Source organism: Pseudomonas extremorientalis (assembly GCF_001870465.1).
Classification (GTDB): domain Bacteria; phylum Pseudomonadota; class Gammaproteobacteria; order Pseudomonadales; family Pseudomonadaceae; genus Aquipseudomonas; species Aquipseudomonas extremorientalis.
This window is the reverse complement of the sequence record NZ_MDGK01000003.1, coordinates 114,658-172,328: the sequence shown is the minus strand read 5'-3', so window position 1 is coordinate 172,328 and position 57,671 is coordinate 114,658. Positions and strand designations below refer to the sequence as shown.

Sequence of the window (57,671 nt, the reverse complement as noted above, 5' to 3'; positions counted from 1 at the left end):
GCCGGTGCCGTTGTCGCACACGCCAAGCATCACGTAGTCGCCGGCCTTGACCGGTTCCAGGGTGGTGATGTCGGTGCCGTCCAGGTAACTGTTGGCGGTTTCGATCAGCAGTTCACCGCCGTCGGGCATCGCGTCGCGGGCGTTGATCACCAGGTTGAGCAGGGCGTTTTCCAGTTGGCTGGCGTCGGTGTTCACCGGCCAGATGTCATGGCCGAGCTGCACCTTGAGGCTGATGTGCGCGCCCTTGGTGCGGCGGAACAACTCTTCCAGGGACGCCACCAACTGGTTCGGGTCCAGCGGGCGACGGTCCAGGGACTGGCGCCGCGAGAACGCCAGCAAGCGGTGGGTGAGGGCGGCCGCACGGTGGGCGGAGGATACGGCGGCATCGGTAAAACGACCGATCTCGTCACTGCGCCCGGCAGCGATGTAGCGCTGCATCAGGTCCAGGCTGCCGATGATGCCGGTGAGCATATTGTTGAAGTCGTGGGCGATACCGCCGGTGAGCTGGCCCACCGCTTCCATCTTCTGGGCGTGGCGCAGCGCATCTTCGGCGCGTTCGCGTTCGAACATTTCGTTTTGCAGGCGCTGGTTGGCCTCGGCCAGCGCCTGGGTGCGCTGGGCCACGCGTTCCTCGAGGTTTTCATTGAGGTGGCGCAGGGCTTCTTCGGTGAGCTTGCGTTCGGTTTCATCGATCACAAAGATGTAGAAACCCTTCACCGAACCGTCATTGCTGAAGCGTGGCAGGTACTTCATCAGGGCGTGGCGCGGTCGACCGTCCTGGTGTGGCGTGATGGTCATGAAGCTGCAGGCCTTGCCCTTGAGTGCGGCCTCGATCTTGTCTACACGCCCGGCATACACCTCGTCGCCGAGCACTTCGCGGATGGTCTTGCCGTACAGCTCCTGGGGCGTCATGCCGTACCAGTCCAGGTAAGCGCTGTTGTTCAGGCGGAACCGCTGCTCGTGGTCGACATAACCGATCAACACCGGCATGGCGTTGATGATCAGCTGCAGCTCGCTCTGGCTTTGGCGCAAGGCCTGCTCGGTGTGTTTGCGCTCGGTCAGGTCCAGCGCAGCACCCAGGAAACGCGCGGGGCGGCCTTGATGATCCTTGTAGCAGCGCCCGCGGGCGAATACCCAGCGCACTTGGCCATCGGCTTGCAGCAGGCGGTATTCCTCGGCGTACTCGGTGCCGAAGGTGATGCAGTGCTTGATGCTGCGCGCCACCATGCCACGGTCTTCCGGGTGCACGCCTTGCAGGTAGTCGCTGATCGGCAAACGGCTTGCATCGTCGGGATCGACACCATGCAGGTAGGCGAAGTGCGTGTCAGCGATAAAACGGTCTTCGCCGATATCCCAGTCCCAGGTGCCGACCGCGTCGGTGGCCGCCAATGCCAGTTGCAGGCGCTGTTCGGTGTTGTGCTGGGCCTTGCGCCGTTCATTGGTTTCGATGGCGGTGACCAGGATGCCGGCAACGCTGCCGCTTTCATCGCGGACCGGGCTGTAGGTGAGGTCCAGCCAGATTTCAGTATCGCGATTGTGGCGTTGCAGTACGAAGCGCTGCTCGCTGAAGGTACGCACCTGGCCGCTGAGCACGGCGTCGTAGATCGGCCCGGTAAAGCCTTCCAGCTCCGGCCAGGTCTGGTGCGCCGGCTGGCCCATGGCCCCAGGGTGTTTATTGCCCGCGAGTTGGGCGAACCCGTCGTTGTAGAGCTGCGTGAGCTGGTTGCCCCACAGCAGGAGCATCGGCATCGGCGAGTGCACCACGATATCGACCGCCGTGCGCAGGCTTTGCGGCCAATCACCGGCCTCACCGAGAGGGCTTTGCGCCCAGTCCAGCCGCGCAATCAATGCGGCGGCTTCGCTGCCGGTGGATGTTCCAATCATGAAAAAGCCCTGAGCGTAACGCTTTGAAAAATGACAACACCCATTATCCCGTCAGTCGGCAATGAGTGACTACCCCCGAAAAATAGCATGCATTGGGGGTTTGTCTTCAAATGACTGCGTCAGCGCTGAAACCTTTCATCCTTGCGCCAGTTCCGGGCGATCGCGGAACTGATCAAGCGCCTGCGGGTTGGCGAGGGCGTCGGTGTTCTTCACCGGCTCGCCGTGCACCACATTACGCACTGCCAATTCGACGATCTTGCCGCTGATGGTGCGGGGGATATCGGTGACAGCGAGGATCTTGGCCGGCACATGGCGCGGTGTGGTGTTGGCACGGATCACCTGGCGGATCTGCTGTTCCAGGGCCTCGTCCAGTTCGATACCGTCATTGAGGCGCACGAACAGCACCACGCGCACGTCGTCCTGCCAGCGTTGGCCGATGGCCAGGCTTTCCAGCACCTGGGGGATTTTTTCCACCTGGCGATAGATCTCTGCGGTGCCGATCCGCACGCCGCCCGGGTTAAGTACCGCGTCGGAACGCCCGTGGATCAGCAGGCTGCCGTTGGGGCGCTGTTCGGCGTAGTCCCCTTGGGCCCAGACGCCGGGAAACTGGCTGAAATACGAAGCGAGCAGTTTCTTGCGCTCCGGATCCTTCCATAGCCCGATGGGCATGGCCGGGAAATGCCGGGTGCACACCAGCTCGCCTTTTTCACCGACCAGCGGCCGGCCCTGGTCGTCCCACACTTCGATGGCCATCGCCAGGCTCTTGCACTGCATTTCACCGCGCCGCACCGGCAGCACCGGGTTGCCGATCACAAAGCAGGAGACGATATCGGTGCCGCCGGACATGGACGACAGGCACAGCTCGGCCTTGATTTCGCGGTACACGTAGTCATAGCTCTGCGGCGACAGCGGCGAGCCGGTCGAGATCAGCCCTTTGAGGCTGCCCAGGTCATGGCTGAGGCGCGGTTGCAGGCCGGCTTTTTCCAGGGTGGCGAGAAACTTGGGGCTGGTGCCGAACACGCTGATGTGTTCCGCATCGATCAGGTCGATCAAACGCTCGGGGCCGGGGTGAAACGGTGAGCCGTCATACAGCACCGCCGTGGCGCCGATGGCCAGCACCGACACCAGCCAGTTCCACATCATCCAGCCGCAGGTGGTGTAGTAGAACAGGCAGTCCTCGCGGGACAGGTCGGCATGCAGGCCGTGTTCCTTGAGGTGGGTGAGCAATACGCCGCCGGTGCCATGGATGATGCACTTGGGCACGCCGGTGGTGCCGCTGGAGTAGAGGATGTACAGCGGATGGTCGAACGGCACCGCGACGAAGTCAGGCTCGCCGCCGGGTTGGTAGAAGTCCGGCCACAGCCAGACGCTGGCGTGGGTCTGATAGTCCTCGATCCTGGCCTGGGGGCGCGCATACGGCACGATGATCAACTGCTCCAGGGACGGCAGGCGCGCGAGGATTTCATTGAGCTTGGCGGTCTGGTCGATATCCTTGCCGGCATAGCGGTAGCCGGCGCAGGTGATCAGTACCTTGGGCTCGATCTGGCCAAAACGGTCGATCACGCCCTGGGTGCCGAAGTCCGGCGACGAGCAGGACCAGATCGCCCCCAGGCTGGTGGTGGCGAGCATGCCCACCAGGGTTTGCCAGGTGTTGGGCATACACGCCGCGACGCGGTCACCCTGGGTCACGCCGGCAGCGCGCAGGCTGCGTTGCAGGCCGGCGACGTGGGCGGCCAGTTCGGCGTAGGTCAGTTGTTCGCGTTGGCCGTCTTCTGCGACAGCCACGACGGCGGTGTGAGCGTCACGTCGGCGCAGCAGGTGTTCGGCAAAATTCAGCGTCGCACCGGGAAACCAACGGGCGCTGGGCATTTCGGCGTCTTCGATCAGCACCGCGGTGGGCGGGCTGCGAAATTGCACGTCGAAATAGTCCACGATCGCCCGCCAGAAATCCGCGCGCTGGTCGATGCTCCACTGGTGCAGCGCCGGGTAGTCGCCAAGCTGCAGGCTGTAGCGCTGGTTGATGTAGCGCCGGAACTGGTCCATGCGCGTGTTGGCGATGCGTTCCGGGGAGGGTTGCCAGAGGATGTCGGACATAGGCACGTCTCTTTTTATGTATTCATTCATCCAGACAATACAGTTCAAATGTGGGAGGGGGCTTGCCCCCGATGAGGGAGTGCCAGTTGATACATGGGGTGACTGACCCACCGCTATCGGGGGCAAGCCCCCTCCCACATTTTGAACGCCAGTGTCCGCTGTTACTGGGCCAGCCAGCCGCCGTCGATATTCCATGCCGCACCGCGCACCTGGGCACCGGCTTCGCTGCACAAAAACAGCACCAGTTCACCCAACTGCGGCGGTGTCACAAACGCCAGCGACGGTTGCTTCTCCGCCAGCAGGTCGTGCTGCGCCTGCTGCGGGTCGATACCACTGGCGGCGCGATCATCGATCTGCTTCTGCACCAGCGGCGTCAGCACCCAGCCGGGGCAGATGGCGTTGCAGGTGACATTGCTGGTGGCGGTCTCCAGGCCGACCACCTTGGTCAACCCGATCACGCCATGCTTGGCCGCCACATACGCGGCCTTGCCCACCGACCCGACCTGGCCATGCACCGAGGCAATATTGACAATACGCCCCCAGCCCTTGGCCTTCATCCCCGGCAGGCTCAAGCGTGTGCTGTGGAACACCGAGGACAGGTTGATCGCGATGATCGAGTCCCAGCGTTCGGCCGGGAAGTCTTCCACCGCCGCCACATGCTGGATGCCGGCGTTGTTGACCAGGATGTCGACGCCGCCGAATTCACGCTCGGCGTAGGCGATCATGTCGGCGATCTGCGCCGGGTCGCTGACGTCGGCCGGATGATGGCCGACCTTGCCGCCGAACGCCCGCACCTGGGCGATCACCGCGCTGGCGTCACCGAAGCCATTGAGGATCAGGTTGGCGCCGGCCTTGGCCAGGCTCAAGGCGATGCCCAGGCCGATACCGCTGGTGGAGCCGGTGACCAGGGCGGTCTTGCCGTTCAATGTCGTCATGGAAACCTCACACAATGCCGGTGGCGTAGAAAGTACCGATCACCACGAACACCGCGAGGGTCTTGATGAGCGTGATGCCGAAAATGTCCTTGTAGGCTTCGCGGTGGGTCAGGCCGGTGACCGCCAGCAGCGTGATCACCGCGCCGTTGTGGGGCAGGGTGTCCATGCCGCCGCTGGCCATGGCCGCGACGCGGTGCAGCACTTCAAGGGGGATATTGGCCGCATGGGCCGCTGAAATAAAGCTCTCGGACATCGCCGCCAGGGCGATGCTCATGCCGCCCGACGCGGAACCGGTGATACCGGCCAGCAGGGTCACGGTGATCGCTTCATTGACCAGCGGGTTGGGAATGCCCTTGAGCCAGTCGGCCAGCACCAGGAAGCCCGGCAGCGAGGCGATCACCGCGCCAAAGCCATATTCAGAGGCGGTGTTCATCGCCGCCAGCAGCGCACCGCTGACCGCGCTTTTGCTACCTTCGGCCAGCTTGCTCTTGATCGCCGAGAAGCCGAACACCAGCACCAAGATGATCCCCACCAGCAACGCCGCCTGTACCGCCCAGATCGCGGTGAGCTTGGCGATTTCGGTGGTCACCGGCGCACTCATGCCGGGCAGGCTGAGGCTGTGGGTCTTGCCGTACCACTGCGGGATCCAGTGGGTGAACAACAGGTTCATCACGCCGACCAGGATCAGTGGCGACAGCGCGATCCAGGGATTGGGCAGGGTCAGGTCCTCGGCGGTTTCCGGCTCGTTGCGCAGCTCCGTGCCATAGCCTTCACCGGCACGCTGCGCCTTGTTGCGCTGGCGTGCCAGGTAGAGCATGCCGGCGCAGAACACGAAGATCGTGCCGATCAAACCCAGCCACGGCGCGGCCCAGGCGGTGGTGTTGAAGAAGGTGCTGGGGATGATGTTCTGGATCTGCGGGGTGCCGGGCAAGGCGTCCATGGTGAACGAAAACGCACCGAGGGCGATGGTGGCCGGGATCAGGCGCTTGGGAATATTGCTTTGGCGGAACATCTCCGCTGCAAACGGATACACCGCAAACACCACCACGAACAGCGATACGCCGCCGTAGGTGAGCAGGGCGCAGACCAGCACGATCACCAGCATCGCCTGGCGCGTGCCGAGCAAACGAATGGCCGCCGCCACAATCGAGCGCGAGAAGCCCGACAGCTCGATCAGCTTGCCGAACACTGCACCGAGCAGGAACACCGGGAAATACAGCTTGATAAAGCCGACCATCTTCTCCATGAACACCCCGGTAAAGGCAGGTGCGACGGCGGACGGGTCGGTGAGCAGGACAGCGCCGAGGGCGGCGATGGGGGCAAACAGGATAACGCTATAGCCACGGTAGGCCGCCAGCATCAGCAGCGCCAGGGCTGCCAGGGCAATGATCACACTCATGGTGTGTCTCCATCGGATTGTTATTGTTGTGGGGTGTTGCTTTAGGAGAGGGCTATAGCGAGATATGTGCCATGTTCTTAACTTGTTGAAATTAAACAGTAATTTTCTGTATTTGGCGTGCTTCTTTGAATGTGGTCTCTAACTTGAGACAAGTGACAAACAAGTGTGGGAGGGGGCTTGCCCCCGATGGCAGTGTGTCAGCCAACCAATAGCCAGCTGAAGCACCACCATCGGGGGCAAGCCCCCTCCCACATTAGCTAGTCTCTGTATTGAAATTCGTGTCTCTGTTTGGAGATCAGTTGATACCCAACGCCACCATCTTCTTGTACAGCGTCGACCGCCCAAGCCCCAACCGCTTGGCCGCTTCCACCACATTTCCCTCGCACGCGCTCAATGCCGCCGCGATGATCTGCCGATCAAACCGCTCCCGCGCCGCACTGAAGCTTTCGCCCTCGACTGTCGCGACGGCACTCCCACGCTCCACGGGGGTAAAGGTGCCAATCGCCGCCCGAATCTCCCCGGCATTCAACACCAGGTCATCACTGAGCAACGCCGCCCGTTCCAGCACATTGCGCAACTCACGGATGTTCCCCGGCCACGCATGCTGCGCCAGCAGTGCCAGGGCCTCGCGGTCCAGTTCATGCTGGCTGCGCAGTTCCTCCAGGATCGCCTCGCTCAACGCCGGAATATCCTCCAGCCGCTCACGCAACGGCGGCACCTGGATTGGCAGCACATTCAGCCGGTAATACAAGTCCGCGCGGAACTCGCCGCGCTTGATCGCCGCCTCCAGGTCCATGGAGGTGGCGGCGATCACCCGCACATCGCTGTGCAGCATCTCATTGGAACCCACCGGCTCGAATTCCTTTTCCTGCAACACGCGCAGCAGTTTGCTTTGCAAGGGCAGGGGCATGTCACCGATTTCGTCGAGGAACAGCGTGCCGCCCTGGGCGATCTGGAACTTGCCGGGGCGGCCCTTGCGGTCGGCGCCGGTAAACGCGCCCGGTGCGGTGCCGAAGAACTCGGCTTCCAGCAGGTCAGCGGGAATCGCCGCGCTGTTGATGCTGACAAAGGCCTTGTGCGCGCGGCTGGACGCGCCATGAATCGCCTGGGCCAGCAGCTCCTTGCCGGTACCGGTTTCGCCCAGCAGCAACACGGGCGATTCGGCGCTGGCACTGCGCCGCGCCCGGCGTTTCACTTCGAGGCTGGCGGCGCTGGTGCCGATAAAATGCGCGAAGTTGTATTTGCTCTGCCGCGAGCGCAGCAAGGAGCGCGTCGACGCCAGTTCTTGCTGCATGCTCAGGTAGCGCTCAATCAGTGGCGACAGGTTGCGCAGTTCATCAAACAAGGCAAAGCCGATCGCACCGATCACCGCACCGGCGTCGTTGTGGATCGGCAAGCGCATCACCACCAACGGGCCCTTGGGCGTGTCCTGGATGTCCAGCAATATGGGCTGGTCATTGCGTACCACCTGGCGCAGCAGGCTGTTGGAGATCACCTGCTCGCACGGCTGGCCGATGGCCTCGTCGGCGCTCTTGAGGCCAAAGCGCTTGGCGTAGCGCTCGTTCATCCACACGATATTGGCGTCGCGGTCGACAATCACCGTGCCTTCGCTGGACTGCTCGATGATCTCGAACAGCGACTGGATAGCCAGGCCGCGAACCTGTTGGTAATCCGTGAGGCTGGTACTCATGACGACAGCCCGCACGCCGCCGCCAGCAGCTCTTGGGTGTAAGGATGCTGCGGTGCATCAAACACCTGGTGGCTCGCGCCGGCCTCCACCACCTTGCCATCCTTGATCACGATCATGTCATGGGCCATGGCACGCACCACGGCCAGGTCGTGGCTGATAAACAGGTAGGTCAGGCCGTATTTCTCCTGCAACTCACGCAGCAGCGCCACCACTTGTTTCTGCACGGTGCGGTCGAGGGCCGAGGTCGGTTCGTCGAGCAACATCAGCGCCGGCTTGAGCACCAGGGCGCGGGCGATGGCGATGCGTTGGCGCTGACCACCGGAGAACTCATGGGGGTAGCGATGGCGGCTGGCGGGATCGAGGCCCACGTCCTTGAGCACCTGCACCACCTGTGCATCGCGGTCGGCCAGGCTGCACGGTGCGTGCACCTCCAGGCCTTCGCTGATGATCTGCTCCACGGTCATGCGCGGGCTGAGGCTGCCGTAGGGGTCCTGGAACACCACCTGCATCTGCTTGCGCCATGGGCGCATCTGCTTATGGTTCAGCGGGTCGAGGGCTTCACCCTGGAAGCGGATGCTGCCCGTGGAATCAAGAAGCCGCAAAATCGCCTGGCCCAGGGTGGACTTGCCCGAGCCGGACTCGCCGACAATCCCCAGGGTCTTGCCGCGCTGCACGCTCAGGCTGATGCCATCCACCGCCCGCAAGTAAGTCTTGCGCCGGAACAAACCACCGCCGAGGGGGAATTGCACGGTCAGGTCATCCACCTGCAATACCGTCTCGCGTGCATCGCTGCACAGCGCATCGCCGGCCGGCTCTGCATCCAGCAGCAGGCGGCTGTAGGGGTGCTGCGGCGCGTTGAACAGTGTCTGGCAGTCGGCTTGCTCGACGATTTCACCGGCACGCATCACACACACGCGCTGGGCAATGCTGCGCACCAGGTTGAGGTCGTGGCTGATCAGCAGCAGGGACATGCCCAGGCGTTGTTGCAGGGACTTGAGCAGCAGCAGGATCTTGCGCTGTACCGTCACGTCCAGGGCGGTGGTGGGTTCGTCGGCGATCAGCAGTTCCGGTTCGCAGGCCAGGGCCATGGCGATCATCACCCGTTGGCGCTGACCACCGGAGAGCTGGTGCGGATAAGCCTTGAGGCGTTCCTGGGGCTTCTGGATGCCCACCAGTTCGAGCAGTTCCAGGATGCGCGCCTGCGCCGCCTTGCCGCCCAGGCCCTTGTGCAGCAGCAGGGTTTCGCCGATCTGCTTTTCGATGCTGTGCAACGGGTTGAGCGAGGTCATCGGCTCCTGGAAGATCATGGCAATGCGGTTGCCACGCAGCTTCTGCAAGGTGGCGGCTGAAGCGCCGACCAGTTCCTGGCCACGGTACTTGATGGAACCGGTGGTTTGAGTACCGGCCTCGGGCAGCAGTTGCAGGATCGAGTGGGCCGTCACCGACTTGCCCGAGCCCGACTCGCCCACCAGTGCCAAACACTCGCCGGGGCGTACGTCCACGCACAGGTTGCGCACCACGGTCTGGCCACTGAACGCGACGCTGAGGTCGCGGATTTCGATCAGGTTCATAGGCAGTCACTCATGAGCGTGGGTCGAAGGCATCACGCAATGCCTCGCCGATAAAGACCAGCAGCGACAGGATCAGCGCCAGGGTGAAAAACGCTGTCAGGCCCAGCCACGGCGCTTGCAGGTTCTGCTTGCCCTGGGCGATCAGCTCACCCAGGGACGCGCTGCCTGCCGGCATGCCGAAACCGAGAAAGTCCAGCGCGCTCAGCGTCGAAATCGCACCGGTCAGGATGAACGGCAGGTAACTCAAGGTCGCCGTCATGGCGTTGGGCAGGATATGCCGCCGGATGATTTTGCCATCGCCCAGGCCCAGCGCCCGTGCGGCCTTGACGTATTCCAGGTTGCGCCCGCGCAGGAACTCGGCGCGCACCACATCCACCAGGGCCAGCCAGGAAAACAGCGCCATGATCCCCAGCAGCCACCAGAAATTCGGCTCCACAAAACCCGACAGGATGATCAGCAGGTACAGCACCGGCAATCCGGACCACACCTCCAGCACGCGCTGGCCGATCAGGTCCACCCAACCGCCGTAATAGCCCTGCAATGCGCCGGCGGCAATGCCGATGGCTGCGCTGATCGCGGTGAGCGCCAGCGCAAACAGGATCGATACCCGGGCGCCAAAGATCACCCGCGCCAGTACATCCCGCGACTGGTCATCGGTGCCCAGCCAGTTCACCGTCGAAGGCGGGCTGGGGGCAGGCCGGGTCAGCTCGTAGTTGGGCGTGTCGTCGCTGAACGGAATCGGCGGGAACAGCATCCAGCCGCCGTCCTGCTCGATCAGCTTTTGCACGTAGTCACTGCGATAGTCAGCCTGGAACGGCAACTGGCCGCCGAACTGTTGCTCGGTGTAGCGCTTGAACACCGGAAAATACAGCTCGTTCTTGAAACTCAGCACCAAGGGTTTGTCATTGGCGATCAACTCGCCGCCCAGGGTCAGGATAAACAGGCCGATAAACAGCCACAGCGACCACCAGCCGCGGCGGTTTTTCTTGAAGCGCTCGAAACGCCGACGGGCCACGGGAGACAGGTTAAGCATCAAGCGTTCCTCGCGGCGAAGTCGATACGCGGGTCCACCAGGGTGTAGCAGAGGTCACCGATGAGTTTTATCAAGAGGCCGAACAAGGTGAAGATGAACAGCGAACCGAATACCACAGGGTAGTCCCGGGACACAGCCGCCTCGTAGCTCATGCGGCCCAGGCCGTCGAGGGAGAAAATCACCTCGATCAGCAGCGAACCGGCAAAGAACACGGCAATAAAGGCCTGGGGAATTCCGGAGATCACCAGCAACATCGCATTGCGGAACACATGCCCGTAGAGCACGCGTCGTTCGCTCAAGCCCTTGGCGCGGGCGGTCACCACGTACTGGCGCGTGATTTCATTGAGGAACGAGTTCTTGGTGAGGATGGTCAGCGTGGCAAACCCGCCGATCACCAGCGAGGTGACCGGCAATACCAGATGCCAGAAGTAATCGGCGACCTTGCCCACGGTGCTCAGCTCTTCGAAGTTTTCCGACACCAGACCGCGCACCGGAAACCAGCTCAACGATGTACCACCGGCAAACACTACGATCAGGAACATCGCGAACAGGAATGCCGGCATCGCATAGCCGACGACAATCGCGGTGCTGCTCCACACGTCGAAGCTACTGCCGTGGCGCACCGCCTTGCGAATCCCCAGGGGAATCGACACCAGGTAGGTGATCAACGTGGCCCACAGGCCGAGGGAGATGGTCACGGGCATTTTTTCCAGGATCAGCTCGATCACCGTCTTGCCGCGAAAGAAGCTGTTGCCGAAGTCCAACTGGGCATAGCTCTTGAGCATCAGCCACAGGCGTTCCGGCGCGGGTTTGTCGAAGCCATACTGTTTCTCGATGTCAGCGATCAGCTTCGGGTCCAGGCCACGGCTGGCGCGGGAGCCGCTGCTGATGCCTTCACCGGAGGAACCGCCGACGCCGCCGCCGCCGATCCCTTGCAGATGGGCGATGGCTTGTTCCACCGGGCCGCCGGGAGCGGCCTGCACGATCACGAAATTCACCAGCAGGATGATCACCAGCGTCGGGATGATCAGCAGCAGGCGCCGCACGATATAGGCAAACATCAGTGCGCACCTCCGCGTTTTTTCAGCTCGGCATTCATTTGCTCATTCGTCAGCGGCGTGGGGCTGATTTCCCACCAGGTTTCCAGGGCTTCGTCGTTCTTTGCCTCGATGGCCGGGCGGCCGAAACGGTTCCACCATGCAGCGGACGTGCCGGGCGGGTAGTAATTGGGGATCCACAGGTAATTCCATTGCAGCACCCGGTCCAGCGCGTGGGCGTAGGTGAGCATCTGCGCCTGGGTGTCGGCCTTGACCAGGCCCTTGATCAGGCTGTCGACGGCGGGGTCCTTGAGTACGGCGTAGTTGTTGGCGCCTGGATCGTAGGCGGCGGCCGAGCCGAAATAGTTGTACAGCTCCATGCCCGGTGACGTGGTGACGGGGAAACCAATGACGATCATGTCGTAATCCCTGGCCATGATCCGATTCACATATTGCGAGGAGTCGATACGGCGGATATTGAGGGTAATACCGATCTGCGCGAGGTTACGTTTGTACGGTAACAACAGACGTTCGAGGCCGTTCTGAGTGTTAAGGAACGTGAATTCCAGCGGTTCGCCTTCGGCGTTTACCAATTTGTCACCCTCTGGCTTCCAGCCTGCTTCTTCCAACAGGCCCAGGGCTTGCAACTGCTTGTCGCGGATCATGCCGCTACCATCGGTGACCGGTGCCTTGAACACTTGGCTGAACACTTCGTCGGGGACCTGGCCACGCAAGGGTTCAAGAATCGCTAGCTCTTCTTTTGTTGGCGGCTGGCTGGCGGCCAGCGGGCTGTTGGAGAAGTAACTCTGCTGGCGGATGTACATATTGCGCATCATCTGCCGGTTGGCCCATTCAAAATCCCACAGCATTGCCAGGGCCTGGCGCACGCGGCGGTCCTTGAATATCGGTTTTTGCACGTTGAACACATAACCCTGGGCTGGTTGCGGCATTTCCTTGGCCAGGTGCGCACGTTGCAGGCGCCCGTCATCCAGGGCCGGGCCGTTGTAGCCGATGGAATACCCGGTGGCGGAAAACTCACGGTTGAAATCGTAGGCGCCGCCGCGCAATACTTGGCGGGCCACTTCGGTGTCGCCGAAATACTCCAGGCTCAGGTGATCGAAGTTGTACAGGCCACGGCTGACAGGCAAGTCCTTGCCCCACCAGTTCGGATCACGGGTAAAGGTGATGGTACTGCCGGAGTCGATCTTGCTGACTTTGTACGGACCGCTGCCCAGGGGGGCTTCATAGCCACCGCCGTTGGCAAAGTCGCGGGTCTTCCACCAGTGCTCGGGGAAGACGGGCAGGGTAGCGATGTCCAGGGGCAGGGTACGGTTTTCATTGCTGGAGAAATCGAAACGTACCTGGCGCTCGCCTTCGACTTCGACGTGCTTGACGTCGGCGAACAGGGTGCGAAAGCGCAGGCTGCCCTGGGTCATCAGCAGGTCGAAGCTGTAGCGCACGTCTTCGGCGGTGATCGGCTTGCCATCGGCAAAGCGCGCCTTGGGGTTGAGGAAAAAGCGTAGCGACAGGCCGTCGTCGGCGCGCTCCATTTTTTCGGCGACAAGGCCGTAGACCGTGTAGGGCTCGTCCAGGGAACGCTGGGCCAGGGGCGCGTAGAGCCAGCCGTCGACCTGGGACACGCCGATGCCTTTGTCGATATATGGCAATACATGGTCGAAGCGTCCGATCTCGATGGCCGAGCGGCGCAGGCTGCCACCCTTGGGGGCGTCAGGGTTGGCGTAGTCGAAATGGGTAAAGCCGGCAGGGTACTTGGCCGGTTCGCCATACACCGTCAGGTACGGTTGAGGCGCCGCGATCACGGCAGTGCTGGTCAGCAGCAGTGCCAGGGACGAGCTCAAGAAGTAAGAAAAAGCCAATCGCATTGTCAGCCTTGAACGCCGTATGAAGAAGGAAAGGGATTTGTACGCTAACGGCATGAGCGTCGCCAGTCATCACATGCACAACGGCCCACCAAAAGGCGGGCCGTTGTTTATTGCATCAGCACAGACGGGATCAGTCCTGGCGGCTGGTGACTTCGAGCAGGTGATAGCCGAACTGGGTCTTTACCGGGCCTTGCACGGTGTTGACCGGGGCGCTGAACACGACGGTGTCGAATTCCTTGACCATCTGGCCTGGACCGAACGAACCCAGGTCACCACCTTGGCGGCTGGATGGGCAGCTGGAGTTGGCTTTGGCGACTTCTGCGAAATCGGCGCCGCCTTCGATTTGGGCCTTGAGTTCGTTGCACTTGTCTTCAGTGGAAACGAGGATGTGACGGGCGGTGGCTTTGGCCATGGGAAGTAACTCCTTGAATAAAAAAGGTGAGCCTACCGGATTCAGGCGGTTATTTCCTGGCAAAGTTCCACTCGATTAACCGAGTGGCTCAGGTACAGGCCATGGCGCCGCCACGGGGAGCCATTCGATGAGTTGCGCATGCACTGTCAGGTAGGGTTCAGGTCAGGACGATGTAGTCGTTCTGCTGGATGACCGGTCGGTGCGGTCCCTGCACCAGGTGGATATAACGACCGTCCACCAGGTCGATGGGCAGGCAGTCGTCGATGTCCAGTACCCCATCGGTGTGGGCCTGGGACCAGTGACGCAGCATCTGTTGCTTGCCCTTGTTCGTGGCCTCCTGCTTATTGCGGGCGGCCACCAGGAGGTAGTGGTGGGCCTCGCCAAAGCTGTTGGCTTCGTAACCGCCCAGGTTGATGAAGTACAGGTGATGTGCGCCGGCGGCAGGGGCCAGGGGGCTGAGTTCGACTTTCCAGCCGTCGACGCCATCCACCGCCATCCACGAGTCGATATGCATGCCCTTGGGGCTGCCGAACCAGTCGGCACGCAGTTGCGGGTAGGCTGCTTCCAGCGTGTCCGCCACGGCAAACACCACATCGTGAACTTCAATTTTCGCCCGCGGGTGCTTACCCCCGAGCATGACGACAAACAGCATTGCAGAGACTTCCTGGCGACTTGGCAGAGGCTAACCATACTTCGATTGAACCCTTTTGTCCGACCAATGCCACACTGTTAATCCGCGAACTCATCAGGAGGTTGTCATGCGTACCATTGATCTGGCGGGCGTTCCCGTCCCTGTCATCGGCCAGGGCACCTGGCGCATGGGCGAAAATCCCGACCAGCACCGCGCGGAAGTGGCGGCGTTGCAACTGGGCATCGACGAGGGCATGACCCTCATCGATACCGCTGAAATGTACGGGGAGGGCGGTGCTGAAACGGTCGTCGGCGAGGCCATTCGTGGCCGCCGCGACCAGGTGTTCCTGGTGAGCAAGGTCTACCCGCACAACGCCAGCCACAAGGGCGTGCCCCGTGCCTGTGAGGCCAGCCTACAGCGCCTGGGCACCGACTACATTGATCTGTATCTGCTGCACTGGCGCGGCCAGTACCCGCTGGAAGAAACGGTCGAAGCCTTCGAACGCCTGCGCGAAGCCGGCAAGATCGGACGCTGGGGCGTTTCCAACTTCGACGTGGCCGACTTGCAGGAACTTGCCTCCCCGGCCTGCGCCACCAACCAGGTGTTGTACAACATTGAAGAACGCGGCATCGAATTCGACCTGCTGCCCTGGTGGCAACAGCACCACTTGCCCTTGATGGCGTACTGCCCGATCGCCCAGGGCGGCGAACTGTTGTCCAGCCCCACCCTCAAGCAGATCGCCCGCCGCCACGAGGTCACACCCGCCCAGGTTTCCCTGGCCTGGGTGTTGCGCCAGGACGGTGTGATCGCCATCCCCAAGGCCGTTATACCCGAGCACGTGCGACTCAACGCAGCCGCAGCCAAGCTGGTGTTGGATGAGCACGACCTGGACGCGATCGATCGGGTATTCGGCGCACCGAAACGCAAGCATCCTTTGGCGATGGTGTAGTTGCCGTACAGGCATGGCGCCTTCCCTGGCGCCGTGCCTGTGTCAAGCCGGTTTAACCTGCAACCGGGCTGCGCCAGTCATCCGACCCCGAAGTACCGGACACTTCGTGGGTCCACACGATCTTGCGATAGGTGAAATACACATCTTCCAGGTGAGTGAAATGGGCGTTGTCGGGGTCCTGGCAGTTGGGCATGCGTGACTGGATATCCACGATGGTCGCCCCCTCCAGTTCGATGGTGAAGTAATGCTCCTGGGTGCCGGCCGACGAAGTGCGCAGCCACTCCAGCCGGCACTTGACCTCTTCGCCGCTGGTCAATGCACTGAAGAGCAAGGGCGAGGACTTATCGAACACTTTGCTGATCATCAGGGGTTTATGGACGCGCTGACCTGTTGGCTGGCCTGACTGTGGGTCGCGGGGAATGATCACCTGATGAGAAAAAGCCTGGACCAGAATCTGGTCTTCATGGCCTTCCTGGTAAATGTTACCTACCGAGTCCTGGGTAAACGTGCCTGCCGTGATCAAACCTTGTTTTACACCGGTAATGGAGAGATACGCGGGTGTTGGCATGACGGGGTTCCTTGTCTGATTGATGAGGTCGTTCCAACCGATAAGTTTTTTCGGCTGGGCAAATGCCTATAACAAGAAACGTGCCTGAAAGTGCAGGCGCCAATGAAATCAGGGTGATGCTGTTGTATAAGGTCGAATATCCAGCGCAATAGGCTGCTACTGGGCTTAATTGCGCGTATTCGATTGCGCATGGGTGCGCATTTAGTTGCTCATATTGAACTGTTGATAAATGCTGAAGTTTGTCGATTAGCTGATTGGCTATGCAGTGTTAGGTGCGCAAAATCCTGCGCGCACCCTGTGGTAACTGGGTTTGTAGGAAAAGGACTAAGTGCAGTTCCATCGCTTGCTGAATGTTTTGGGCATGACTAAGGTTCGAGGGCTTCGCAGGAAATTGCGAACTAAAGATCGCTGGCTGTCACGCAGTACTTGCGTGGTTAGTTGGTTTTTTTGTGGGTTTTTAGTTGTGTGTGGTGGCAAATGGTTTGTTCGGATGATCGGTATGATTATTATCTGGAAGTTGCGCGATCACCCTGTACGCAAACAAGTTTTGCGGGCAGCGATATGCGCTTTTCGAGTGAATATGAAGTGCTGGAGTCCGAGCTGGCCAAGGCACACTCGATTCATGCCGGCAGCCAGCCCGACTGGCACAAGGTGCTGGAAACCAGCGAGAACCTGCTGCGCCATCAGTCCAAGGATCTGCGGGTGGCTGTGTGGCTGACCTGGGCATTGCACCAGCGTGAATCCTACCCGGGGCTGCTGGCGGGGCTCGGGTTGTTGCGCTACCTCTGTGAGCATCAGTGGTCGGTGCTCTACCCGGAAAAACCGCGCACCCGCGGTGCCGCATTCGGATGGCTGGTGTTGCGCCTCGAGCCGCTGTTCACGCAGGGCCTGGCGCTCCAGAACCAGCAGCCTTTGTTCCGCGCCTTGCTGGAGCACCTGGTGCATCTGGATGAGCTTTGGGCCGAGCACCTCGGGGATGATGCGCCGCTGCTGTTGCCTGTTCGCAGGCAATTGGCGCAGCGATTGGAGCGGGCAGCGCAGGACGATACCCCGGTGGCGGGATTGAGCGGAGTTATCGAGCAAGTCAAGCAGGCCGCCAGCCAATTGCGCAAGTCCGAAGCGGCGGTGGAGAGCGAAAAGGACGCACACAAGGTGCTCCGTACCTTGCAGGAGCAGGCCCGCCCACTCTGTGCCTGGTGGCTGCGCCAGAGCGCCACCGACCTGCGTGCGTTGCGTTTGAGTCGGACACTGGCATGGCTGGCACTTGCCAGCTACCCGAATGCCGATAACGAGCAGGTGACCGCGTTGCGCGGGCCCGCTCCCGACAAGCTCAAACGTTATCAGGAGCGCTTTGCACAAGGCCATCACGCAGACCTGGTGCTTGAACTTGAGGCCAGTCTTGCCGGGGCGATGTTCTGGTTCGATGGTCTGCGCATGCTCTGGGAATGCCTGGAGGTCCTGCAGGCCGACCTGGCCATGACCGAGCTGGAAGTGACCTTCGCGCTGTTGCTGCAACGCTTGCCGGACCTGCCGGAGTTTCGCTTTCACGACGGCGCACCCTTTGCCGACGCAGCCACTCGCGACTGGATCTCCCAGCAGGTTGTCCGTCACCTGCACCGGTCCGAATTACCCGCAGCAGTGATCGATGCGAACGCCGAGCCCTGGGCGACCGCGTTGCAGGCGTTGACACCGCGGCTGCGTCAGGACGGACTCAAGTCTGCCATTCGAGAACTCAAGCAAGGCATGCAGGCCGCGCGCAGTGATCGCGCACGTTTTCATTGGCGGCTCGCCCAAGCGCGTCTGTGCATACAGGCGGGCAAGCATGAGCTGGCGAAGATCCAGCTCGAACAGCTTGACCATGAACTGCAACGCATGGGCCTGGAGCGCTGGGAGCCGGAGCTGGCCCTGGAAGTGACGCAGCTCCTGCACCGCTGTTGCGACCTGCTGCCACAAAACCATGCCGTGCGCGAACGCAAGGAAGACACCCATCGCAGGCTGTGCCTCTTCGATCTGGAAGCGGTACTTGAATAGGCTTTCGAGCCACTTGAAAAAGGAGAGACACCATGGCCAAAGAAGGTTCGGTAGCCCCCAAGGAACGTATCAACATCACGTTCAAACCCGCCATCGGCGGGGCGCAGGAAGAAGTCGAGCTGCCATTGAAACTGTTGGTGCTGGGCGATTTCACCCAGCTTGAGGATGTGCGCAAGCTCGAAGATCGCAAGCCCATCGCAATCGACAAGAACACCCTGGATGACGTGTTGGCCAAGCAGGCATTGAGCTTGACGTTGAGCGTGCCCAACCGTTTGCAGGAGGAGGCGGGCGTCGACGAGTTGGCCATTCAGGTACGCATCAACGGCATGAAGGATTTCAACCCTGCGAACCTGGTGGAGCAGGTACCCGAGTTGCACAAGCTGATGGCCCTACGTGAGGCACTCGTGGCGTTGAAGGGGCCATTGGGCAACACCCCGAGCTTTCGCAAGGCTATCGAGCAAGCCCTGGCCGACGACGAGTCCCGGGCACGGGTACTGGCGGAACTAGGGCTGGACAGCCCCGACGCCTGACATTTTCCAGTAAAAGGACACTGACCCCATGACGACACAACCGCATTCGCTGCCGGCACAACCTGCTGATCAGCACAGCATCCTCGATAACATCGTTGCCCAGACATTGCTGAGCGCCGACGACGACGCCTATGACATTGCCAAGCGCGGTGTATCGGCGTTCATCGAAGAGTTGATCAAGCCCCAGAACCGTGGCGAGCCCGTCAAGAAACGCCTCGTCGACCGGATGATCGCCGAGATCGACACCAAGCTCAGCCTGCAGATGGACGAGATACTCCACCATCCCGACTTCCAGGCGCTGGAAGCGTCCTGGAAGGGGTTGCAACTGCTGGTCGATCGCACCAACTTTCGCGAGAACATCAAGATCGAACTGCTGAACGTCTCCCGGCAAGACCTGCTGGAAGATTTCGAAGACTCGCCGGAAGTGACCCAGTCCGGGTTGTACAAGCACATCTACAGTGCGGAATACGGGCAGTTTGGTGGCCAGCCGGTGGGCGCAATTATCGCCAACTACTTCCTGTCCCCCAGCGCCCCTGATGTAAAGCTGATGCAGTACGCCGCCAGTGTGGCCTGCATGGCCCATGCGCCATTTATCGCAGCCGCCGGGCCGGCGTTCTTCGGCTTGGAAAGTTTCACCGGTTTACCCGACCTCAAGGACCTGAAGGATCACTTCGAAGGCCCGCAATTTGCCAAATGGCAGAGCTTTCGCCAAAGCGAAGATGCGCGCTACATCGGCTTGACCGTGCCGCGATTCCTGCTGCGCACGCCCTATGATCCGCTTGAGTGTCCAGTCAAGACCTTTGCCTACCAGGAAAACGTGGTCAACAGTCACGAGCACTACCTGTGGGGCAACACGTCCTACGCCTTCGCCACGCGCCTGACTGACAGTTTCGCGCGGTTCCGCTGGTGCCCGAACATCATTGGCCCGCAAAGCGGTGGAGCGGTGGAAGACTTGCCGTTGCATCACTTCCAGAGCATGGGGGAAATCGAAACCAAGATCCCCACCGAAGTACTGGTGTCCGACCGTCGTGAATACGAACTGGCGCAAGAAGGCTTCATCGCCTTGACGATGCGCAAGGGCAGTGACAACGCGGCGTTTTTTTCCGCCAGCTCGGTGCAAAAGCCGAAACACTTCGGGCTCAGCCCCGAGGGCAAGGAAGCCGAGCTGAATTACCGCCTGGGCACCCAGTTGCCATACATGATGGTGGTCAATCGCCTGGCCCATTACCTCAAGGTCCTTCAGCGTGAGCAATTGGGTTCATGGAAGGAGCGCACCGACCTGGAGCTCGAACTCAATAAATGGATTCGCCAGTACGTGGCCGACCAGGAAAACCCCAGCGCTGAAGTCCGTGGGCGACGTCCCTTGCGGGCGGCACGCATCGTCGTCAGTGATGTCGAGGGTGAGCCCGGCTGGTACCGCGTCAACCTGAGTGTGCGACCGCATTTCAAGTACATGGGCGCTGATTTCACGCTATCCCTCGTCGGCAAGCTCGACAAAGAATGAGCAAGGACCAGGAAGTGCGCGGTTATCGAAGCCTGTTCGAGCGCCTCGAGCGTCCGGCGGCAACCCCCGCCAGTAGCGTGACATCTGTCGCGAACCACCTGGGGAAAATGCTCAGTATCCGTGCCGGCAGCGTTCAGACATTGCCGGACTACGGTATGCCCGACCTCAATGATATGAATCAGAGCCTGCATGAATCACTGAGTCAGTCACGTCTGTTGATCGAGCGCTTTATCCGAGCGTACGAGCCGCGCTTGAAGCAGGTAAAAGTGATGATGTTGCCACGGGATCATGACCCGCTGGCGCTTGCGTTCGCTATCGAAGCCACCCTGGTGGTCAAGGGTGTCGCTCAACCGGTGGTGTTTACCGCGCGGCTCTCTGATTCCGGCCGGGTAGAGGTCATGCCTGATGACCTTTAACCGTTACTACCAGAGCGAACTCAGTGCACTGCGACAGCTCGGTCGACGTTTCTCCGAGCGCAATCCGGCGCTTGCTCCCTTTCTTGCGGAGGCGGGTCAGGACCCGGACGTAGAGCGGTTACTGGAAGGCTTTGCGTTTCTCACCGGGCGCTTGCGCCAGAAACTGGATGACGAGCTTCCAGAGCTGACGCATTCGCTGATGCAGTTGCTCTGGCCCAACTACATGCGTCCATTGCCGGCGTTCAGCATCCTGCAGTTCGATCCGCTGAAACACTCAGGCCCTGGTGTGTGGGTCGCGCGCGATACACCGGTTGAAAGTGTCGCAGTCAATGACGAACGATGCCGCTTTCGTACCTGCTACGCCACTCAGGTTCTGCCGTTGCAGCTGAGTGCGCTGGACTACAGCGCCCAGGCTGAGCGGGGCAGTTTGAGCCTGCGCCTGGAGATGAGTGCAGAAGGCAACTTCAGTGAGTGGAACGTCGATCAGCTACGTCTGCATCTGGCGGGGGATCGCTACATCAGCCAGGCGTTGTACCTGAGTCTGTTGCGTCATCTGGAGGGTATCGAGTTGCTGCCTTTCGGTCGGGATGGCTTTCCGGTCAGTGGGGAGGATGGGCAGGCGATATCGCTGCGTCTGGAGGCCGATCAGGTTCAGCCGGTAGGGTTCAGCGAGGAGCAGGCACTGATTCCGTATCCAGCGAATACTTTTGGCGGCTATCGCCATCTGCAGGAGTACTTTGCTTTTCCCGACAAGTACCTGTTTGTCGACGTGGGAGGGTTGGGAGTACTGCACCGATTACCTGGCGAACTGCTCAAGCAGGTGTGCGGCGTAGTGATGCGCTTCCGATTGGGCAGGCCATGGCGAGAACCCGGGCAGCCCACTCTGGATAACGTGAAGCTGTACTGCACCCCCATCGTCAACCTGTTCAAGCATGACGCGGTACCTATCCGCCTGGACGGAAAACAGGACGAATACCTGCTGATCCCTGGTGAGTACTCACGTGGTAACGCCAGTGTATTTTCCGTAGACAGCGTCACGGGTTGGCACCCCGGAGGGCTGGGGTATCAGGCCTACGTGCCCTTTGAATCCTTCGAGCATGAGGGGGATACCGCGCGTTCCCAGGGACCGGCGAGTTACAGCATTCGCCAGCGGCCATCGGCGCAGCACACCGGGCTGGATACCTGGCTCGGGTTGGGCAGCGGTCTGGAGCTGGATCAGCAGACACTGTCGATCGAGCTGACGTGCACCAATCACAACCTGCCTCGACAGTTGCAGATCGGCGACATCAACCAGCCTTGCGAGCAGACGCCGCAAGGGCTGTCGTTTCGGAATATCTGCGCACCGACAGCCAGTTTTATTCCGCCTCTGGACCGGGACTTTCTCTGGCGGCTGATCAGCAACATGTCGCTCAACTACCTGTCGCTGACCGACATCCATGCCTTGAAAGTGATCCTCGAAACCTACGATTTGCCGCGCTACCACGATCGCCAGGCGCAGAAGGTCAGCGAGCGGCGATTGGGCGCGATGCGCTCGGTCAGCCACACAGCAGTCGACCAATTGTTCCACGGCTTGCCGATTCGAGGGTTACGCATTGACTTGACCATCGATCCCCAGGGCTTCCTGGGGGAGGGCGAGGTGTTTGTGTTCGCCTCGGTGCTCAACGAATTCTTCGCGCTGTACGCCAGCCTCAACGCTTACCACGAACTTAGAGTCATCAGCACACAAGGAGACGTGTACCTATGGTTACCACGGATGGGCCAGCAGCCCCCGCTTTGACACAACTGACCCGGGTCATCCGTGAGTACTCGCTATTTCAGGCGGTCCTGCGGGTCATCAAGCGTCTGCGCGATGCCCATCCGTTGCTGGATGACGACACGCTGTACGACTTGCTTGAGTTCCAGGCCAACCCGGGCCTGGGTTTTCCCGGTCACGATATCGACCGGGTGGCGTTTTTTATCGAGCACGGCCAGTTGCGTGCGCGTTTGCGTCTTAACGTACTGGGCCTGTGTGGCGCGGGTTCGCCATTGCCAGCGTTTTACGCTGAGCAGGCGTGCGCCGATGACTTGGGTGGCAACGCAACCCGGGATTTCCTCGACGTGTTCCATCACCGTCTGCAACGGCTGATGCTGCCGATCTGGCGCAAATATCGCTATCGGGCGTGTTTCCAGGCAGGCGCCCGTGATGCCTTCTCCGAGCAGATGTTTGCGTTGATCGGGTTAAGAGGGCCGCAGGTCCGCAGCGCCACGCAACTGAACGGCAAGCGACTGTTGCCCTACCTGGGGTTGCTCAGCCTGCGGGTGCATTCTGCGGTCTTGATCGAGACGGTGCTGCGTTACTACTTCAAGCACCGCCGTTTGTTCGTCGAGCAATGGGTCCTGCGCAGCGTGGGCATCGCCAAATCACAGCGAAATCGGCTTGGCGCCGCCAACAGCACCCTTGGCCATGACCAGGTGCTGGGCAGCCAGGTGGCTGATCGCAACGGCAAGTTCAGGGTGCATCTGCAGGGGTTGGGGTGGGACCGATTCCATGGTTTTTTGCCGACCGGCGCGGACTACCCGCTGCTGTGTTCGTTGGTGCGCCTGACGGCGCGGGACCCTTTGGACTATGACGTGCGTCTGGTCATGGCCAAGGAAGAGATCCGGCCGCTGCACATCGGCGAACACAACGTCTGCCGCCTCGGCTGGACCAGTTGGCTGGCGCATGAAAGCGCCGACGGTGTGGTCATTGTGCCAGGCAACGCTTATTAGGGATGAATCAGGATGATGACTGTGGACCTGCAACAACTTATCCAGGCATTGACCCCCCAGGCCCGCAGAGACCTGGAGCGTTCCGCCGAGCGCTGCGTCATGCGCGGCGGCAGGGAAGTGCTGGTGGAAGACCTGCTGTTGACCCTGCTCGAGCATCGCGATGGCCTACTGGTGCGGGCGCTGAAGGATGCCGGTATTGAAACCGCAGAACTGCAAGCCACGCTGCAACCCAAGGGGGAGGCCAGTGCGTCACGCAATCCGGTGTTTGCCCAGGCACTGGTGCAATGGCTGCAACAGGCTTCGATGGTTGCTCATTTGGAACTGCGACACATTGAAATCGATCACGGCGCCCTGTTGCTGGCGCTCTTGCGCCATCCGCGGCAGCACGCGGGCAGCGCCTATCAGGTTTTTCTGAGCCGGCTGGATGCACAGCGTGTGCAGGCGTTCGTGTCGGGTCAGGCGCCTCGTACAGACCCTGCGCCGCAGGGCGAATCAATGCTGGAGCGCTTCACTCACGACCTGACACGCCAGGCCCATGAAGGGCGTATTGACCCGGTGTTATGTCGTGACGTTGAGATCGGCCAGTTGATCGACATACTCATGCGTCGACGCAAGAACAACCCAATCCTGGTCGGTGAAGCCGGAGTGGGCAAGACAGCCGTTGTCGAAGGCCTCGCGTTGCGTGTGGCCACTGCACAGGTGCCCGAGTCTCTCAGGGAGGTGCGGCTACTGACCTTGGACATGGGCCTGCTCCAGGCCGGCGCCAGTATCAAAGGCGAGTTCGAGCGACGCCTGAAGGGTGTGATCGATGAGGTCAACGCCGCGGTGAAACCGGTGATCCTGTTTATCGATGAAGCGCACACGCTGGTGGGGGCGGGTGGGCAGGCGGGTGCGTCCGATGCCGCCAATCTGCTCAAGCCGGTGCTGGCTCGCGGCAAGTTGCGCACCATCGCTGCAACGACCTGGACGGAATACAAGAAATACTTTGAAAAAGACCCGGCATTGGCGCGGCGTTTCCAGCCTGTTCGGGTCGGAGAACCCAGCGTCGAGCAAGCGATCTCGATCCTGCGCGGATTAGTCCCGGTGTATGAGCGCAGTCATGGTGTTTACGTGCGCGACGATGCGGTGGTCGCGGCGGCGCAGATGAGCGCCCGTTACTTGGCCGGGCGTCAGTTGCCCGACAAGGCGGTAGATGTGCTGGATACCGCTTGCGCTCGTTTGAGCACTCGCCGGGAGACCGCGCCTGAGGCGTTGCAACACCTTTATGCAGAACAGGCGGCGGGGGCGCGGCAGCGTCAGGCATTGAGCCGAGACCGGGACGAAGGCTTTCCCGTGGACGAACAGACCTTGCACGCGCTGAACCTGCGGATGGAGGCGCTGGACGGCGAGCGCCTGGACCTCGAGCAACGCTGGCTTGCACAGCAGCAAACCACGCAGCAGGTGTGCCCCCGCCTGGTGGCTCAGGTCATCAGTGCATGGACGGGGATCCCGGTTGAACAACTGGCACTTGAGCACAGTGAACAGGTACTGGGTTTTGCCGATGCGCTGCGCCTGCGCATTCTCGGCCAGGAGCAAGCGGTGCAGGCCCTGGACCGCAACCTGCGTGCCGTTGCTGCGGGGCTCAACAAGGCTGATGCGCCGGTCGGCGTATTCCTGCTGGTCGGCCCCAGTGGCGTGGGCAAGACTGAGACGGCGCTGGCCATTGGCGACCTGCTGTATGGCGGTGAGCGCTTCGTCACCACCCTCAACATGTCGGAGTTCCAGGAAAAACATTCCCTGTCTCGGTTGATTGGCGCACCGCCCGGTTATGTCGGTTTTGGCGAGGGCGGCGTGTTGACGGAAGCTGTGCGCCAACGCCCGTATTCGGTAGTGCTGCTCGATGAGGTCGAGAAGGCCGACCCAGAAGTGTTGAACCTGTTCTACCAGATTTTCGACAAGGGCCTGGCCAATGATGGAGAAGGGCGGGAAATCGACTTTCGCAACACGCTGATCCTGATGACGTCCAACCTGGGCAGTGAGCGCATCGGGCAATTGTGCGCAGGTGGCGAACGACCTGACGTGCGAACGCTGCATGAGGCGATCCTGCCGCAATTGCGGGACCACTTCAAAGCCGCGTTATTGGCCAGGATGCGTGTCGTGCCGTATTACCCGGTCACGGGTGACGTCCTGCATGACCTGGCAAGGCTCAAGCTCGAACGCCTGGGGCAACGCTTGAGTCTGCGCAGTCTTGCATTCAGTTACACGTCGGAGCTGGTTGAACACATGGCCGAGCGGTGCGCCCACGATGACAGTGGCGCGCGTTACGTCGATCAATGGATCGAGCTGCATTTGTTGCCGCAGGTGGTCGATCGGCGGTTGCAAGCCATGGCCCGAGGTGAGCCTGTGTCACAGGTCCATGCCCGGCTGGCGGCTAACGGCGTTCCAACCTGTGAGTTCAGCCAATGAGAGAGGATCGGCTGCTCACCCTGCTGCCCCGTTCGGCGGTCTGTGTCGATGCGCTGCTTGACGGGTTCATCCGCCTGGGCAGCGCGGACGACGCAGCCACTCTCCCCGGTTTGTGTGTCGCCGCAGCGGCGCGACTGAGCGAGTGTGACCTCAGCCAATGGTACTGGCGCAACGAATCCACTGGCCGGCTTGAGTTGATCGCCCAGCATTTGCACGGCATGCCTTGCCCTGGCGATCCGGCCTGTACCAAGGATTTCCAGCATGAACAGGTGCTGCACTACGTGCTCAACCAGCAAACTGCCCTTAGCCTGGAAGAACACTCAGGCAGCATGTACGAGTACGGTTTCCTGCCGGTCATGGGGGCCCCCTGGCAAGCGTTGTCATGTGTGCCGTTGTTTGACCGAGGCAAGGGCATCAAGGGGGTACTGCTGTGTGCCAGCCAGCATCGGAAAAACCTGCAGGGCTACACCGCCGCCTTGAGCCAGTTGGGCAGCCTTGCCTTGATGCAGCGCGCTTTACTGCAGTGTCAGTGTGCCACTGGATGTGTTGCCCAGCCCCAGGCTTACATGCCGGCGCCACGTTCAGCGTACGGGTTGATCGGCAGCAGCCTGGCTATGGACGAGACGTATCGTTTGATCGGCAAGGTCCTGCATACCCCCTACACCGTGTTACTGCGTGGCGAGACCGGTACAGGCAAGGAGGTCGTGGCGCGGGCGATCCATTCTGCGGGGCCGCGCAGGAGCAAAGCATTTGTGGTGCAAAACTGTGCGGCGTTTCCCGAAGGGCTGCTGGAGAGTGAGCTGTTCGGTTACCGCAAAGGTGCTTTCACAGGGGCCGAGCGTAACCACGCCGGGCTGTTTGACAGCGCGGACGGCGGCACGCTGCTCCTCGACGAAATCGGTGATATGCCGCTGTCGCTGCAGGCTAAATTGCTGCGGGTCTTGCAGGAGGGCGAAGTGCGTCCGTTGGGCGCCAGTACGGCCCACAAGGTGGATGTACGCATCATCGCCGCCACCCACCGTGACCTCGCCACCATGGTCGCCCAAGGCAGTTTTCGCGAGGACCTTTACTACCGGCTTGCGCAGTTTCCCATCGAACTGCCGCCCCTGCGTGAGCGTGACGGCGATGTGTTGCTGTTGGCGCGGGAGTTCGCGCATCAAGCCTCTGCTGACCTCGGGCGTGTGCCGGTGGAATGGTCGAGTGCAGCCCTTGATCAACTCTCGGGTCACGCCTTCCCCGGCAATGTCCGCGAACTCAAGTGCATGGTGGAACGTGCGGTGCTGCTCTGTGACGACGGTGTGATCCTGCCGGCACACCTGTCCTTGCCGGTGCCGGCTGCCACCGGGCCAGTCGATGCGACGCTGCGCCAACGCCTGGAGCGGGTAGAGCGGGTATTCCTGATCGATTGCCTGCACAAGAACCGTGGCAATCGCACCCGTACCGCTCGTGAGTTGGGCGTTGCGCGGCGCACGCTGCTTTACCGCCTGGCGCGCTTGAAAATCCCCGTGGGGGACGCCCGCGAGGAGTGTTGAGCAGGGAACGTGCGGGCCGCTTATTTTCATGGGAGATACCTGATGCCTTTTCATCCGTGGCAAGCCCTGGTGCTTGCGCTGTGTTTGTTGAGTGGCTGTAACGCCAATTATGTCTTTGATGACGCCGACTACCGTCCGTTGGGTGACCCCCACGCGACTCGTCGTGGGCACTGAACAGGGGGCTGCTGTCATGCAATTGATGTTTGAACTCTGTAGCACCGCAAACGGGGAGCCGCCTGAGCGCAAGACATTTGACGGTGTCGGTGGCGTGATCGGACGTGGGTCGGGTTGTGACTGGGTGCTCCCGGATGCCAACCGTCTGATTTCCAGTCACCACGCTCTGGTCAGTTTTAGAGAGGCCCGCTATTTCCTGACGGATATCAGCAGCAACGGTATCGGTGTGTCGGGCAGTATGGAGCGCCTGTGCAAAGGACAGGCACGGCTCATCAGTGACGGCGATGTGTACCAACTGGGGTTGCTGGATATCCGTGCCCGCCTGGTGTTGCAGGCAGGGCAGGGTTTTGCTCGGCAAGACACGATTCCAGACGACGCGTTCCTGGGGCTGGATCCTGTCGACGCATTGGATCGCGAGGTACGGCTCGGCAATTCCTCGGCAGAGCTGGACGCGTTGGGCACAACGCCACAGGCACCTTTCGAAACCTTGCGTCAGGGCACGGTGGAGCACGATCACCTGGTCGTGCCGCAATGGGCTGAGCCGGCCAGAGACGTCGTGTCACCTGGCCCTGTCACACCACCACCTGCAACCTCGGAAGCATTCTGGGCGCAGTTCGCCCACGCATTGGGCATGCAGGTGGACGCGCTTGATACGCCGGGGCGCGAAGCCCTGGCGATCAAGGTGGCGGGCCTGTTCAGGCAAACCCTCGCAGGGTTGCAGCAAAGCGTGCGAACCCGCGATGAACTCAACAGTGAGGTCCACGGCTTACTGGCGGTTCCGCTGCTCAATACCCGCAACCCGTTGAAAGACTGTGCCGACAACCATGCCGCCCTGGAGTTTTTGCTCGGCGCCGATGAATCCTGTCAGTTCTCTGCCGAGCAAGCGGTCGATCAGGCGTACCGAGACTTGCAGGTTCATCAACTGGCTCTGGTCGTGGCCTGTCGGGCTGCCATACGCGGTGCATTGGCGGCCTTTGCGCCTGGGCACTTGCTGCTGCGCTTCGAACGTGACGGCAAGTCATCCAGGTTCTTCAGCGATGGCGCCCATTGGCGGGCCTACCAACGTCATTATCGGCGACTGACTGAGGACGAGCCCCTGGATGAGCAGGTGCTGCGTCATGATTTTTGCAAAGCCTACGAGGAGCAGGTACGCCTGGTCTCCACCCTTCACGCGGGGTACGCAGGATGATTGGCCGGTCTCGGATCGCGGTTTCATTCACGCTGCTACTGCTGGGGTTGCTGGCGGGATGCAGCACCCTTTCACCTTTTTCCACCCTGACCAAGCTGGACCTGACTCTGACGGCCAGCGACGAGGTCAATCCCGACCTTCACGGCCGCCCCTCGCCAGTGGTGGTGCAATTGCTGGAGCTGCGGCATCCGGTGGCCTTTGAAAACGCCGATTTCTTCAGCCTCTACGGCCGGGCCGAGCAGGCACTGCCCAAGGATTGGGTCAGCGGCGAGGAACTGGAACTGCGTCCCGGCGAACGGCTGGCGCTCAAGCTGAGTGTCGAGCCGCGCAGTCGCTATGTCGGCGTGCTGGCGGCCTATCGTGACTTGCCCCATGTGCAATGGCGATGGGTGCTGCCTTTGGCTCCCGGACAGTTGACCCGTGCCGACATCGTGCTGGACCAGACGGGTATCCGGATGGCGGCACCTCAACCTGACAGGACGGAGGACTGAGATGCAGATCCACAACGTTATCTGGCAAGAGGGCATGCTGCTGAGGCCCCAACACTTGCAGCACAGCGACCGCTACTACCATCGGCAACTCAACCACACCCGGCTGCTGAGCAGTGATGCCTGGGGTTTCCTGAGCCTGGAAGTCGATGTGCAGTACCTGAACCTGGGCAAGATTGTGGTGAACCAGGCCACCGGAGTGCTACCGGACGGCAGCCTGTTCGAGCTGAGCGGCACCCTGGAACCGCTGATGTTGCAGGTGCCTGCCAATGCAGGCAGACAGGCTGTGTACCTGGCGCTGCCGTTGGCGACCGACAATCAGGTTGAGGTGCGCTCGAAGGAGCAACGCGATGTCCTGGCGCGCTATGTTGCCTGTGATACAGAAATCGGTGACTCCACTGCCGGGGTCGACTCCCGTTGCCAGATCAAATGCGCGCGCCCGGACTTGCGCCTGATGCTGGGTGAGCCGCCCGGTGACGCGTTCTACGTGAAACTCCAGGTTGCCCGGGTGGTGGATTCGACCCAGGACGGCGGCGTGAGGCTGGATGCGGATTTTGTACCAACGTTTATCTACCTTCAGGGCTCGGGGTATGTGGCGTCTTGCATCAACGAAGTCACCAGCCTGCTGGCGACCCGTGGCGATGCGATTGCAGCGCGCATCCAGGGAAACGGCGCTAGCGCCAGCGCACAGGTCGGCGACTTTTTGATGCTGCAGTTGATCAATCGTGCGGAATTGAGATTGCGTCACTACCTGAGCCAGACCCAGGTGCGGCCGGAGGTGGTGTATCGGGAGCTGCTGTCGATTTTCGGTGAGCTGTGCACCTTTTCCAACGACAGCAAACGGGTGCAATTTCCGGCGCAATACCGGCATGGCGATCAGGGCGCGAGCTTTCGTGGATTGATGGAAGGCCTTCGTGCGGCGCTGTCGCTGGTGTTGGAACAGCAGGCGGTCGAGTTGACGCTGCAACCACGGCAGTACGGGGTGCTGGTATGCCCGGTGAGCGACCTCAAGTTACTCGGTACGGCCACCTTCATCCTGGCGGCCACTGCCCAGTGCGATACGGAGGAACTACGTCATCGACTGCCGGCCCATCTCAAGATCGGACCGGTGGAGCGTATCCGCGAACTGGTCAACCTGCAGCTGGCCGGGATCAAGGTCAAGCCGTTGCCGGTAGCGCCGCGGCAGATCCCGTTTCACGCCGGCAAGACCTATTTCATGCTCGAACTCAGCCCCCGTGACATTGCGCAGTTGGAGCAATCAGGTGGTTTCGCCTTCCACGCCAGCGGCGAGTTTGCCGAGCTGGAACTCAACTTCTGGGCTATCAGGAACTGACGTCATGACTATGGACAGTGAATACCCGCAAGACGAAAGAACCGTGTTGCTTGACCGTGAGGGTCTCGGACCGGCGCACGCAGCCGTTACGGACTTCCCGTCGCCGCCACGCTTCGAGCAACTGGAAGACCGCATGATCTATTGCGCCCAGATGCAAGGCATACGGCACTTCAAGAGTGGCCCCAACGTGCTGTTGACCGCGGCCTGGGAACTCTTGCTGCAAGTGGTCCAACTCAAGGCCAGCCCGGGCCGGGAAAGCCTGCCGGCACTCAATGAGGAGTTTTCCTCGGGCATCAACGCGTTCGAGGCCTATGCCTTGTATCTGGGGGCCGAGAACAGTCAGGTGATGTCGGCGCGTTACGTACTGTGCAGTGTCATTGATGAAGCCGTGGTCACTACGCCGTGGGGCGGCCGTAGCGACTGGTCGAAGACCAGCCTGCTCAGCCGTTTCCACAACGAAACTTTTGGCGGTGAAAAATTTTTCCAGCTGCTTGAGCGTTTGTCCCGTGACCCCGTCAAGCATGTGGCCCTGCTGGAATTGATGTACCTGTGCCTGTCCCTGGGGTTCGAAGGCCAATACCGTGTCATGGAACGGGGAAGGGCGCAGCTCGAAACTGTACACGACGCGGTGTATCGCCAGATCAGGCATGTGCGCGGTGATCAGCCGCCGTTAACCCTTGTATCCGGCGCCGGCGTGACCTCTCAGGCACGGATACGCATTGTCTCGGCTACCTGGGCCGCAGCCTGCGTGCTGGCGTGTCTGCTGGTGGTGTATTCGGGGTTCGCCTGGATGCTGGGCCAGGAGCGCAGGGCGACGTTGCACGCTTTCCAATCTTCGCTGGCGGAGCCGTCTCGGACGCCCTTGTAACGCTGGGAGCAATGAATGAACGCATTCTTCAGACGCGTGGGCAAGGTGCTGCGCGAGAGTTGGGTATGGAGCCTGTTGTTGGTGCTGGCCGGTGCGCTGCTGGTGTGGTTTGTCGGGCCGTTGCTGGCGGTAGACGACTACCGTTTCTGGCAGGGTTCGACGGCCCGTTTGTTGACCATCAGCGCAATGCTGCTGTCATGGGGGTTGGCGATGGTGGTTGTGGGGGCACGTCGCTCCGCGCGTTTGGATCAGCCTGGGCAGCTGGAACATCTTCAGCAGCAGGGGTTGATCAATGACGAAGTGGTGCAGGTGCGCAGGCGCTTCAAGGAAGCGCTGCAGACGTTGAAAACCTCACACCGCTACGGCGAGCGCAGTGAGCGTTCGCGCCAGGAACTGCCCTGGTTCCTGTTGATTGGCGAGCAGGGCAGCGGCAAGACCGACTTGCTGGCCGCTGCCGGGTTGCCGGCGGCGCTCGACCGGACGCACGCGATGCCGCCAGGCGCCACCTCTTACTGTGACTGGTGTTTTGCCGACGACGCGGTGGTGGTCGAGATGGCCGGTCGATACCTGAGCCAGACCGACCACAGTGTCGATGCAGCAGGATGGTCGACAATGCTGGACATGCTCAAGTCATGGCGCAGGGCACGGCCGCTCGATGGCGTGGTGGTGACGCTGTCAGTCGATACGCTGTTGCGCAGCAACGAACACGACCTGGAGCTTCACGCGCGCCATGTGCGTAACCGCTTGCAGGACATCCAGCAGTCACTGCAGGTAGATGTGCCGGTTTATCTGGTGCTGACGCAGCTTGATCGGCTGGCCGGGTTTGCCGAGTTCTTTGATGCGCGGCAGGGCGATGCCGCAGAAGGCTGGCTGGGTGAGCGCCTGGTGTCAGGCATGGCAGGCACTGATACCGCCGAGGTGCGCGAAACATTCGACGCCTTGTTGCAACGTGTGGGTGCCGAGCTGATCCCGCGTTTGCATCAGGAGCGCAACCTTGAGCGCCGAGGCCGCATGCTGGGCTTTCCTCAGCATCTCGCTCGTCTGGGCGAGTTCGTCTGCCTGTTTATCGAGAGTGCGTTTTCCGCCCATTGCTACCAGCGAATCAACGGCTTGCGCGGGTTCTACCTGACCTGTGCGAAGACAGGTGATGTGCGTGCCCATTTTGCCCAGGGCCTGTTCAATCGGGTGATTTTTGCCGAGGCCGGTCTTGCCGGGCTGCGTACCCCGGAGCGACAGCGCATACGTCGACGCCACGGGTTGATGGCGCTGGCCGCCTCATTGGTTGTGGGTACGGCCGGGGCGCTGTGGGCGCACAGTTACGCATTCAACTATCAGCGGCTGGTGCAACTGCGGGAGCTGATCAACCCCAAGCCTGTAGGCCAACCCGAAGCGGACGCCAGCCTGGCGTTGCTCGCGCTGTTGGACAGTCGCCTGGCGGCCACGGAGGTGTTTCCACCGGCGGCGCAGGTACCTTGGGTTGAGCGGGGCGGCTTGTATCAGGGCGAGTTGAGTCGGCCATCATTGAACAGCGCCTACGAACAAGCCCTGCATCAGCAATTGCTCCCCTACGTGACCCTGCGGCTCGAACAACAGGTACGTGACAGCCTGGGTGATCGCGAGCAGTTGCTGGACAGCCTTCGCGCTTACTTGATGCTCAACCTGCCCGAGCGACGTGATAAGGCCTGGTTGGCCGAGCAAGTGGCGGGGCTGCGGACTGTTGGGTACATCGAGGATGCATCGACACACAAACGCCTGAACGAACACGTTGCACGGCTCGTTGAACAGGGTTTTTCGGCCCCGCTGAATGATGAGTTGGTCGCCCAGGCCCGTCTGGTGCTGCGCGGCGAGCCAATGGTAGAGGTGGTCTACCGGACACTGCGCGAGCAAGCGCGGCACCTGGAGCCCTTGCGCCTCGCTGAAAGCCCGGCGTTTTCGAGGGTTGAGCCCCCCATCCCGGGTTTCTATACCCGTAAATACCTGCAGTTTTTCGAGAGCCAGGGGCCACAGTTGGTCAATGCCATCGCCCAGGATAATTGGGTGCTTGGGGAGGCCGCAGACCTCAGTGTCGTGGACTTGCGCAAGCTGATGCTGGCGCTGGAACAGCGTTACTTCAGCGAGTACGCCGACATCTGGAGTGATGCGCTGGGTCGAGTCAGTCTGCTGGAAAGCGACGACCTGAGGCACGATGCGCAGCAGCTTGCGAACTTGACTTCCGCCCAGTCGGCGCTGGTGTTGCTGTTGCGGCAAGTGCGTGAACACACGCGACTGCTGCCGACCCATGAGCGGTTTGGAGCGGTGGGCCAGCAGGTCGCTGAGTTGGGCACGCCGGTGTCTGGCTTGCTCACCCGAGCCTTGCCGCGCCAAACACTGCCGGATACTGCCCGGCGCGCATTGCTGCGTCGTTTCGAGCCCTTGCACCAATTGCTGGATGAAGAGCAGAACCCGACGGCCGAGCTGACCCAGGCCTTGCGCCTGTTGGATGAGTTGCACTTGCAAGTCTCGACACTGAACCGTGACAGTTCGCCCGAGCACGCGGCATTCAAGATGGCCCGGCAACGCATGGATGGACAGCAGCCGCTGTTGGGTAACCTGCGTGACGCTGCTGCTCGCTTGCCGCAGCCGCTCAAGGGCTGGTTGGACGGAATTGCCGAGCAAACCTGGCGCCATCTGCTTGATGACGCCTATGGGTATGTGAACCAGCGTTATCAGAGTGAGGTGTATGGCTTTTATGTGAAGGCGATTCGGCACCGCTACCCCTTCAATGCCGACGCCGGCAGCGATGTTGCCCTGGGTGATTTCCAGTCGTTCTTCAAACCGCGGGGGGTGATGGAGCACTTCTATGACAGCTACCTGCGGCCGTTCGTCAGTGTCGAGGGGAGCCGCTATCGTTTGCGTGGCCTTGAGGGCCGCAGCTTGCCTGTTTCACGTTCGTTGCTCGACCAGCTGACACGCGCGCAGGTCATTCGCCAGGGGTTCTTCAGCGCAGACCAGGGGAATTGGGCCGTTCTGTTCACGCTGGCGCCCTACAGCCTGGACCAGGCCGTCAACCGCGCGACGCTGCGGGTGGGCGATCAGCAATTGGAATACCGTCACGGTCCCATCGTGCCCATGGCGTTCCATTGGCCGAGTGATGCGGACAATGGGCGCAGCAGCCTGGTACTGGAGCGCGGTACCGAGCGACCGCTGGGCATTGAAAAAGACCGGGGAGCCTGGTCGTTGTTCCGGCTTTTCGAACTGATGCAAAACGAGCCGGCCAGCGGCAGGGATGCACAGATACTCAAGGCCGACCTGGCCGGCCTGCGTGCCAACTACCTGCTCACCAGCCAACGCAGCCCCAGCCCGTTCCAGATGGCCACATGGCGCGGCTTCCGCCTGCCGGAGCAGTTGTGAACCGCGCGCACCCTTGGCGAAGTGCTGGCCGCACGGCGCAAGGCAAGCGTCGTGCGCGTAACGAGGATGGGTTCCTCGATTGCCCGCAACGCGGTTGCTGGGCGGTCGCCGATGGAATGGGAGGGCACCATGCTGGGAATGTGGCCAGTCAACGGGTGGTCAGCAGCCTCGCGGCGCTGCCAGGCCAAGGCAGCTTCGACCAGCGGGTCGAGGCCGTCCAACGCTGCCTGCGGGGGCTCGACAGCCAGTTGCAGGCGGCCGATGGCCTGGCACGCGTCATGGGCAGTACGGTGGTTGTCCTGTTGCTTGAGCGCGACCGCGCGGCGTGCGTCTGGGCAGGGGACAGCCGATGTTATCTCTGGCGAGGGCAGCGTTTGTATCAGCTGTCCAGGGACCACTCCCTGCAACAGCAACTGATGGACAAACAGCATGTGAGCCTGGAACTGGCCCGCGCTCATCCAGACGCCCGCGCCTTGACTCGTGCCATTGGCGCCGGAAAACCGCTGAGTCTGGAGATACTGGAACTGCGTCCCCATCCAGGCGATGTGTTCTTGCTGTGCAGTGATGGCTTGTACCAGGGGCTCAGCCACCGGCAACTGGGGCGTGCGATGAATGCCGGCACGCCCGGGCAGGTAGTGGAGCGGTTGTTCAGCGACGTGTTGCGTGGACCTGCGCTGGATGACCTCACTGCGGTGGTGGTGCAGCCATGAACGCCGCAGCCGGTCCGCCGAACCTGCTTGCGGGACGCTACCAGCTGGAGCGAATTCTCGGTTCAGGGGGCATGGGGGTGGTCTATCGTGCCCGGGATCTGCTGCATGAGGCGTTTGGCGAACCGGACGCGCGCGTTGCGCTGAAGTTGTTGGGTGAGACGCTCTGTGCGTCCACCGACGCCCACGTGTTGCTGTACAGCGAGTTCGCCCTGACCCGGAGCCTGCGACATGAACATGTGGTCCGGGCCTTTTCTTTCGAGGTCGACACGGCGCACCAGCTGGCATTCTTCACCATGGAAGTGATGCCCGGCCTGACCCTGGACCGCCTGCTCCCGGAATGCCCGCAAGGGATGGCGTGGCAGGCGCTGCAACCCATCGCCCTGCAACTGCTGGATGCGCTGGCCTACACCCATCGACAAGGAGTGCTGCATGGCGATGTGAAACCGGCGAACATCATGGTGGGGGAGCAGGGGATACGGCTGTTCGATTTTGGCCTGGGGCATGCTGAAGCGCAGGCAAGGGCCGGATTGCCCGGCTTGAGCCGCAGTCGCCTGAATGCCTGGACTCCTGCGTATGCGGCGCCGGAGCTGATGGCCGGAGGGCTTCCCTCACCCCGTGCCGATCTGTACGGGGTTGCCAGTGTGCTCTATGAGTTGGCCGAAGGACGGCGCCCCGGCGAACGTCAGCAGCATCAGCCGCTGCCGAGGCCGAGGCAGTTGCCCAGGCATTGCTGGCCTGCAGTGTCTTCGGCTCTGGCGATGGATCCTGAACAACGCACGGTGTCGGTCGCCGAGTTGCGCGAAGTGCTGGGCTGCGGGCGCCGTGTCTGGTTCCTGGGGTAGTGCGTTAGCCGGGCAGGTCGTGCAGTTGGCAGTACTCGACCCAGCTCAGGCCCGCCATCTGTGCCACCTCCTTGTGTACCTCACGGCGCTGGGCTTCAAAGGCCTCACAGGAATCGGCGGTCAGTTTGAGGGTCAGCTCCCAGGCAAACAGGCCCTGGCGTTCAGCTTGTGCTTCAAAGGCTTCATGCAAGCGTTCGGCGCGGTACTGGGCCAGGGTTTCGCCCCTGGCCTGGGCAGCCAGCGGATTCAGGGTATCCAGTTCGGCGGCGACATCGGGGTGTTCATCGAGGAATCTGTCCAGCGCGCGCTGGTGGTTATCACCGGGTTGTGACAAAGGCTTACTCCAAACACAGGTCAGGGGGAGGGCGGATAGGCGTCATTGAAGCAGATTGAGCGATTGGCCTGGATCATAAAACTCAACTGTTTGGAAAAAACAGGGCCTGGCCTGTTATCCGATTCGGAAATTCACCCAGATGAATGGCAAAAGGCTTTCGCTCATTGGGCCAGGACGTGTAGCGTTAGCCGGTGCTTCCAGCCCTGCCTTGCAGGGACAGTGGGCGATGGGCAGAGGGATGGGTCATGGCGCAAACGCTGTTCAAGCTTTTCTTCACCCAACGCCTGGCTGCGTTGGCCAGCACTGAATCGCTGCGGGCGATCCGCGAAGGGCTGTTGTGGATCCTGCCTTGCCTGCTGGTCTCGGCGGGCTTTCTGATTCTGTCGGAATGTGCTCGCGTCCTTGGCTTCCACCCGCAGGTGGTGGCGTTCCTCGCCGGCCTGCACAACCAGATCAGTTCCGTGATCCCGCTGCTGGTGGCCGCGTCCATCGGTTACATGCTGGCGATCCAGCATCGCCTGCCCCAATTGCCCGTGGCATTCCTGTGCCTGGCCCATGTGGTGGTGGCGACATTCATCCTGCGGGACTACCCCAGGGCCTCGGCCACCTTTGTGCTGTTTATCGCCATTGCCTCGCCGCTGTTGAACGTTCCCGCAATTGCCTGGCTGCACCGCTACCGCTGGACCCGTCTGGTCAACGAAGACCTGGTGGGGCACAACCTGCGGGGCACGATCAATATGGTGCTGCCAGGCGCTATCACTGCCCTGGCATTGGTGGTGGTGCTGTCCTTGTTGCTGCAGATTCCGTATGTGGCGCAGTTGCAAGGCCCCCAGGTGCTGGACGCGCTGGAGTCGCCCTACGGCAGCGGCCTGTTCGTGACCCTGATGAATTCGCTGCTGTGGTTTTTCGGCATCCACGGCGTGTACGCCATGCAACCGCTGTTCGATGTACTGGATCAGGTCGTGGTGCTGAACAGCATGGCCCTGGCGGCGGGCGAGCCGGTCAAATATGTGTTGAACAGTGGCCTGTTGGGCAGCTTTGCGTTTATCGGTGGCTCGGGCGGTGCATTGTGCCTGTTGCTGGCCATCCTGCTGTTCTCCAGGAGCCAGTCCATGCGCTTGTTGGCGGTGGCGAGCCTGCCGCTGTCACTGTTCAACGTCAGCGAGGTGCTGCTGTTCGGCTTGCCGATCATCCTCAACCCGCGTTTGTTCATACCGTTTCTGATCGTCCCGGCGTTGAATGCCATGCTGGCGTTGACGGTGGTGCAGATGGGCTGGGTGTCGCCGGCGGTGGTCAGCGTGCCGTTCACCGCGCCGGTGCTGCTCAATGCCTATCTGAGTACCCACGGCGACCTGGCGGCGGTGGCGCTGCAAGTGGCGCTGCTGGGCCTGGGCACCCTGGTGTACGCGCCGTATGTGCGGGCGATCCATCGCCAGGCCAGTGAAGGGGGCACGGTGTACCTCAAGTCCCTGGACATGACCTTCCGTGGCCTTGAAGAAAAGGGCCGTCTGCGCGAGCTGGACCCGGTACTCGCCTCCCACAAGACCCTGGCGCGCCAGGCCGTGGAACTGAGCCGCATCCAGCAGATCAGCGACTATGAGTTCTACCTTGAATTCCAGCCGCAGGTCTCGACCCGCACAGGCCTGTGCACCGGGTGTGAAGCGCTGATGCGGGCCCGCGACGCCCAGGGCACGGTGCATTCGCCGTGGGAATTCCTGCAATGGCTGGCCCAGGCGCGGTTGATGCCGGATGTGGATGTGTGGGTAGCATCCCAGGCGGTTCGCCAGTACCAGAAGTGGCAGAAACTCGGTTTTTCCCTGCCGATGACCATCAATATTTCCAGCGCGACCCTGACCGACGCCGCCTTCGGCGAACGCCTGGTGGAGATCCTGGCCCAGGCCCATGGGCACGTATCGGTCGAGATCACTGAGGATGCCCTGGTCAGTGATATCCAGGTCACGCGCCAGACTATCCAGAAGCTGCAGGCCATCGGTGCCAAGGTGTATATCGACGATTTCGGCACCGGCTTTTCGGCCCTGAGTTACCTGCACCAGTTCCCGGTGGACTTCATCAAGATCGACCGCAGCTTCGTGGTGGCCCAGCACGACCCCAAGGGCGCCCAGGTGATGACCGGCATGCTGCGCTTCTGTGAGGCGCTGAACCTGGGCGTGGTGGTGGAAGGAGTGGAGACTGCCGAGCAGTTGGCCTTCCTGAATACCGGCGCCGAATTGATTATCCAGGGCTGGTATTTCAGCAAGGCACTGCCGGGCGATCAGTTGGAAGGGTTCGTACGCGAACGCGCCGCCTTGGCGCAGGCTTAATACCCGCGCTGGGTCTGCTCTATCTCCTCGACCAGGCCATCGATCCCGGCCAGGCGCGCGCGATTGTCGTGGTCCCAGGGGTGAAAGCCGGGTTTGAAGTAGTGCAGCCACGGCACCAGCATTCGTGGGAAAACACCCTTCGGCCCATACAGAAACTTCAACATGCGCCAGAAACCCTTGAGGTGCCCACCCGACTTGCGGTCGGCAATCAGCAGGCGCAGGTGAAAGTCGAACACCACCAGCCAGAAGAACACCGTGGTGGTCAGCATGGTGCCGGTGCGCAGCAGATAGCGCTTGGGGCCGGGCTTGATCACGCGGTTCCATACATCGAACGCCACGGCCTTGTGTTCGGTTTCTTCCAGGGCGTGCCAATACCACATCTGCTGATAGCCCTTGAGCGAATTGCCGAAGCGCGACGGGTCGCTCAACAGGATTTCGGCCAGCATCGCCGTGTAGTGTTCAAGGGCAATGGTCACCGCCAGGTTGAAGGACGCAGGCAGGTGTTTTTTCTGCCAGTCGAGGATGAACTTCAAGCGCCGGTCCAGCGTATGTGCCGGCAACCCGGCGGCTTGCAGCAAGTCGTTGTAGGCCACGTGTTCGCGGCTGTGCATGGCCTCCTGGCCGATGAACCCCTGGATCTCTTTTTTAAGCGCAGGCTCGTCGATGTCCTGGCGATAGTGGCGCACGCTGTCCATGAAAAACAGCTCGCCCTGGGGAAACAGCAGCGACAGGGCATTGAAGAAATGGGTGATGAACGGGCCCTGTTCATGCCAGTCCTTGATGCGCTCGGCGGGCAGGGCGAAATGGATGTCACGGCGGATCGGCAACATAGTGCGTGCTCCTGTTCAGAGGTGGGGCTCGTCGTTGGTTTCAAATACCGGCGTGCGCGGCTTGGGCGCCATGCGCTTGCTGGCGAACACCACCAGGGCTTGATAGGCCGAGGGCAGGCAACGGGCGAGCAGGTCGAGGAAATACGCGTCGCGGCCGATCAGCACGCGGCGCTTGTTTTTGCGCACGCCGTGCAGGATCACCTTGGCGGCCTGGTCGGCGTCGGTGATGAACAGCTTCTCGAAATCGGCGCGGGCCTGCTGTTCGCTGTGGATCAGGAAGCCCGTCATGTTCGCGTCGATACGGCTGCTGCGGCAGATATCGGTGCGGATGCCACCGGGGTGCACGCAGGTGGCCGACACGCCGCAGCGTTGCAGGTCCAGTTCCTGGCGCAGGGATTCGGTGAAACCGCGCACCGCAAACTTGGTGGCGTTATAGCCGCTCATGCCGGGCTGGGCGAACAGACCGAATACGCTGGACGTATTGATCACATGGCCTTCGCCCGAGGCTTTCAGGTATGGCAGAAATGCTTTGGTGCCATGCACCACGCCCCAGAAGTTGATACCGACGATCCATTCCAGGTCGGCATAGTCCACGCCTTCAACCGTGCTCGACAGAGCCACCCCGGCATTGTTGAATACCAGGTTGACCTGGCCGTGATCGGCCACGCAGCGTGCGGCCCACTCCTCCATGGCCTGGCGATCGGACACATCCAGTACCTGGGTGGTGACCGACACGGGGGCCAGGGTCGAGGTCTTGATCAGCGCCAGGGTCTGCTCCAGCCCCTGGCTGTTTTTATCTGCCAGCGCCAGGTGGCAACCTTCACGGGCCAGGGCCAATGCCAGGGCGCGGCCCATGCCGGATGCGGCGCCGGTAATTGCCGCTACGCGGCCATTGAATGACTTCATGACAGGCTGCCTTCCGGGGTGGAGTGGGGGGGCCGGCACGGGGCGGCTGGGCAGGTTGACCGGCAACTGGTCGACCACGTAATCCTTGAGCGCAAACTGGCGGGTGACCTGCTTGAAGCGCCAGGTCGAGCCGGGCCACAAGGTGGTGTTCCTGCCGGTGCGCGGGTCGAGGTACCAGCTCTGGCAACCACCGGTGTTCCAGATGGTGCGCTTGAGCTTGGCTTGCAACTGTTGGTTGTAGGCGCTTTCCACGGCCGCCTTGACGTCCACCGTGGCGATGCGGTGCCGCTGCATGTGCTGGAGGGCATCCATGATGTAAGTCACCTGGGCTTCGATCATCAGGATCATCGAGTTATGCCCCAAGCCAGTGTTGGGCCCGACGATCAGGAACAGGTTGGGATAACCAGGCACCGTGGTGCCCTTGTAGGCATGGGCGCCGTCTTGCCAGGTGTCCATCAGGTCCACACCGCCGCGCCCGATGATGCAGTCGCGGGGCAGGGGATCGCTGGCCTGGAAACCGGTGCCGAAGATCAGGCAATCGGCGGGGTGCTTGATGCCGTCGGCGGTGATCACGCCGTCGGCTTCGATGCGCAGCACGCGATCGGTGACCACCTCGACATTGCTGCGCGACAAGGCGGGGTAGTAGTCGTTGGAAATCAACACGCGTTTGCAGCCGATGGTGTAGTCCGGGGTCAGGGTCTTGCGCAGGGATGGGCGGGCTACTTGTTTGTGCAGGTGACGCAGGGCGATTTTCTGCACCATTTTCATCAGCCTTGGGTGCAGGGCAAAGCCCACCACGCGGCCTTCCAGCGCCCAGTAGAAAGCCCCGCGCACCAAGCGCTGAGTGAAGGGCAGGTGCTTGAACAGCCAGCGCTCGACAGGCGTAATCGCCCGGTCGGGCTTGGGCATGATCCACGGTGGCGTGCGCTGGAACAGGTCCAGGTGGGCCACTTGCGGCGCGATCTGCGGTACGAACTGAATGGCACTGGCGCCGGTGCCGATCACCGCGACGCGTTTGCCTTTCAAGGAGTATTCATGGTCCCACTGCTGGGAGTGGAAGCGCTTGCCCTTGAAATGATCGAGCCCCGGAATATCCGGTAACGCCGGACGCGACAGGCCGCCCATGCCCGACACCAGCACCCGCGCACTGACCTGGCGGCCACCGCTGAAACTCAATTGCCAGCGTTGCAGGTGCTCGTCGAACACCGCCCGCTCCAGGCCCATGCCGAAGCGCAGATAGGGCGCCAATCCAAAGCGCGTGGCGCATTGCTCCAGGTACGCACGGATCTCCGCCTGCGGCGCGAACTGCCGCGTCCAGGCCGGGTTGGGCGCAAAGGAAAACGAATACACATGGGACTGCACATCACAGGCGCAGCCCGGGTAATGATTGTCCCGCCAGGTGCCGCCGAGGGTGTCGGCCTGTTCGGCGATAAAGAAGTCGGTGAACCCGGCCTCCTTGAGCTTGATCGCCATGCACAGGCCGGCAAAGCCGGAACCGATGATGGCGATGTCGATTGAATCACTCTGGGCATTCATAAGCAGTCCCTCGTGGGCATCGGATGTGCTCCTTTCTTGTTTTGTCTTTTAGATAGAACACCATTGCAAAGAAAAATTGAATTACTTATTTTAAAAAAGATTTTAAATAATCTACCTGAAAATATCGCCTACGCTAGTCCCAGGTTCCTCATGTGCCATTTGTCCGACGGACAGGCACGCCGTTCGGGTCCAGGGTGTGGACGATGGCCGAGGCCTTGATCAATTCCGGTCAGGTCGCCGGCAGCAGGGATGCAGAGGACCGAGCTATGGCTGTTGAATGGGTTATCGCTGCGGCTGTGTTGGTAGGCGCGAGCGCCGTGTTGTGGGGATTCAGTACGTGGATGACGCGGCGTATCGAAGCCGCCGTTCCGATCAACGGACGCTTTCTGGAGGTAAACGGCGAGCGCTTTCATTATTACGAGGAAGGCAAGGGACCGCCGCTGGTGATGATTCACGGCCTGATGGGCAGCAGTCGCAACCTGACCTATGCCTTGTCCGGTCAGTTGCGCGAGCACTTTCGCGTGATCAGCCTCGACCGACCGGGGTCGGGCTATTCCACGCGCCATAAACGCACTGCTGCAGACTTGCCGGCCCAGGCGCGTCAGGTGGCGGCTTTTATCAATACGTTGGGCCTGGATAAACCGCTGGTGCTGGGGCATTCCCTCGGTGGGGCGATTTCACTGGCGCTGGCCCTCGACCATCCCCATGCGGTGTCGGGACTGATACTGGTGGCGCCCCTGACGCACCCTCAACCGACCTTGCCACTGGTGTTCTGGTCACTGGCCGTGCGGCCTGCCTGGCTCAGGCGCTGGGTGTCGCGCACCCTGACGGTTCCCATGGGCCTGTTGACAAGACGCTCGGTGGTCAAGGGCGTGTTCGCACCGGACAGTGCCCCGGAGGACTTCGCTACCCGTGGCGGCGGCCTGTTGGGCATGCGTCCTGACAACTTCTATGCGGCCTCCAGCGAGATCGCCCTGGTCAACGACCACCTGCCGGACATGGTCAAGCGCTACCCGCAGCTGACGCTGCCCATCAGCCTGATCTACGGCGCACGGGACAAGGTGCTGGACTTTCGCAAACACGGCCAGGCCCTGGCCGACAAGGTGCCCGGCCTGAAGCTGCAAGTGGTGGAGGGGCGCGGGCATATGCTGCCGATCACCGCCACCGAACGGGTGGCGGAAGCGGTGCAGCAGTTGGCCAAGCGTGCGCGGCCAGCACAAACCGCCGCGATCCTGCACCCGCCGTTTGCCTTGGCGAACAAATAATCGTGGCCCTCGTTGCGGGTTGGACCGTCCGAAATGCTTGCCCTAGAGACCTGACCAAACAGCTGAAAAAGAGACTGCCCGGTCACGTAAAAAAGGCTTCGAAAAAGTAGTTGACGACCTAACGATTCCGCGCTATTTCTTTAAAAAAATATTTCAATGTTTATTTTGAAATGATTTTTGAAATGCCTAAGAGCGAATAAAAATGAAAAAAACGTCTTTTATCGCATGGTTGATTTCCTGGAGCACTCAGCGCTCCCTGAACCTGTTTCCTGCCCCCATGACACGGAGGCTGCCATGAATCAGACCCTGGCAGCCCCAAGCATCTGGACCGACGGCAAGCGTCACCTGTGGTGGCTGGGCATCCTGCCCCTGGCCACTCCGTTGCTCTCCGGCGCACTGGCCATCAGCACCGGTACCCAGCAACTCTGGTGGGTCGGTGTACTGGTCATCTTCGGCCTGATCCCATTGATCGATGGCTTGCTCGGTGAAGACGTGAGCAACCCGCCCGAATCCGCTGTCGGCCACCTCGAATCCCAACGCTACTATCGCTGGATCGTCTACACCGGCGTTGTGTTTGTCATCTCCTCGGTGGTGATCACCGGCTGGCTCGCCGCGGGCGGAATCGACTGGATCATCCAGGGTGGCCTGTTGCAGGCTGCCGCGAACCTGGAGCCGTCCAGCTGGCTGTCCCACGCCGCCAGTTACATCACCGCACGTACTCAACTGCATGGCGAACCGAGCTGGTTCACCTACCTGGGCATGGCCATGTCGACCGGCGCCGCCACTGGCATCGCGATCAACACGGCCCATGAACTGGGGCACAAGCCCAACCCACTGGAAGTGTTCCTGGCCAAGGTCACCCTGGCACCGACCTTCTACGGGCACTTCTACACCGAGCACAACCGTGGCCATCACGTGCGTGTCGCGACGCCGGAAGATCCGGCCAGCTCGCGGTTGGGCGAGAGCTTCTGGGCCTTCCTGCCACGCTCGGTGTGGTTCAGCGCCCGCTCGGCGTGGAACCTGGAGCGCGAACGCCTGCGCAAGCTTGGTCTGCCGGCATGGCACTGGCAGAACGGCGTACTCAGCGCCTGGATGTACAGCGTGGTGTTGTGGGGCGCGATGATCGCCTGGTTGGGCGCGACGGTGATTCCGTTCCTGATCATCCAGGGTATCTACGGCTTCTCGCTGCTGGAAGTAGTGAACTATGTAGAGCACTACGGCCTCAAGCGCCAGAAGTTGCCCAATGGTCGTTATGAACGTTGCTCGCCACGGCATTCATGGAACAGTAACCGTATTGTCACCAATATCTTTCTGTTCCAACTTCAACGGCACTCTGATCACCATGCCAACCCGACCCGTAGTTATCAATCGTTGCGCCACTTTGATGAGTCACCTCAACTCCCTTATGGCTACGCGAGCATGATTGTCTGGGCCTATGTACCGTACTTGTGGCGGCGGCGCATGGATCATCGCGTACTCAATCATTACGCCGGGGATATCACCCTGACCAACCTTCAGCCCTCACAGCGGTTGAAGTACCTGGAGAAGTACAGTAACAGCGCCAAACCGTTCTAAGTTCAAGTAACCGGTTGTTGGCGTACTCGGGACCTGCGTGCCGCGCAGGCTGCTTTTGCCCAAGGTTTACAAAATGAGTTGCAATACAGTGGTTTGACCCGAACAAAAATAATTAAAGGGAAGGACGTACACCATGCAATCACCTGCCAAGTTCACCACCCACATCGTATTGGCCGCGCTGGGCCTGATTGCCTATCACCAGGCCCAGGCTGCGCGCATCGAGCCGGCGGGCAGCGCCTTTACCGCCCAAGGCCCCATCAGCTTCTCCAAAGGTGCGCTGATCAGCGCCGACTGCACTATCAAGGTGGCCGGCAAAGTCGCGGCCGATGGCTCATCGGTGAATGTCGACAAAGTGGAATTCGACGGCGGCCTCAAGTGCAGCCGCGTGGAAGCCATCAACTTGCCGTGGGTGTTAGTCGCCAAAGACACCAAGAGTGGTTCCATGTCGAAGATCAGCGTGGACGTGCATGCATTCGGTCTGGGCGGAAAGTGCGGACCTTCGACGGCTGATGGCACTTGGGATAACGCCACCGGCAAGTTGGAAGCCGCCAATGTACCCATTGGCGAAGACTGCAAGATCAAGACGGTGTCGATCAAGATGCCGCCGAACTTCAAAGTTGTTGAATAACCGTCGGATGTTACAGCGGTAATTGAATTGAGATTTGGCTGGAAAGGGAAGTTCTGCAGATTCACCGTGACCTCTCGTTCATGGCCATTACCCCCGGCGAAATGACTTCGCCATAACATGTGAGGAAAAACAATGAAAAGCTTGAAAACCCTCGTATCGTTGTCTGCTTTGGCTGTTTGCATGGGTGCTGCTTCGATGGCGAACGCGTACAGCATCAGTCCTGTAAACACGAGCTTCACCGCGCCAGGCACCATCTCGGTGAAGTCGCCTTCGTCCTTCCAGGCCACCGTTAACTGTGGTGCCACGTTTACCGGGAATGTCGATGCGACAGGCGTGGCCAAGATCACTGGCGTCGCGGTCACCGGTGGCGGCCTGTGCGCGCTGCCGAAGATCACCGGTTTGCCTTGGACCCTGACTGCCACGGGCCCTGCCGCCGGTTCGGTGACAAACGTCGGCTATACCATCGCCAGCTCGATTCTGTACCCAGCCTCCAATTGCGGCCCTTCGACTATTACCGTGGGCTACAGCGGTGGTGTGCTGACCGCTGCCAACCAGACCCTGAGTGGCAGTTGCACCGTGGTGAGCCTGAGCGTGACCCCATCGCCGACGTTGACCATTGTTCCTTGATGGTTGTTTGAGAACAAAGGGCTGATCACCCCTTAAGAAGACAAGCGTCTCTGTTGAGGCGCTTGTTGAGGGGCGCCAGGTGTTCCCTTGAACGTGGAGTGTCCATTTATACCGAGTGAACGCTGTCATTAGTTCAGAGAGGAATACGTCAAGTGCAAAAGACGACTGTGATCGCACGTGTTTGTTTGCTTGATTTAGTTCTGCGGCAGTGCCGATGGCCGACTATTAACGTGAGTATTGGCAATGGCCCCGGTGGTCTTGATGTTTCAGCAACCCATCAAGTGCCGGCTGGCGGCGGTACGGTGGTATAGATGAGTGTCGAAGTTTCCAACGCTATTTTTATTCCTTGAATAACAGTTCACGCTCATATCAACCGTCACACAGGGAAGAAAAGGTAATGAAGAGTTTGATAGCACTCGTAAAGGCAGGCTCGATAGTGTTGTGTCTTGGCCTGGGAGCGGTTGCCAATGCGGCGTCTTTCAGTCCACCCGGCGCGATTTTAACGACCAGTTCGGGCGGGACTATAACCATTAAATCCGCGTCGACATTTGGAGCTGCGGTCAACTGCAGCTTCGCATTTACAGGCGTGGTGGAGCCAGAGGGTGCAGGGCTGAGAATCAACACCGTGTCACTTTCCGGAGGGGCGATCTGTGCCCTGTATCAGCCCACTGATTTACCCTGGCGGTTGACGCCTACCAGCATCGCCACTGGTCAAATCACCGGCATGGCCTTGACCTACGCGACGACCTCTCCCGCGTGGCCTGCGACTCATTGTGCTCCATCCACCGTCTCTGTCTCGCTGGCTAATACACCTGGCGGCTTGAGTGTGGGCGCGAGCAACCAGGCACTTACAGGTGGCTGCACCATTGTCAGCCTAGGCGCCGTGGCCCCAGGTATTACCGTGCTTCCCTGAGCGGGATGCACAGCAAATCAGGAAAACCAAGTAGCAACACGAGTCGGCTGGGGCCGACTCAGTGAGATAACAATAAGGAGTGCCGTATGAATAATAAAAAACAACAGGTACAGGTTCTGCTGGGCTTGGCATTAATGGGAGGGGTGATGGCTGCCGCGCCTGTGCACGCCGGCGGTTTCTCTACGCCTACTTATGGGGCACCTGGTTGGGGTCGGGCATTTGCTGGCGGTTCGTTGTTCAAGAACGATCCGAGTTCTGCGTACAACAACCCGGCAGCCATGGCTTTCGTAGAACATAACGTTGCGCAGTTTACGGTCGATTACGCGCGCATCAAGATCAAATACAAGGGGAGCGCCAATGATTACAAAGGCGACCCTATTTCCAATATTCCAATTGGGGACAACGGTTTTCCCGATATATCGGCGGCTGCGGTGAACAACAACGATGGGGGACAAGGCGGGTTTACGGCGTGGTTGCCGACAGGGTTCATGGTAATGCCACTTGGCGACCGCTTCGCTTTCGGTTTGAGCCAGGTGGTGCCCCAAGGCATGCGTTCGACATGGAATGAGGACTCCAAATTCCGTGATTTTGCCGTGGATACAAAGATCGAAACCGTTGGGTTGACAGGCTCTCTTTCATTCAAGGTCAATGATCAGTTTTCCATTGGTGGCGGTTTGATTGTTCAGCACAGCAAAGGTTTTGTGAGCCAGAACATCGATTTGTTTTCCGCGGCTTCCCTTTCCAACAGCCCTGAGCTGAGTGGTGTCCAATTTCCCTCAGGCGTGGGGGGCGCGCTGATGCGGGTCAAGGTCGACAATATTTCGACAGGCTGGTTTACCGGTGTGACCTGGAAACCGACTGATCAAGACACCTTGGGCCTTAACTATCATGCCAAGATCAAGAACAAGATGACGGGCAAGTACAATATTCGGGCGGACGCTTATAACAATGCCTTGATGACCCAACCCAGCCCGATAGGTGGCAACGGAACATTGGTTGAAGTGGCTTACCCAGGCCTAAAACTGTTCCCCGATGGTGCCCATGCCAGTACCCAGCTCGATATTCCGGCCACGGCTGGCTTTGACTGGGTGCACCAATTCAACGACCGCTTCACCTTGGGCGCGAGTGTGGTGTGGACGCAATGGTCATCGTTCAAGGATCTCACGCTGAAGTCTGGCGATATCAATATCGTCTCTATTCCTTACAACTACAAAGATACGTGGATGTATTCGGTCGGTGGCGACTTCCGCGCTACCGATGAGTTGACCCTGCGTGCCGGTGTCGCTATTGACCAGACGCCAACGCGTAATTCGACCCGCGATCCACGGATTCCGGACGGCGACCGCACCTTCCTCTCACTCGGAGCCGGGTACGATGTGAAAGCGATCAAGGGCTTGAGTTTTGACGTGGCCTACTCCCACCAGTTCGTACAGGAGGTCAAGCTGAAGACCAAGAACGTCGATCGCCTGGGGGGCGCCAGCCTTGACGGTAAAGCAGAATCGTCGGGCGATGTGGTCAGTCTCTCGGCAACCTACGCGTTCTGACGTTAAGAGGATGATGGAGAAGGGCATCAAGCGCATCTTGCTGCCCTTATCTGTGAGCGTCCTCCTATTCAGAGGTGATGAGCTCTTCACTATCACTTGAGCAGGCTGACGGGTTCAGCCGCTATTTTTTCGCCAATGAATTAAATAAAAATTTCAAAATAAAATTTGAATTTGCTTTTTCGAGTTTGTAGTGTGGCTTTACGCCGCCGCTCATTTCGAGCTGCATAGTGTTTGCCACGCCCTGATCGAGTAGAGGTATCCCCATGGTTATCTGGTTATTGGTGGGTGTCGCAGCTGCGATTGCCCTGGCGTATCGACAAGCTGCTGCCATTCACTGGCTGGGCGCTGGCCTGATCTGGCTGGCAGCCGGTTATCTGTTCAACGTGGTCGCCGGTTTCGGCATGACCGTCGCGGCGCTCCTGGTGCTTCTGCCTGCAGTGCTGATGACCATCAAACCCCTGCGCCGCACCTTGCTCACCAGCAAGGCTCTGGCGCTGTTTCGTACAATCATGCCCGCCATGTCCGATACCGAACGCGCGGCCATCGAGTCTGGCACCGTGTGGTGGGACGCCGAGCTGTTCAGCGGCAAGCCTGACTGGCAGCGCCTGTTGCAAGCCGCGCCCGCCAGCCTGAGCGCCGAAGAGCAGGCCTTCCTCGACAATGAAGTGGAAACCCTGTGCGACATCGCCAACGATTGGGAAACCACCCAGGTCTGGCAGGACATGTCCCCCGAGGGCTGGCAATACACCAAGGACGCCGGGTTCCTCGGCATGATCATTCCCAAGCAGTACGGCGGCAAAGGCTTTTCCCACTATGCGCACTCGCAGGTGGTGATGAAGCTGTCGACGCGCTGCTCGGCTGCGGCGATTTCGGTGATGGTGCCCAATTCCCTCGGCCCGGCCGAACTGCTGCTGCACTACGGCACCGACGCCCAGCGCAATTACTACCTGCCGCGTCTGGCACGGGGTGAAGACATCCCGTGCTTTGCCCTGACCAGCCCGTATGCCGGCTCCGATGCCGGGGCGATTCCCGATCTGGGCATCGTCTGCAAAGGGATGCATGAAGGCGAGGAAGTGCTGGGCTTCCGGGTGACCTGGGACAAGCGCTATATCACCCTTGGTCCGATCGCCACGGTACTCGGCCTGGCGTTTCGCGCAGAAGACCCGGACGGGCTGTTGGGGGCGCCGGGTTCGCTGGGCATCACCTGCGCGTTGATTCCTACGTCTCACCCAGGCGTCAACAGCGGTCGCCGCCATTGGCCACTCAACGCCGTGTTCCAGAACGGTCCTACCACCGGCAAGGATGTGTTCATCCCGCTGGAATGGGTGATCGGCGGGCGCGAACAAGTCGGCAACGGCTGGCGCATGCTGATGGAATGCCTGGCCGCCGGGCGCGCGATTTCCCTGCCATCGGCCAACGTCGGCCTGGGCAAGGTCGCGGTGCGCGGCACGACCGCGTATGCGGCGATGCGTAAACAGTTCGGCCTGCCCATCGGCAAGTTCGAGGGGGTACAGGCGCCCTTGGCGCGCATGGCCGGGCACCTGTATGCCTGTGATGCGGTGCGTAAGGTGTCGGTAGCATCCCTGGATGCCGGTGAAAAACCTTCGGTGATCTCGGCCATTGCCAAGTACCACGTTACCGAACGGGCGCGGATCATCGTCAATGACGGCATGGACATCGTCGCCGGCAAAGGCATCTGCATGGGCCCGAATAACTTCCTGGCCCGCGCCTATCAGCAAAGCCCCATCGCCATTACGGTGGAAGGCGCGAACATCATGACGCGCTGCCTGATCATCTTTGGCCAGGGCCTGATCCGTTGCCATCCCTATGTGTTCCGCGAGATGGAAGCGGCGCGCAATCCTGATCGGCGCAAGGCGCTGGAGGCATTCGACAGTGCCATGTTCGGCCATGTGAGCTTTGTATTGGCCAACACCGTGCGTGCTGTGGTGCATTCCCTGACAGGTGGTCGGCTGATTTCTGCCCCGGCCAAGACCGACCCGGCGCTGGCGTCCTACTACCGCCAGGCCAATCGCCTGTCGGTGGTGCTGGCATTGGTCTCGGACATTTCCATGGGCGTGCTGGGCGGTGCCCTCAAGCGCAAGGAAAGTATCACCGGGCGCCTGGGGGATATTCTGTCGCAGCTGTACATCCTGTCCTGCGTGCTCAAGCGCTTCGAGGATGACGGCCGGCCCCAGGCGGATTTGCCGCTGGTGCACTGGGCGGCCCAGGACGCCTTGCTGCGCGCCCATGAAGCACTGGCCGAAGTGCTCGACAATTACCCGTCGAAAGCCGCCGCCTCCGTGCTGAAGGCCTTGACGTTCCCCTTCGGTATCCCGCTGCGCAAACCGTCGGACCGCCTGCTGGCCCAGGTGGCCGATGTGGTGCAGACGCCGGGGGAAACCCGCGACCGCCTGCTGGCCAATTCCTACATCCCGCGTCCGGAAATTGACAAGCTGGCCTATGGCGAAATGGGCTTTCGCCTGTTGCCGCAAGTGGAGCTGATCGAGGCCCGGCTCAAATCCGCCGTCAAGCAGGGCCTGATCGAGCCGATGCCGATCTCCGCCACGGCGTTCACGACCTGGCGCGTCAAGGCGCGGGCACTGGACCTGATCAGCGACGACGAAGACACCTTGCTCGGGCGTTATGTGGAATACGCCGACCACGGCATTCAGGTGGACGACTTCCCGCAGGACTTCGGCTTGCTGGAGGCGTTGCAACAGCGCAAGCAAGCGCTGGAGCCGACGACGAAACGTCGCGCCAGCCAAAGCGAAAACGCCTCGGTCAATTAGGAAAAAAACCAATCAATGTGGGAGGGGGCAATCCCCCTCCCACACAGACCGGGTTTACACGGCATGTATGTGTGGTGAGTGAATCTATCTATGAGTGACAGCTACCTCTCGTTCGTCAATTCCCCCTGGGGCCGTCGCCTGGCCCAGGCCGTGGGTTTACCGCAACCGCTGCCGCTGCAACGCCATCGCAGCGGCCAGCACGGCCTGGTCAACCCGGTGATCGTCGCTGGGGCAGGGCGCCTGACCACTGAAGTGCAGCGTGTGTTCGCGGCCACCGACACGGTCATGGCCACCCCGGCCACGCCCAAGGCACCGTCCACGGTCAAGGTGCAGGGCGCAGTGTTTGACGCCAGCGCCGTGGCCAGTCTGCAGCAGCTGGACGAGCTGTATGAATTCTTCCACGCCAACGCCAAACGCATCGGCCACCATGGCCGTGTGGTGGTGCTCGGTACTGCGCCGGAACATTGCCAGGACTTGCCCCAGGCCATCGCCCAACGCGCCCTCGAGGGACTGGTGCGTTCGCTGGCCAAGGAGCTGCGCCGGGCGATCACCGTGCAGTTGATCTACGTGGCGCCTGGTGCCGCAGGCGCGCTGGACAGCAGCCTGCGTTTCTTCCTGTCGCGCCGCTCGGCCTATGTGTCCGGGCAAGTGGTGCGCCTGGAACAACCGGTAGATGGCCAGGTCACGGTCAACTGGGACAAACCCTTCGCCGGCCGCCGCGCCCTGGTCACCGGCGCTTCCCGTGGCATCGGCCTGGCGATTGCCCAGGTGTTAGCCCGGGAGGGCGCGCATGTGGTGTGCGTGGACGTGCCCCAGGCGCAAGACGCATTGCAGCAAGCCGCCACCAGCGTTGGCGGTTCCGCGTTGCCGCTGGACATCACTGCCCCGGACGCTGCCGCCTTGTTGCAGGCCCACACCAGCCAATACGGCGGGTTTGATGTGGTGGTGCACAACGCCGGGATCACCCGTGACAAAACCATCGCCAAAATGCCCGAGGCGGCGTGGCGCAGCGTATTGGCCGTCAACCTCGACGCACCGTTGCAACTCAGCCAGGCGTTGCTGGACAACCAGGGGCTCAATCCCGGTGGGCGCATCGTGTGCGTGTCGTCGATCTCCGGCATCGCCGGCAACCTCGGCCAGAGCAATTACGCCACCTCCAAGGCCGGTGTGATTGGCCTGGTGCAAGGCCTTGCACCCCATGCAGCGGCGCAGCAGGTCACGGTGAATGCGGTGGCGCCCGGGTTCATCGAGACCCAGATGACCGCAAAAATCCCGCTGATGATCCGCGAAGCGGGGCGGCGCATGAACTCGATGTCCCAGGGCGGTCAGCCGATTGATGTGGCCGAGACCATCGCCTGGCTGGCACACCCGGCTTCCGGCGGGGTCAATGGCCAGGTTGTACGCGTGTGCGGGCAAAGCCTGCTGGGGGCCTGAGCCATGGACTATGCGACGCAGATTATCGACCCGCCGCCATCGCGCACCCGCTTGCTGCTGGATGGCGTGCGCGCCTTGCGCAAACCCAAACTCGACGGCGCACCGGTGCTGCCCAGGGAGCGCCTGGTGCGCGCGGCGGCAGAGTTGTCCGGCGCCGGCATTGAGGCCTATGGCCGCGCCTGCGGTTTTCGCCGCCAGCAGGGTGTGCCGTTGTCCTATCCCCATGTGCTGGCGTTCCCGCTGCACCTGATGCTGCTCACGCGCCCAAGCTTCCCGTACCCGGCCAGCGGCATGGTGCACCTGGCCAATCGCATTCGCCAGCACCAGCGCCTGCACCCGGGCCAGGCGTTGCGCCTGGAGGTGTATGCCGAGCGTTGGGTTGCCCATCCCAAAGGCCAGGCGCTGAGCATCGCCACCCGAGCCTACGGCGCCGACACCCTGGTCTGGGAGAGCGACAGCCTGTACCTGCGCCGGGACGTCAAGGACCCGGTCGGCCAGCCATGGGACGACGTGTTGCCGTTGCAGGAGGAGGGGCTGTTGCGCACCCAACGCTGGGTGTTGCCCGCCGACCTGGGCCGGCGTTTTGCCAGGGTGTCGGGGGATTTCAACCCGATTCACACCTCGCTGATCGGCGCGAAACTCTTCGGTTTCCGCCGTGCCATCGCCCATGGCATGTGGACCCTGGGCCGGGCGCTCGCCGCCCAGCAACCACCCGGCGGGCTGGACCAGGCCGAGGCCCATTGCGACTTCAAGCTGCCGATCTTCCTGCCCGGCCAGGTAGCGCTGTGGAATCGCCCCGTGACCGGCCCGCGCCGTGAATTCGAAGTGCGCAACTTCGCCGGCGACAAGCCCCATATGCGTGGCCTATTCATTTGGAATGAGAGCGTTCGATGAGTGACTACAGCTTCAACCCGCCGCCGACCCGCCGCGTGGCGATTATCGGCGGTAACCGCATCCCGTTTGCCCGCTCCAACACGGTGTACGCCCACGACAGCAACCAGGACCTGCTGGTGGCCGCCTTGCAGGGCCTGGTCGACCGTTACAACCTGCACGGCCAGCGCCTCGGGGAGTTTGCCGCCGGGGCGGTGATCAAGCACTCGCGCGATTTCAACCTGGCACGTGAGTCGTTGCTCTCTACCACCTTGTCCCCGGACACGCCGGCCTACGACGTGCAGCAAGCCTGCGGCACCGGCCTGGAAGCGGCCTTGCTGGTGGCGAACAAGATCGCCTTGGGCCAGATCGAGGTGGGCATTGCCGGCGGTTCCGATACCACCTCCGACGCACCGATCGGCATCAACGAATCCCTGCGCCACACCTTGCTCGCTGCCAACCGCGCCAAGGGCATGGGCGCCAAGTTGAAGACGTTGCTCAAGGTTCGGCCGTCGATGTTCTTCAAACCATTGCTGCCGCGCAATGGCGAGCCACGCACCGGCTTGTCCATGGGCGAGCACTGCGAAGCAATGGCCAAGCGCTGGCAGATCAAGCGACTGGCTCAGGATGAGTTGACCCTCACCAGCCATCAGCGCCTGGAAGCGGCCTACAAGCGCGGCTTCTTCGACGATCTGATCAGCCCCCATCGCGGGCTGGCGAAGGACAACAACCTGCGCGCCGACGCCAGCCTGGAGAAACTCGCCGGCCTGGCCCCGGCCTACGACCGCCAGGACGGCACGCTCACGGCGGGCAATTCCACGCCGCTGACCGATGGCGCTTCGGTGGTGTTGTTGGCCAGCGAGGCGTGGGCCGCCGAACACGGCTGGCCGGTGCTGGCCTACCTGCGTACCGGCGAAACCGCCGCGGTGAACTTCGTCGACGGCACCGAAGGCCTTTTGATGGCCCCGGCCTACGCAGTGCCGCGCATGCTCCAGCGTGAAGGTTTGAGCTTCAACGACTTTGATTTCTTCGAGATCCACGAAGCCTTTGCCGCCCAGGTGCTGTGCACGCTCAAGGCCTGGGAAGACGCCGATTATTGCCGCGAGCGCCTAGGCCTGGAGGCACCGCTGGGGGCCATTGACCGCGCAAAAATGAACGTCAACGGTGGCTCACTCGGTTGCGGCCACCCGTTCGCGGCCACCGGTGGCCGCCAACTGGCGGCGCTGGCCAAGCTCATTCATGAGAACGGTGGTGGGCGCGGCCTGATTTCCATCTGCGCGGCGGGCGGGCTGGGCATTACCGCCATCGTCGAAAAGTAGCTCTATCAAAAACAACAACAAGGAGACTGCCATGAACGCTGTAAGCCTGGAACACACCGAACGGGTCTGGTTGAACGCTTACCTGCCTGGCGTCCCGGCGGATATCGATGCCGGTATCGAGGACTATCCGTCGTTGCGCGAGGTGTTCCTGGAGCACCTGGATAAGTTTCGCGAGCGGGTCGCGTACGTCAGCATCGGCACCGAAATGACCTATGCCGACTGGCAGGTGCAAGGCTACGCTTTTGCGGCCTGGCTGCAGGGGCAGGGGGTCAAACAGGGCGACCGCGTGGCGCTGATGATGCCCAACTGCTTGCAGTACCCGATCTGCCTGTTGGGCACGATCCTGGCCGGTGCGGTAGTGGTCAATGTCAACCCGTTGTACACCGCCCATGAGCTCAAGCATCTGCTCAAGGACAGCGGCGCAGAAACCGTGGTGATTTTCGAGAACTTCGCCCACACCCTGGAAAAAGTCATCACCGGCAGCAGCGTCAAGCGCGTGGTGATCGCGGCCATCGGTGACCTGCTCGGCACCTTCAAGGGCGCAGCGATGAACTTCATCCTGCGCCGTGTGCAAAAACAGGTGCCGGCGTTCAACCTGCGCGGTTCGGTACGCTTCAACCAAGTGCTGAAACAGGGGCGGGCACTCAACCATTTTCCAGTGGGGATGCATCTGGACGACCTGGCGTTTCTGCAATACACCGGCGGCACCACCGGCGACGCCAAGGGCGTGATGCTCAGCCACCGCAATATCATCGCCAACCTGCTGCAGGCCAAGGCGTGGGTGGGGGACCAACTGGACCAGGACAAGCAGGAAACCAACGTCACCTTGCTGCCGCTGTACCACATCTTTTCCCTGACGGTGAATTGCCTGATGTTCATGTGCCTGGGCGGGCGCAATATCCTGATCGCCAACCCACGGGATGTGAAACGGGTGCAGATGATCCTGCGCAAGGAGCGTTTCAACGGCATTGCCGGGGTCAACACATTGTTCAACGGCTTGTTGGAGAACAAGGAGTTCTGTGCGCGGGACTTTTCCGACCTGCGCATGGTGATCGCCGGCGGCATGGCCACCCACACGGCGGTGGCCAAGCGCTGGAAAGAAGTCACCGGGCTGCCGATCATCGAAGGCTACGGCCTGACCGAGTGTTCGCCGGTGGTGAGTATCAGCCCGATCAACATTGCGCGCATGCGTGAGATGGAGTTCACCGGCAGCATCGGCGTGCCCTTGCCATCGACCTGGGTGCGCTTCATGCGCGAAGACGGCGAACTGGCCGACATCGGCGAGCAGGGCGAACTGCAAGTGCGCGGGCCGCAGGTGATGCAGGGCTACTGGAAACGCCCGGAGGCGACCGCCGAGGTGCTGGACGCCGACGGGTGGCTGTCGACCGGCGATATCGGTGTAATGGACGAGCGCGGCTATATCCGCCTGGTGGACCGCAAGAAGGACATGATCCTGGTCTCGGGCTTCAACGTGTACCCCAATGAAATCGAGGATGTGGTGGCGCTGCATCCAGGCGTGGGCGAAGTGGCGGCGATTGGGGTGGAAGATGGCGTGACGGGGGAGAGGGTGAAGATCATCGTGGTGCGCAAGGACCCGAACCTCACGCAGGAGCAGATTCTGGCGCATTGCCGGGAGTACCTGACAGGGTACAAGGTGCCCAAGTTCGTGGAGTTCCGTAGCACCGAACTGCCCAAGACCACCGTCGGCAAAGTATTGCGCCGGGCCTTGCGCTGACCTCGAATTGTCTATGATCCGAATGTGGGAGGGGGCAAGCCCCCTTCCACAATGGACCTGTGCTGTGTTTCAGACGGCGTTCACGGTTACCCAGCGCTCTTCACGGGCCGCTACGCGAATCGCCGTTGCCAGCCGCTCAACCTCCCACGCTGCTTCAAAGTCCGTGCCATCCGCACCTTGGCCTGCCAGCGCCAGAATCAACTCCTGCACCTCCAGCGTCTTCAGCTCGTTGTACCCCAGTTGATGCCCCGCCGCCGGGCTGAACGCCGCATAACCCGGCAGGGCAGGGCCGGCGAGCAAACGCTGGAACCCCTCCTGACCCACGCGGCACACCTGCAATTCATTCAAGCGTTCCTGATCGAACGCCAGGGTGCCTTGCGTCCCGCTGATCTCGAAGCTCAGGTGGTTCTTGTAGCCGTGCTTGAGCCAACTGCTGCTGACGGTGCCTCGGGCGCCATTGGCGAAGCGCAGCAGGGCATGCACCTGGTCATCCACGGCGATGGATTTCAGCTCGGCGCTGCCTTTGACGGCAGGGCGCTGGCCGTGGACGGTCTGGGTGTCGGCGCACACGCTCAGCACATCCCCCACCAGATAACGGGCCATCGACAACAAATGACTGCCCAGGTCCGCCAGGGCGCCACCGGCATGTTCGACTTCGCACCGCCATGACCACGGGGAGGCCGGGTTGGCCATGAAGTCCTCGCTGAACTCGCCCTGGAAGCTGATGATTTCGCCAAGCTCGCCGCTGGCAATCATCTG

Annotated in this window: 45 protein-coding genes and 1 pseudogene (2 of these 46 only partly in view); 29 read left to right on the top strand and 17 right to left on the bottom strand. The window is 61.3% G+C overall.

Features of this window, described 5'->3' with window-relative positions; translation table 11 throughout:
* From BFN10_RS00705 to BFN10_RS00655, 11 genes are all read right to left on the bottom strand, one after another.
* A protein-coding gene (locus tag BFN10_RS00705; RefSeq protein WP_071488002.1) for a PAS domain-containing protein crosses the window boundary here: on the bottom strand, window positions 1-1,884 show its 5' portion. The gene continues 612 nt to the left of window position 1, outside the view; the window shows 1,884 of its 2,496 coding nt (coding positions 1-1,884); it begins with the start codon at window positions 1,882-1,884; its stop codon lies off the left edge, out of view.
* A gap of 135 nt (window positions 1,885-2,019) precedes the next feature.
* Window positions 2,020-3,978 carry an acetoacetate--CoA ligase gene (locus BFN10_RS00700; protein ID WP_071488001.1) on the bottom strand — a complete coding sequence of 653 codons (1,959 nt, stop codon included), beginning with the start codon at window positions 3,976-3,978 and terminating at the stop codon, window positions 2,020-2,022.
* Between the two features lie 161 nt (window positions 3,979-4,139).
* Window positions 4,140-4,913, bottom strand: a complete 774-nt coding sequence (locus tag BFN10_RS00695) for a 3-hydroxybutyrate dehydrogenase (RefSeq protein WP_071488000.1) — start codon at window positions 4,911-4,913, stop codon at window positions 4,140-4,142.
* 7 nt (window positions 4,914-4,920) lie between these two features.
* On the bottom strand, window positions 4,921-6,312 hold the full coding sequence (locus tag BFN10_RS00690; RefSeq protein ID WP_071487999.1) for a GntP family permease: 1,392 nt from the start codon (window positions 6,310-6,312) through the stop codon (window positions 4,921-4,923).
* 295 nt (window positions 6,313-6,607) lie between these two features.
* Window positions 6,608-8,002, bottom strand: a complete 1,395-nt coding sequence (locus BFN10_RS00685; protein ID WP_071487998.1) for a sigma-54 interaction domain-containing protein — start codon at window positions 8,000-8,002, stop codon at window positions 6,608-6,610.
* Complete coding sequence (locus BFN10_RS00680) at window positions 7,999-9,573, bottom strand: ABC transporter ATP-binding protein (RefSeq protein ID WP_071487997.1); 1,575 nt, start codon at window positions 9,571-9,573, stop codon at window positions 7,999-8,001. Before BFN10_RS00680 ends, BFN10_RS00685 begins: the two co-directional genes overlap by 4 nt.
* A 10-nt stretch (window positions 9,574-9,583) precedes the next feature.
* Window positions 9,584-10,606: an ABC transporter permease gene (locus BFN10_RS00675; RefSeq protein ID WP_071487996.1), complete on the bottom strand. Its 1,023-nt coding sequence runs from the start codon at window positions 10,604-10,606 to the stop codon at window positions 9,584-9,586.
* A complete protein-coding gene (locus tag BFN10_RS00670) occupies window positions 10,606-11,667 on the bottom strand; it encodes a microcin C ABC transporter permease YejB (RefSeq protein ID WP_071487995.1) in 1,062 nt (353 codons plus the stop codon). Before BFN10_RS00670 ends, BFN10_RS00675 begins: the two co-directional genes overlap by 1 nt.
* Window positions 11,667-13,526, bottom strand: coding sequence for an extracellular solute-binding protein (locus BFN10_RS00665; RefSeq protein WP_071487994.1), 1,860 nt, complete (start codon window positions 13,524-13,526; stop codon window positions 11,667-11,669). Before BFN10_RS00665 ends, BFN10_RS00670 begins: the two co-directional genes overlap by 1 nt.
* A gap of 130 nt (window positions 13,527-13,656) precedes the next feature.
* The gene (locus tag BFN10_RS00660) at window positions 13,657-13,938 is read right to left on the bottom strand and encodes a peptidylprolyl isomerase (protein ID WP_003174386.1); all 282 of its coding nucleotides are present in this window, start codon (window positions 13,936-13,938) and stop codon (window positions 13,657-13,659) included.
* Between the two features lie 157 nt (window positions 13,939-14,095).
* On the bottom strand, window positions 14,096-14,590 hold the full coding sequence (locus tag BFN10_RS00655) for a DUF1543 domain-containing protein (protein WP_071487993.1): 495 nt from the start codon (window positions 14,588-14,590) through the stop codon (window positions 14,096-14,098).
* A gap of 106 nt (window positions 14,591-14,696) precedes the next feature.
* Here BFN10_RS00655 and BFN10_RS00650 point away from each other — a divergent pair, with 106 nt between their 5' ends.
* Window positions 14,697-15,518, top strand: a complete 822-nt coding sequence (locus BFN10_RS00650) for an aldo/keto reductase (RefSeq protein ID WP_071487992.1) — start codon at window positions 14,697-14,699, stop codon at window positions 15,516-15,518.
* A 52-nt stretch (window positions 15,519-15,570) separates the two neighbouring features.
* On the opposite strand, the gene BFN10_RS00645 is transcribed toward BFN10_RS00650, so the two are convergent.
* Window positions 15,571-16,086: an Hcp family type VI secretion system effector gene (locus BFN10_RS00645; RefSeq protein WP_025858362.1), complete on the bottom strand. Its 516-nt coding sequence runs from the start codon at window positions 16,084-16,086 to the stop codon at window positions 15,571-15,573.
* Window positions 16,087-16,563: 477 nt separating this feature from the next.
* On the opposite strand from BFN10_RS00645, the gene tssA reads away from it, so the two are divergent.
* The 16 genes from tssA to BFN10_RS00570 are packed head-to-tail and all read left to right on the top strand — an operon-like array spanning window position 16,564 to window position 36,286.
* A complete protein-coding gene (gene tssA, locus BFN10_RS00640; RefSeq protein ID WP_083351460.1) occupies window positions 16,564-18,117 on the top strand; it encodes a type VI secretion system protein TssA in 1,554 nt (517 codons plus the stop codon).
* A gap of 32 nt (window positions 18,118-18,149) precedes the next feature.
* Entirely contained in the window at window positions 18,150-18,647 is a 498-nt protein-coding gene (gene tssB, locus BFN10_RS00635) for a type VI secretion system contractile sheath small subunit (RefSeq protein WP_071487990.1), read from the top strand.
* 28 nt (window positions 18,648-18,675) lie between these two features.
* On the top strand, window positions 18,676-20,151 hold the full coding sequence (gene tssC, locus BFN10_RS00630; protein WP_071487989.1) for a type VI secretion system contractile sheath large subunit: 1,476 nt from the start codon (window positions 18,676-18,678) through the stop codon (window positions 20,149-20,151).
* Window positions 20,148-20,567, top strand: coding sequence for a type VI secretion system baseplate subunit TssE (tssE, locus tag BFN10_RS00625; protein WP_071487988.1), 420 nt, complete (start codon window positions 20,148-20,150; stop codon window positions 20,565-20,567). Before tssC ends, tssE begins: the two co-directional genes overlap by 4 nt.
* Entirely contained in the window at window positions 20,557-22,344 is a 1,788-nt protein-coding gene (gene tssF / locus BFN10_RS00620; protein ID WP_071487987.1) for a type VI secretion system baseplate subunit TssF, read from the top strand. The genes tssE and tssF overlap by 11 nt, the downstream gene beginning before the upstream one ends.
* A complete protein-coding gene (gene tssG / locus BFN10_RS00615) occupies window positions 22,308-23,315 on the top strand; it encodes a type VI secretion system baseplate subunit TssG (RefSeq protein WP_071487986.1) in 1,008 nt (335 codons plus the stop codon). The genes tssF and tssG overlap by 37 nt, the downstream gene beginning before the upstream one ends.
* 12 nt (window positions 23,316-23,327) lie before the next feature.
* Window positions 23,328-25,760 (top strand): AAA family ATPase, encoded by a 2,433-nt coding sequence (locus BFN10_RS00610; protein ID WP_071487985.1) that lies wholly within the window; start codon window positions 23,328-23,330, stop codon window positions 25,758-25,760.
* The gene (locus BFN10_RS00605; RefSeq protein ID WP_071487984.1) at window positions 25,757-27,292 is read left to right on the top strand and encodes a sigma-54 interaction domain-containing protein; all 1,536 of its coding nucleotides are present in this window, start codon (window positions 25,757-25,759) and stop codon (window positions 27,290-27,292) included. The genes BFN10_RS00610 and BFN10_RS00605 overlap by 4 nt, the downstream gene beginning before the upstream one ends.
* Window positions 27,293-27,334: 42 nt before the next feature.
* The gene (locus BFN10_RS29595; RefSeq protein ID WP_081049244.1) at window positions 27,335-27,466 is read left to right on the top strand and encodes a type VI secretion protein; all 132 of its coding nucleotides are present in this window, start codon (window positions 27,335-27,337) and stop codon (window positions 27,464-27,466) included.
* A gap of 16 nt (window positions 27,467-27,482) precedes the next feature.
* On the top strand, window positions 27,483-28,655 hold the full coding sequence (gene tagH / locus BFN10_RS00600) for a type VI secretion system-associated FHA domain protein TagH (protein ID WP_071487983.1): 1,173 nt from the start codon (window positions 27,483-27,485) through the stop codon (window positions 28,653-28,655).
* Window positions 28,652-29,146, top strand: a complete 495-nt coding sequence (gene tssJ / locus BFN10_RS00595) for a type VI secretion system lipoprotein TssJ (RefSeq protein ID WP_071487982.1) — start codon at window positions 28,652-28,654, stop codon at window positions 29,144-29,146. The genes tagH and tssJ overlap by 4 nt, the downstream gene beginning before the upstream one ends.
* A gap of 1 nt (window position 29,147) precedes the next feature.
* Window positions 29,148-30,476 (top strand): type VI secretion system baseplate subunit TssK, encoded by a 1,329-nt coding sequence (gene tssK, locus BFN10_RS00590; protein WP_071487981.1) that lies wholly within the window; start codon window positions 29,148-29,150, stop codon window positions 30,474-30,476.
* A gap of 4 nt (window positions 30,477-30,480) precedes the next feature.
* On the top strand, window positions 30,481-31,344 hold the full coding sequence (gene icmH / locus BFN10_RS00585; RefSeq protein ID WP_071487980.1) for a type IVB secretion system protein IcmH/DotU: 864 nt from the start codon (window positions 30,481-30,483) through the stop codon (window positions 31,342-31,344).
* A 15-nt stretch (window positions 31,345-31,359) separates the two neighbouring features.
* Window positions 31,360-34,734: a type VI secretion system membrane subunit TssM gene (tssM, locus tag BFN10_RS00580; protein ID WP_071487979.1), complete on the top strand. Its 3,375-nt coding sequence runs from the start codon at window positions 31,360-31,362 to the stop codon at window positions 34,732-34,734.
* Window positions 34,731-35,444, top strand: coding sequence for a PP2C family protein-serine/threonine phosphatase (locus tag BFN10_RS00575; RefSeq protein ID WP_130898141.1), 714 nt, complete (start codon window positions 34,731-34,733; stop codon window positions 35,442-35,444). Before tssM ends, BFN10_RS00575 begins: the two co-directional genes overlap by 4 nt.
* Window positions 35,441-36,286 carry a serine/threonine-protein kinase gene (locus tag BFN10_RS00570; protein WP_071487978.1) on the top strand — a complete coding sequence of 282 codons (846 nt, stop codon included), beginning with the start codon at window positions 35,441-35,443 and terminating at the stop codon, window positions 36,284-36,286. Before BFN10_RS00575 ends, BFN10_RS00570 begins: the two co-directional genes overlap by 4 nt.
* A 4-nt stretch (window positions 36,287-36,290) precedes the next feature.
* On the opposite strand, the gene BFN10_RS00565 is transcribed toward BFN10_RS00570, so the two are convergent.
* Window positions 36,291-36,620 carry a DUF6388 family protein gene (locus BFN10_RS00565; RefSeq protein ID WP_071487977.1) on the bottom strand — a complete coding sequence of 110 codons (330 nt, stop codon included), beginning with the start codon at window positions 36,618-36,620 and terminating at the stop codon, window positions 36,291-36,293.
* Between the two features lie 245 nt (window positions 36,621-36,865).
* Here BFN10_RS00565 and BFN10_RS00560 point away from each other — a divergent pair, with 245 nt between their 5' ends.
* Entirely contained in the window at window positions 36,866-38,941 is a 2,076-nt protein-coding gene (locus BFN10_RS00560; protein ID WP_071487976.1) for an EAL domain-containing protein, read from the top strand.
* Here the strand turns inward: BFN10_RS00560 and BFN10_RS00555 are convergent.
* The 3 genes and pseudogenes from BFN10_RS00555 to BFN10_RS00545 form a co-directional block, all read right to left on the bottom strand.
* Window positions 38,938-39,771, bottom strand: coding sequence for a metal-dependent hydrolase (locus BFN10_RS00555; protein ID WP_071487975.1), 834 nt, complete (start codon window positions 39,769-39,771; stop codon window positions 38,938-38,940). The two genes, BFN10_RS00560 and BFN10_RS00555, sit on opposite strands and share 4 nt — an antisense overlap.
* 15 nt (window positions 39,772-39,786) lie before the next feature.
* A complete protein-coding gene (locus BFN10_RS00550) occupies window positions 39,787-40,677 on the bottom strand; it encodes an SDR family NAD(P)-dependent oxidoreductase (protein WP_071487974.1) in 891 nt (296 codons plus the stop codon).
* Window positions 40,674-42,213, bottom strand: a pseudogene (locus BFN10_RS00545) (flavin-containing monooxygenase). The gene BFN10_RS00550 and the pseudogene BFN10_RS00545 overlap by 4 nt, the downstream one beginning before the upstream one ends.
* A 266-nt stretch (window positions 42,214-42,479) precedes the next feature.
* On the opposite strand from BFN10_RS00545, the gene BFN10_RS00540 reads away from it, so the two are divergent.
* From BFN10_RS00540 to BFN10_RS00495, 11 genes are all read left to right on the top strand, one after another.
* Window positions 42,480-43,478, top strand: a complete 999-nt coding sequence (locus BFN10_RS00540) for an alpha/beta fold hydrolase (protein WP_173668589.1) — start codon at window positions 42,480-42,482, stop codon at window positions 43,476-43,478.
* 294 nt (window positions 43,479-43,772) lie between these two features.
* Entirely contained in the window at window positions 43,773-45,053 is a 1,281-nt protein-coding gene (locus BFN10_RS00535; protein WP_071487972.1) for an alkane 1-monooxygenase, read from the top strand.
* Between the two features lie 133 nt (window positions 45,054-45,186).
* Window positions 45,187-45,681 carry an alkane oxidation protein activator PraA gene (praA, locus tag BFN10_RS00530; RefSeq protein ID WP_071487971.1) on the top strand — a complete coding sequence of 165 codons (495 nt, stop codon included), beginning with the start codon at window positions 45,187-45,189 and terminating at the stop codon, window positions 45,679-45,681.
* 132 nt (window positions 45,682-45,813) lie between these two features.
* Window positions 45,814-46,308, top strand: coding sequence for an alkane oxidation protein activator PraB (gene praB, locus BFN10_RS00525; protein WP_071487970.1), 495 nt, complete (start codon window positions 45,814-45,816; stop codon window positions 46,306-46,308).
* Between the two features lie 397 nt (window positions 46,309-46,705).
* Window positions 46,706-47,221, top strand: coding sequence for an alkane oxidation protein activator PraB (gene praB, locus BFN10_RS29840; RefSeq protein ID WP_083351458.1), 516 nt, complete (start codon window positions 46,706-46,708; stop codon window positions 47,219-47,221).
* Window positions 47,222-47,307: 86 nt separating this feature from the next.
* Window positions 47,308-48,765, top strand: coding sequence for an outer membrane protein transport protein (locus tag BFN10_RS00520; protein ID WP_071487969.1), 1,458 nt, complete (start codon window positions 47,308-47,310; stop codon window positions 48,763-48,765).
* Between the two features lie 263 nt (window positions 48,766-49,028).
* On the top strand, window positions 49,029-51,554 hold the full coding sequence (locus BFN10_RS00515) for an acyl-CoA dehydrogenase (protein WP_071487968.1): 2,526 nt from the start codon (window positions 49,029-49,031) through the stop codon (window positions 51,552-51,554).
* 90 nt (window positions 51,555-51,644) lie between these two features.
* Window positions 51,645-52,988, top strand: coding sequence for a 3-oxoacyl-ACP reductase (locus BFN10_RS00510; protein WP_071487967.1), 1,344 nt, complete (start codon window positions 51,645-51,647; stop codon window positions 52,986-52,988).
* A 3-nt stretch (window positions 52,989-52,991) separates the two neighbouring features.
* Window positions 52,992-53,882 (top strand): MaoC/PaaZ C-terminal domain-containing protein, encoded by an 891-nt coding sequence (locus BFN10_RS00505; protein WP_071487966.1) that lies wholly within the window; start codon window positions 52,992-52,994, stop codon window positions 53,880-53,882.
* Window positions 53,879-55,177: an acetyl-CoA C-acetyltransferase gene (locus BFN10_RS00500; RefSeq protein ID WP_071487965.1), complete on the top strand. Its 1,299-nt coding sequence runs from the start codon at window positions 53,879-53,881 to the stop codon at window positions 55,175-55,177. The genes BFN10_RS00505 and BFN10_RS00500 overlap by 4 nt, the downstream gene beginning before the upstream one ends.
* Window positions 55,178-55,208: 31 nt before the next feature.
* Window positions 55,209-56,912 carry an AMP-binding protein gene (locus BFN10_RS00495; RefSeq protein WP_071487964.1) on the top strand — a complete coding sequence of 568 codons (1,704 nt, stop codon included), beginning with the start codon at window positions 55,209-55,211 and terminating at the stop codon, window positions 56,910-56,912.
* A 69-nt stretch (window positions 56,913-56,981) separates the two neighbouring features.
* Here BFN10_RS00495 and BFN10_RS00490 read toward each other — a convergent pair whose 3' ends face one another.
* Window positions 56,982-57,671, bottom strand: partial view of a Gfo/Idh/MocA family protein gene (locus BFN10_RS00490; protein ID WP_071487963.1) — the 3' portion only. 426 nt of this gene lie beyond the right edge of the window; the window shows 690 of its 1,116 coding nt (coding positions 427-1,116); its start codon lies beyond the right edge, outside the window; it ends in the stop codon at window positions 56,982-56,984.

What these genes read in the sequence shown, in the direction of transcription:
- BFN10_RS00700 (WP_071488001.1), bottom strand. Translation starts at nt 3,978, where the DNA reads ATGTCCGACATCCTCTGGCAACCCTCCCCGGAACGCATCGCCAACACG.
- BFN10_RS00695 (WP_071488000.1), bottom strand. Translation starts at nt 4,913, where the DNA reads ATGACGACATTGAACGGCAAGACCGCCCTGGTCACCGGCTCCACCAGC.
- BFN10_RS00690 (WP_071487999.1), bottom strand. Translation starts at nt 6,312, where the DNA reads ATGAGTGTGATCATTGCCCTGGCAGCCCTGGCGCTGCTGATGCTGGCG.
- BFN10_RS00685 (WP_071487998.1), bottom strand. Translation starts at nt 8,002, where the DNA reads ATGAGTACCAGCCTCACGGATTACCAACAGGTTCGCGGCCTGGCTATC.
- BFN10_RS00680 (WP_071487997.1), bottom strand. Translation starts at nt 9,573, where the DNA reads ATGAACCTGATCGAAATCCGCGACCTCAGCGTCGCGTTCAGTGGCCAG.
- BFN10_RS00675 (WP_071487996.1), bottom strand. Translation starts at nt 10,606, where the DNA reads ATGCTTAACCTGTCTCCCGTGGCCCGTCGGCGTTTCGAGCGCTTCAAG.
- BFN10_RS00670 (WP_071487995.1), bottom strand. Translation starts at nt 11,667, where the DNA reads ATGTTTGCCTATATCGTGCGGCGCCTGCTGCTGATCATCCCGACGCTG.
- BFN10_RS00665 (WP_071487994.1), bottom strand. Translation starts at nt 13,526, where the DNA reads ATGCGATTGGCTTTTTCTTACTTCTTGAGCTCGTCCCTGGCACTGCTG.
- BFN10_RS00660 (WP_003174386.1), bottom strand. Translation starts at nt 13,938, where the DNA reads ATGGCCAAAGCCACCGCCCGTCACATCCTCGTTTCCACTGAAGACAAG.
- BFN10_RS00655 (WP_071487993.1), bottom strand. Translation starts at nt 14,590, where the DNA reads ATGCTGTTTGTCGTCATGCTCGGGGGTAAGCACCCGCGGGCGAAAATT.
- BFN10_RS00650 (WP_071487992.1), top strand. Translation starts at nt 14,697, where the DNA reads ATGCGTACCATTGATCTGGCGGGCGTTCCCGTCCCTGTCATCGGCCAG.
- BFN10_RS00645 (WP_025858362.1), bottom strand. Translation starts at nt 16,086, where the DNA reads ATGCCAACACCCGCGTATCTCTCCATTACCGGTGTAAAACAAGGTTTG.
- tssA (WP_083351460.1), top strand. Translation starts at nt 16,564, where the DNA reads ATGGTTTGTTCGGATGATCGGTATGATTATTATCTGGAAGTTGCGCGA.
- tssB (WP_071487990.1), top strand. Translation starts at nt 18,150, where the DNA reads ATGGCCAAAGAAGGTTCGGTAGCCCCCAAGGAACGTATCAACATCACG.
- tssC (WP_071487989.1), top strand. Translation starts at nt 18,676, where the DNA reads ATGACGACACAACCGCATTCGCTGCCGGCACAACCTGCTGATCAGCAC.
- tssE (WP_071487988.1), top strand. Translation starts at nt 20,148, where the DNA reads ATGAGCAAGGACCAGGAAGTGCGCGGTTATCGAAGCCTGTTCGAGCGC.
- tssF (WP_071487987.1), top strand. Translation starts at nt 20,557, where the DNA reads ATGACCTTTAACCGTTACTACCAGAGCGAACTCAGTGCACTGCGACAG.
- tssG (WP_071487986.1), top strand. Translation starts at nt 22,308, where the DNA reads ATGGTTACCACGGATGGGCCAGCAGCCCCCGCTTTGACACAACTGACC.
- BFN10_RS00610 (WP_071487985.1), top strand. Translation starts at nt 23,328, where the DNA reads ATGATGACTGTGGACCTGCAACAACTTATCCAGGCATTGACCCCCCAG.
- BFN10_RS00605 (WP_071487984.1), top strand. Translation starts at nt 25,757, where the DNA reads ATGAGAGAGGATCGGCTGCTCACCCTGCTGCCCCGTTCGGCGGTCTGT.
- BFN10_RS29595 (WP_081049244.1), top strand. Translation starts at nt 27,335, where the DNA reads ATGCCTTTTCATCCGTGGCAAGCCCTGGTGCTTGCGCTGTGTTTGTTG.
- tagH (WP_071487983.1), top strand. Translation starts at nt 27,483, where the DNA reads ATGCAATTGATGTTTGAACTCTGTAGCACCGCAAACGGGGAGCCGCCT.
- tssJ (WP_071487982.1), top strand. Translation starts at nt 28,652, where the DNA reads ATGATTGGCCGGTCTCGGATCGCGGTTTCATTCACGCTGCTACTGCTG.
- tssK (WP_071487981.1), top strand. Translation starts at nt 29,148, where the DNA reads ATGCAGATCCACAACGTTATCTGGCAAGAGGGCATGCTGCTGAGGCCC.
- icmH (WP_071487980.1), top strand. Translation starts at nt 30,481, where the DNA reads ATGACTATGGACAGTGAATACCCGCAAGACGAAAGAACCGTGTTGCTT.
- tssM (WP_071487979.1), top strand. Translation starts at nt 31,360, where the DNA reads ATGAACGCATTCTTCAGACGCGTGGGCAAGGTGCTGCGCGAGAGTTGG.
- BFN10_RS00570 (WP_071487978.1), top strand. Translation starts at nt 35,441, where the DNA reads ATGAACGCCGCAGCCGGTCCGCCGAACCTGCTTGCGGGACGCTACCAG.
- BFN10_RS00560 (WP_071487976.1), top strand. Translation starts at nt 36,866, where the DNA reads ATGGCGCAAACGCTGTTCAAGCTTTTCTTCACCCAACGCCTGGCTGCG.
- BFN10_RS00555 (WP_071487975.1), bottom strand. Translation starts at nt 39,771, where the DNA reads ATGTTGCCGATCCGCCGTGACATCCATTTCGCCCTGCCCGCCGAGCGC.
- BFN10_RS00550 (WP_071487974.1), bottom strand. Translation starts at nt 40,677, where the DNA reads ATGAAGTCATTCAATGGCCGCGTAGCGGCAATTACCGGCGCCGCATCC.
- BFN10_RS00540 (WP_173668589.1), top strand. Translation starts at nt 42,480, where the DNA reads ATGGCTGTTGAATGGGTTATCGCTGCGGCTGTGTTGGTAGGCGCGAGC.
- BFN10_RS00535 (WP_071487972.1), top strand. Translation starts at nt 43,773, where the DNA reads ATGAATCAGACCCTGGCAGCCCCAAGCATCTGGACCGACGGCAAGCGT.
- praA (WP_071487971.1), top strand. Translation starts at nt 45,187, where the DNA reads ATGCAATCACCTGCCAAGTTCACCACCCACATCGTATTGGCCGCGCTG.
- praB (WP_071487970.1), top strand. Translation starts at nt 45,814, where the DNA reads ATGAAAAGCTTGAAAACCCTCGTATCGTTGTCTGCTTTGGCTGTTTGC.
- praB (WP_083351458.1), top strand. Translation starts at nt 46,706, where the DNA reads ATGAAGAGTTTGATAGCACTCGTAAAGGCAGGCTCGATAGTGTTGTGT.
- BFN10_RS00520 (WP_071487969.1), top strand. Translation starts at nt 47,308, where the DNA reads ATGAATAATAAAAAACAACAGGTACAGGTTCTGCTGGGCTTGGCATTA.
- BFN10_RS00515 (WP_071487968.1), top strand. Translation starts at nt 49,029, where the DNA reads ATGGTTATCTGGTTATTGGTGGGTGTCGCAGCTGCGATTGCCCTGGCG.
- BFN10_RS00510 (WP_071487967.1), top strand. Translation starts at nt 51,645, where the DNA reads ATGAGTGACAGCTACCTCTCGTTCGTCAATTCCCCCTGGGGCCGTCGC.
- BFN10_RS00505 (WP_071487966.1), top strand. Translation starts at nt 52,992, where the DNA reads ATGGACTATGCGACGCAGATTATCGACCCGCCGCCATCGCGCACCCGC.
- BFN10_RS00500 (WP_071487965.1), top strand. Translation starts at nt 53,879, where the DNA reads ATGAGTGACTACAGCTTCAACCCGCCGCCGACCCGCCGCGTGGCGATT.
- BFN10_RS00495 (WP_071487964.1), top strand. Translation starts at nt 55,209, where the DNA reads ATGAACGCTGTAAGCCTGGAACACACCGAACGGGTCTGGTTGAACGCT.